This is a genomic window from Vibrio sp. 10N.222.54.A3 (assembly GCF_041474095.1).
Taxonomy (GTDB): Bacteria; Pseudomonadota; Gammaproteobacteria; order Enterobacterales; family Vibrionaceae; genus Vibrio; species Vibrio crassostreae_C.
In genome coordinates, this window is the sequence record NZ_JBFRTN010000071.1 from 1 (window position 1) to 57,671 (window position 57,671).

51 protein-coding genes and 2 tRNA genes (1 of these 53 running past the window's edge) are annotated in these 57,671 nt (G+C 43.2%); 18 read left to right on the forward strand and 35 right to left on the reverse strand.

The genetic code is table 11. The annotated features are described in order from the left end of the window. Positions 1-80 precede the first annotated feature (80 nt). The gene (locus tag AB4507_RS15255) at positions 81-2,270 is read right to left on the reverse strand and encodes an immunoglobulin-like domain-containing protein (RefSeq protein WP_372182905.1); all 2,190 of its coding nucleotides are present in this window, start codon (positions 2,268-2,270) and stop codon (positions 81-83) included. A 487-nt stretch (positions 2,271-2,757) separates the two neighbouring features. Then, positions 2,758-3,756 (reverse strand): DHH family phosphoesterase, encoded by a 999-nt coding sequence (locus AB4507_RS15260; RefSeq protein WP_372182906.1) that lies wholly within the window; start codon positions 3,754-3,756, stop codon positions 2,758-2,760. Positions 3,757-3,993: 237 nt separating this feature from the next. Between AB4507_RS15260 and AB4507_RS15265 the strand changes: the two genes are divergently transcribed. Further along, on the forward strand, positions 3,994-4,233 hold the full coding sequence (locus AB4507_RS15265; RefSeq protein WP_004733935.1) for a PAS factor family protein: 240 nt from the start codon (positions 3,994-3,996) through the stop codon (positions 4,231-4,233). Between the two features lie 145 nt (positions 4,234-4,378). On the opposite strand, the gene AB4507_RS15270 is transcribed toward AB4507_RS15265, so the two are convergent. The 4 genes from AB4507_RS15270 to AB4507_RS15285 form a co-directional block, all read right to left on the reverse strand. Continuing rightward, positions 4,379-6,103: a methyl-accepting chemotaxis protein gene (locus AB4507_RS15270; protein ID WP_372182931.1), complete on the reverse strand. Its 1,725-nt coding sequence runs from the start codon at positions 6,101-6,103 to the stop codon at positions 4,379-4,381. 616 nt (positions 6,104-6,719) lie between these two features. Beyond that, complete coding sequence (locus tag AB4507_RS15275; RefSeq protein WP_372182907.1) at positions 6,720-7,136, reverse strand: MarR family winged helix-turn-helix transcriptional regulator; 417 nt, start codon at positions 7,134-7,136, stop codon at positions 6,720-6,722. Then, positions 7,114-8,109, reverse strand: coding sequence for a CDF family Co(II)/Ni(II) efflux transporter DmeF (gene dmeF / locus AB4507_RS15280; protein ID WP_372182908.1), 996 nt, complete (start codon positions 8,107-8,109; stop codon positions 7,114-7,116). Before dmeF ends, AB4507_RS15275 begins: the two co-directional genes overlap by 23 nt. 276 nt (positions 8,110-8,385) lie before the next feature. After that, positions 8,386-9,258 carry a LysR family transcriptional regulator gene (locus AB4507_RS15285; RefSeq protein ID WP_017068305.1) on the reverse strand — a complete coding sequence of 291 codons (873 nt, stop codon included), beginning with the start codon at positions 9,256-9,258 and terminating at the stop codon, positions 8,386-8,388. 183 nt (positions 9,259-9,441) lie between these two features. On the opposite strand from AB4507_RS15285, the gene AB4507_RS15290 reads away from it, so the two are divergent. After that, the gene (locus AB4507_RS15290) at positions 9,442-10,701 is read left to right on the forward strand and encodes an adenylosuccinate synthase (protein ID WP_372182909.1); all 1,260 of its coding nucleotides are present in this window, start codon (positions 9,442-9,444) and stop codon (positions 10,699-10,701) included. An 85-nt stretch (positions 10,702-10,786) separates the two neighbouring features. Here the strand turns inward: AB4507_RS15290 and AB4507_RS15295 are convergent, their stop codons facing one another. The 8 genes from AB4507_RS15295 to AB4507_RS15330 all read right to left on the reverse strand — a co-directional run bounded on the left by AB4507_RS15295 (position 10,787) and on the right by AB4507_RS15330 (position 25,858). Then, the gene (locus AB4507_RS15295; RefSeq protein WP_372182910.1) at positions 10,787-14,083 is read right to left on the reverse strand and encodes a type I restriction endonuclease subunit R; all 3,297 of its coding nucleotides are present in this window, start codon (positions 14,081-14,083) and stop codon (positions 10,787-10,789) included. 132 nt (positions 14,084-14,215) lie between these two features. After that, the gene (locus AB4507_RS15300; protein ID WP_102398486.1) at positions 14,216-15,898 is read right to left on the reverse strand and encodes an SWIM zinc finger domain-containing protein; all 1,683 of its coding nucleotides are present in this window, start codon (positions 15,896-15,898) and stop codon (positions 14,216-14,218) included. A gap of 169 nt (positions 15,899-16,067) precedes the next feature. Beyond that, complete coding sequence (locus AB4507_RS15305) at positions 16,068-17,459, reverse strand: restriction endonuclease subunit S (protein ID WP_372182911.1); 1,392 nt, start codon at positions 17,457-17,459, stop codon at positions 16,068-16,070. Continuing rightward, on the reverse strand, positions 17,449-19,095 hold the full coding sequence (locus tag AB4507_RS15310; protein ID WP_372182912.1) for an N-6 DNA methylase: 1,647 nt from the start codon (positions 19,093-19,095) through the stop codon (positions 17,449-17,451). The genes AB4507_RS15305 and AB4507_RS15310 overlap by 11 nt, the downstream gene beginning before the upstream one ends. Positions 19,096-19,420: 325 nt before the next feature. Further along, positions 19,421-20,266 carry a hypothetical protein gene (locus AB4507_RS15315; RefSeq protein ID WP_102321021.1) on the reverse strand — a complete coding sequence of 282 codons (846 nt, stop codon included), beginning with the start codon at positions 20,264-20,266 and terminating at the stop codon, positions 19,421-19,423. Next, positions 20,263-21,561: a hypothetical protein gene (locus AB4507_RS15320; RefSeq protein ID WP_372098037.1), complete on the reverse strand. Its 1,299-nt coding sequence runs from the start codon at positions 21,559-21,561 to the stop codon at positions 20,263-20,265. The genes AB4507_RS15315 and AB4507_RS15320 overlap by 4 nt, the downstream gene beginning before the upstream one ends. Beyond that, positions 21,561-22,199, reverse strand: a complete 639-nt coding sequence (locus AB4507_RS15325) for a hypothetical protein (protein WP_136974917.1) — start codon at positions 22,197-22,199, stop codon at positions 21,561-21,563. Before AB4507_RS15325 ends, AB4507_RS15320 begins: the two co-directional genes overlap by 1 nt. Continuing rightward, positions 22,196-25,858, reverse strand: a complete 3,663-nt coding sequence (locus tag AB4507_RS15330; protein ID WP_372056569.1) for an ATP-binding protein — start codon at positions 25,856-25,858, stop codon at positions 22,196-22,198. Before AB4507_RS15330 ends, AB4507_RS15325 begins: the two co-directional genes overlap by 4 nt. Positions 25,859-26,076: 218 nt before the next feature. Between AB4507_RS15330 and AB4507_RS15335 the strand changes: the two genes are divergently transcribed. Then, positions 26,077-26,931 carry a WYL domain-containing protein gene (locus AB4507_RS15335; protein ID WP_372182913.1) on the forward strand — a complete coding sequence of 285 codons (855 nt, stop codon included), beginning with the start codon at positions 26,077-26,079 and terminating at the stop codon, positions 26,929-26,931. Positions 26,932-27,132: 201 nt separating this feature from the next. On the opposite strand, the gene AB4507_RS15340 is transcribed toward AB4507_RS15335, so the two are convergent. Beyond that, positions 27,133-27,363, reverse strand: coding sequence for a helix-turn-helix transcriptional regulator (locus AB4507_RS15340; protein ID WP_102393890.1), 231 nt, complete (start codon positions 27,361-27,363; stop codon positions 27,133-27,135). Between the two features lie 60 nt (positions 27,364-27,423). On the opposite strand from AB4507_RS15340, the gene AB4507_RS15345 reads away from it, so the two are divergent. The 3 genes from AB4507_RS15345 to AB4507_RS15355 are packed head-to-tail and all read left to right on the forward strand — an operon-like array spanning position 27,424 to position 29,164. Then, entirely contained in the window at positions 27,424-27,660 is a 237-nt protein-coding gene (locus AB4507_RS15345; RefSeq protein WP_102321027.1) for a hypothetical protein, read from the forward strand. Then, positions 27,653-28,855, forward strand: coding sequence for an Arm DNA-binding domain-containing protein (locus AB4507_RS15350; protein ID WP_372182914.1), 1,203 nt, complete (start codon positions 27,653-27,655; stop codon positions 28,853-28,855). The genes AB4507_RS15345 and AB4507_RS15350 overlap by 8 nt, the downstream gene beginning before the upstream one ends. Beyond that, on the forward strand, positions 28,856-29,164 hold the full coding sequence (locus tag AB4507_RS15355) for a hypothetical protein (RefSeq protein WP_102321029.1): 309 nt from the start codon (positions 28,856-28,858) through the stop codon (positions 29,162-29,164). A 557-nt stretch (positions 29,165-29,721) separates the two neighbouring features. On the opposite strand, the gene AB4507_RS15360 is transcribed toward AB4507_RS15355, so the two are convergent. Then, positions 29,722-29,798 (reverse strand) — tRNA-Val (locus AB4507_RS15360). 69 nt (positions 29,799-29,867) lie between these two features. Further along, positions 29,868-29,944, reverse strand: a tRNA-Val gene (locus AB4507_RS15365). Positions 29,945-30,702: 758 nt separating this feature from the next. On the opposite strand from AB4507_RS15365, the gene AB4507_RS15370 reads away from it, so the two are divergent. Further along, positions 30,703-31,716: a porin gene (locus AB4507_RS15370; RefSeq protein WP_102320102.1), complete on the forward strand. Its 1,014-nt coding sequence runs from the start codon at positions 30,703-30,705 to the stop codon at positions 31,714-31,716. Positions 31,717-31,843: 127 nt separating this feature from the next. Here AB4507_RS15370 and AB4507_RS15375 read toward each other — a convergent pair whose 3' ends face one another. Further along, entirely contained in the window at positions 31,844-32,503 is a 660-nt protein-coding gene (locus AB4507_RS15375) for a DUF2726 domain-containing protein (protein WP_017065541.1), read from the reverse strand. A 273-nt stretch (positions 32,504-32,776) separates the two neighbouring features. Here AB4507_RS15375 and AB4507_RS15380 point away from each other — a divergent pair, with 273 nt between their 5' ends. Further along, a complete protein-coding gene (locus AB4507_RS15380; RefSeq protein ID WP_017059179.1) occupies positions 32,777-32,962 on the forward strand; it encodes a hypothetical protein in 186 nt (61 codons plus the stop codon). A gap of 135 nt (positions 32,963-33,097) precedes the next feature. Here the strand turns inward: AB4507_RS15380 and AB4507_RS15385 are convergent, their stop codons facing one another. Continuing rightward, positions 33,098-35,056 carry a diguanylate cyclase domain-containing protein gene (locus tag AB4507_RS15385; protein WP_372182915.1) on the reverse strand — a complete coding sequence of 653 codons (1,959 nt, stop codon included), beginning with the start codon at positions 35,054-35,056 and terminating at the stop codon, positions 33,098-33,100. A 261-nt stretch (positions 35,057-35,317) separates the two neighbouring features. Here AB4507_RS15385 and AB4507_RS15390 point away from each other — a divergent pair, with 261 nt between their 5' ends. Next, a complete protein-coding gene (locus AB4507_RS15390; RefSeq protein WP_017065539.1) occupies positions 35,318-36,424 on the forward strand; it encodes a M20/M25/M40 family metallo-hydrolase in 1,107 nt (368 codons plus the stop codon). A 108-nt stretch (positions 36,425-36,532) separates the two neighbouring features. On the opposite strand, the gene AB4507_RS15395 is transcribed toward AB4507_RS15390, so the two are convergent. Continuing rightward, positions 36,533-36,955 carry a DUF3859 domain-containing protein gene (locus AB4507_RS15395; RefSeq protein WP_019824122.1) on the reverse strand — a complete coding sequence of 141 codons (423 nt, stop codon included), beginning with the start codon at positions 36,953-36,955 and terminating at the stop codon, positions 36,533-36,535. 78 nt (positions 36,956-37,033) lie between these two features. After that, on the reverse strand, positions 37,034-37,402 hold the full coding sequence (locus AB4507_RS15400; protein WP_017065537.1) for an ATP-binding protein: 369 nt from the start codon (positions 37,400-37,402) through the stop codon (positions 37,034-37,036). Positions 37,403-37,677: 275 nt separating this feature from the next. Here AB4507_RS15400 and metA point away from each other — a divergent pair, with 275 nt between their 5' ends. Together metA and pilW are read left to right on the forward strand one after the other, a co-directional pair. Then, positions 37,678-38,619: a homoserine O-succinyltransferase gene (metA, locus tag AB4507_RS15405; protein WP_017066439.1), complete on the forward strand. Its 942-nt coding sequence runs from the start codon at positions 37,678-37,680 to the stop codon at positions 38,617-38,619. A gap of 168 nt (positions 38,620-38,787) precedes the next feature. Further along, a complete protein-coding gene (pilW, locus tag AB4507_RS15410; RefSeq protein ID WP_102320099.1) occupies positions 38,788-39,555 on the forward strand; it encodes a type IV pilus biogenesis/stability protein PilW in 768 nt (255 codons plus the stop codon). Between the two features lie 90 nt (positions 39,556-39,645). Here pilW and rlmF read toward each other — a convergent pair whose 3' ends face one another. Further along, complete coding sequence (gene rlmF / locus AB4507_RS15415; protein WP_017066172.1) at positions 39,646-40,968, reverse strand: 23S rRNA (adenine(1618)-N(6))-methyltransferase RlmF; 1,323 nt, start codon at positions 40,966-40,968, stop codon at positions 39,646-39,648. 4 nt (positions 40,969-40,972) lie between these two features. Continuing rightward, a complete protein-coding gene (locus AB4507_RS15420; protein ID WP_102320098.1) occupies positions 40,973-41,470 on the reverse strand; it encodes a YgjP-like metallopeptidase domain-containing protein in 498 nt (165 codons plus the stop codon). Between the two features lie 137 nt (positions 41,471-41,607). Between AB4507_RS15420 and AB4507_RS15425 the strand changes: the two genes are divergently transcribed. Then, the gene (locus AB4507_RS15425; RefSeq protein ID WP_016786183.1) at positions 41,608-41,844 is read left to right on the forward strand and encodes a glutaredoxin family protein; all 237 of its coding nucleotides are present in this window, start codon (positions 41,608-41,610) and stop codon (positions 41,842-41,844) included. Positions 41,845-41,933: 89 nt separating this feature from the next. Here AB4507_RS15425 and AB4507_RS15430 read toward each other — a convergent pair whose 3' ends face one another. Continuing rightward, positions 41,934-42,806, reverse strand: coding sequence for a LysR family transcriptional regulator (locus AB4507_RS15430; protein ID WP_017066171.1), 873 nt, complete (start codon positions 42,804-42,806; stop codon positions 41,934-41,936). Between the two features lie 110 nt (positions 42,807-42,916). Here AB4507_RS15430 and AB4507_RS15435 point away from each other — a divergent pair, with 110 nt between their 5' ends. Next, positions 42,917-44,116 carry an MFS transporter gene (locus tag AB4507_RS15435; RefSeq protein WP_102393885.1) on the forward strand — a complete coding sequence of 400 codons (1,200 nt, stop codon included), beginning with the start codon at positions 42,917-42,919 and terminating at the stop codon, positions 44,114-44,116. Positions 44,117-44,201: 85 nt separating this feature from the next. Then, positions 44,202-44,768, forward strand: coding sequence for a DUF1415 domain-containing protein (locus tag AB4507_RS15440; protein ID WP_102393884.1), 567 nt, complete (start codon positions 44,202-44,204; stop codon positions 44,766-44,768). A 28-nt stretch (positions 44,769-44,796) separates the two neighbouring features. On the opposite strand, the gene AB4507_RS15445 is transcribed toward AB4507_RS15440, so the two are convergent. Beyond that, the gene (locus AB4507_RS15445; protein WP_017070903.1) at positions 44,797-45,867 is read right to left on the reverse strand and encodes a diguanylate cyclase domain-containing protein; all 1,071 of its coding nucleotides are present in this window, start codon (positions 45,865-45,867) and stop codon (positions 44,797-44,799) included. A gap of 213 nt (positions 45,868-46,080) precedes the next feature. Here AB4507_RS15445 and AB4507_RS15450 point away from each other — a divergent pair, with 213 nt between their 5' ends. Beyond that, positions 46,081-46,656, forward strand: coding sequence for a nucleoside triphosphate pyrophosphohydrolase family protein (locus tag AB4507_RS15450; protein WP_304564037.1), 576 nt, complete (start codon positions 46,081-46,083; stop codon positions 46,654-46,656). A 156-nt stretch (positions 46,657-46,812) separates the two neighbouring features. Here the strand turns inward: AB4507_RS15450 and AB4507_RS15455 are convergent, their stop codons facing one another. The 5 genes from AB4507_RS15455 to gntH all read right to left on the reverse strand — a co-directional run bounded on the left by AB4507_RS15455 (position 46,813) and on the right by gntH (position 50,898). After that, positions 46,813-47,301, reverse strand: a complete 489-nt coding sequence (locus AB4507_RS15455) for a GNAT family N-acetyltransferase (RefSeq protein WP_017068284.1) — start codon at positions 47,299-47,301, stop codon at positions 46,813-46,815. Between the two features lie 285 nt (positions 47,302-47,586). Further along, complete coding sequence (locus AB4507_RS15460; RefSeq protein ID WP_017095358.1) at positions 47,587-47,766, reverse strand: hypothetical protein; 180 nt, start codon at positions 47,764-47,766, stop codon at positions 47,587-47,589. Positions 47,767-47,936: 170 nt separating this feature from the next. Further along, positions 47,937-48,446, reverse strand: coding sequence for a hypothetical protein (locus AB4507_RS15465; protein ID WP_372182916.1), 510 nt, complete (start codon positions 48,444-48,446; stop codon positions 47,937-47,939). A 185-nt stretch (positions 48,447-48,631) separates the two neighbouring features. Next, a complete protein-coding gene (locus tag AB4507_RS15470; protein ID WP_108185530.1) occupies positions 48,632-49,147 on the reverse strand; it encodes a hypothetical protein in 516 nt (171 codons plus the stop codon). 125 nt (positions 49,148-49,272) lie between these two features. Further along, entirely contained in the window at positions 49,273-50,898 is a 1,626-nt protein-coding gene (gntH, locus tag AB4507_RS15475) for a guanitoxin biosynthesis MBL fold metallo-hydrolase GntH (RefSeq protein ID WP_017068281.1), read from the reverse strand. A 192-nt stretch (positions 50,899-51,090) separates the two neighbouring features. Between gntH and AB4507_RS15480 the strand changes: the two genes are divergently transcribed. The 3 genes from AB4507_RS15480 (at position 51,091) to AB4507_RS15490 (ending at position 53,041) form a co-directional block, all read left to right on the forward strand. Continuing rightward, complete coding sequence (locus AB4507_RS15480) at positions 51,091-51,930, forward strand: LysR family transcriptional regulator (protein ID WP_017068280.1); 840 nt, start codon at positions 51,091-51,093, stop codon at positions 51,928-51,930. A 98-nt stretch (positions 51,931-52,028) separates the two neighbouring features. After that, on the forward strand, positions 52,029-52,748 hold the full coding sequence (locus tag AB4507_RS15485; RefSeq protein WP_372181331.1) for a hypothetical protein: 720 nt from the start codon (positions 52,029-52,031) through the stop codon (positions 52,746-52,748). A gap of 59 nt (positions 52,749-52,807) precedes the next feature. Next, positions 52,808-53,041 carry a hypothetical protein gene (locus AB4507_RS15490; RefSeq protein ID WP_102427813.1) on the forward strand — a complete coding sequence of 78 codons (234 nt, stop codon included), beginning with the start codon at positions 52,808-52,810 and terminating at the stop codon, positions 53,039-53,041. 224 nt (positions 53,042-53,265) lie between these two features. On the opposite strand, the gene AB4507_RS15495 is transcribed toward AB4507_RS15490, so the two are convergent. From AB4507_RS15495 to AB4507_RS15515, 5 genes are all read right to left on the reverse strand, one after another. Continuing rightward, the gene (locus AB4507_RS15495; RefSeq protein ID WP_371724527.1) at positions 53,266-54,732 is read right to left on the reverse strand and encodes a lytic polysaccharide monooxygenase; all 1,467 of its coding nucleotides are present in this window, start codon (positions 54,730-54,732) and stop codon (positions 53,266-53,268) included. 487 nt (positions 54,733-55,219) lie between these two features. Beyond that, positions 55,220-55,579 carry a DUF6559 family protein gene (locus AB4507_RS15500; protein ID WP_102320089.1) on the reverse strand — a complete coding sequence of 120 codons (360 nt, stop codon included), beginning with the start codon at positions 55,577-55,579 and terminating at the stop codon, positions 55,220-55,222. A 29-nt stretch (positions 55,580-55,608) separates the two neighbouring features. After that, positions 55,609-56,367, reverse strand: coding sequence for a vitamin B12 ABC transporter ATP-binding protein BtuD (btuD, locus tag AB4507_RS15505; RefSeq protein WP_372182917.1), 759 nt, complete (start codon positions 56,365-56,367; stop codon positions 55,609-55,611). After that, entirely contained in the window at positions 56,354-57,349 is a 996-nt protein-coding gene (gene btuC, locus AB4507_RS15510) for a vitamin B12 ABC transporter permease BtuC (RefSeq protein WP_017070911.1), read from the reverse strand. Before btuC ends, btuD begins: the two co-directional genes overlap by 14 nt. 133 nt (positions 57,350-57,482) lie before the next feature. Beyond that, positions 57,483-57,671, reverse strand: partial view of a succinylglutamate desuccinylase gene (locus AB4507_RS15515; protein ID WP_372182918.1) — the end only. Its footprint extends 840 nt past the window's final position; the window shows 189 of its 1,029 coding nt (coding positions 841-1,029); its start codon lies off the right edge, out of view — the gene reads right to left on this strand; it ends in the stop codon at positions 57,483-57,485.

The window sequence follows — 57,671 nt, forward strand, 5'->3', positions numbered from 1 at the left end:
CTCGGCGCACCATAAAAAAGAGAGGCACAATGGCCTCTCTTTGATCGTCTACTTTATATTGCTAGCGTTGAGCTATCAGACTACAGCTTTGTCCAAGCATCTTGCCAGTATTGGCTATCTGCTGGAGCGTAAGACGCGCTTGCACACCATGCCGTGTATGGCCAAGGCTTACATTCGTACAAGCCATTATCGCTGCCGACCACAATGTCACCCGCTGCGTAGTTTGTACCCGCTTCATATGGAGGGTAATCACCTGGAGGAGGTGTTGTTCCGCCACCGTCTTTAACAGCGAACGAATCGTTTACCATCACCATTTCACCGTCAGATGCTTTACCGACTACTTCAAGTGCATATTGCCCTTCCGCTACATCGTATAAGTCGATGGTAATAGCACGGCTGTCCGTTACGTTAACCTTAGTTTGCTCAACCACAGTACCTGCACTGTTGATCACCATAGCGGTAACATCTAATGCTTCATTTGATGTCAGTGTCAGATCTAAACGCACGTTGCCGTTATCTGGCGCATATTGTGATTGAAGTCCTGAAACCGAAAGCTCTAAGTCATCGCCCGGATCTGGGTTACCACCACATGAAGAGTCTGAAACTTTTCTCCAAACGCCCCACTCACCTGTTGTTCCTGGCTCTTCGCCGCGAGTGTACCAACCTGCTCCCCACGTTGAACCGTCATGAGATACTTGGTCACCTTCAACATAAACGGTGTCGGCATCCCATGCAGCAGCACAGTTAGAACCATCAGTTACAGACACTTTACGGTCAACGGTTACGGTTTGGTTCGCGCTGTCTGTCACGCTATACACAAGTGTGTAGTTGCCGATTTCATTTACATCGACACTGCCAGTGTGTGTAATAGTGCTTGTCAGGTCGCCATCTTCAGCATCATTCGCCGTCACGCCTGCCATAGCATCAAATGCAGTACCCAACACAACTGTTGTGTCAGATACGCCATTAAATACTGGCTTCTGGCTGTAAACCTCTACCGTTCTCGCTTTAGTGGTTTCGTTGTTATCGCTGTCTTTCACTCGGTAAGTCAAAACGTAAGTGCCAATAACACTGGTTTCAACGTAACCTTCAACATCGATTGATGACGTTAGATCGCCGTCTTCTTTGTCTGTTGCCGTCACGCCATCCATAGGATCAAACGTTGTGCCGTGAAGAACACGCGTATTTTCGACACCTTTAAGAACGGGCTCGCCCTCGACTGGTGGTGGCGTTACCTGACCGTGTACAAACGGGCCGTAGTCTTTAATGAACTGCTCGTTGTATTGTTGGCCGTTTTTGTTGGTGCCCATGTCCCAGTTGATAGACCAAGTCATCACACCACGTAGCGGTTGACCTTGCGCCGTTAGGCTATCAAATGCGTCGTATAAATCTTGTGGCTCTTGTACAAAACCGGTTGCTGCAGCATCGATGCTTGAAGGAATACCAAACACGAGCTTGTCATGTGGGATCTTGTGGAAACCACGCGTTCCGTTGATAAGAGAATCAGAAATGTAGTAGATGAACTCTTCTTTTAACGCATCGTTGTTTTGAGCAATCCAACCCACGCCTTCAACCCAGATACCATCGCCACCTTGGTTGTAGAATTGTGGGTTAATCCAGTCGTAATAACCTTCTAGATTATCGATATACGGAACGTACTTACCGCCTGTCGTTAGATACGGGAACTCAGGCGCCATCGTAATTAGGAAGTTTTTACCTTCGGCACGGTAGTGGTCTTTCACTAGCTTAAGAGCATCAGGAATCACGGTTTGGTTGTTTGCTGCGGTTACAGCTGCTTGTTCAAGGTCGATATCTAGGCCATCGAAACCGTAACGCTCAGTAAGACGGATAATCTCATCAGCAAAGGCTCTTTCATCACCCGTTTCAAGTTCTACGTGTGCATCAGCACCACCCAGCGCTATCAGTACAGAACGGCCTTGTTTGTTGAGCTCAGAGATTTGGTCAATAAATTGTTCTTCTGAAAGCCCAATGGTTGGGTCCAGTTTAAAAGTTGGGATTCGACCATCAGCCACATCGTAAACCTTCATGAATGACACATTCACGATGTTGTACATTGGGTTCACTTCATCCAACGTCACACATGGCGCATTACCACCTTGGTAGCCGCCACCGTCACACCAGTTATGCCAATAGCCAACCACGACGCCAGAGTCTGGATTCGTCATATCTGAACCATTCGCATAAACAGCGCCAGACATAGCCGCCATGCCGACCGATACTGCTAATTGTAGAGCTTTACGTTTCAACATTAGTCCCACTTCCTTACTTAACAGCTGTGCCAATCACAACCGAACCAATTCATTGTAATCATGAATATTTATAGAGAAGTAATGGAATTTATAGGAAAAGATGACCTTTGATTTAACTTGTGATTTTAAGTCACAGATTGAATATCAGAATCAATATGATTTTGACTTTTCATTCAAATTGAAATGCTAAAAACTGTTATTTTCGGCTGAATGCATTGACCATATAAATATTTAATCAACCTTAATTCACTAAGATAATTAACCAAAAATATAAAAAATCACCGATAGGAAAAAATGAACTTTAAATCGGCAAAAATCACCCCAAATACGCCGTAATTACTGACCTCAGACCAGACACCATTGCGAGTGACATCACTAAAATAGCGTAGATATAGCCACCATACATGTGCTAACAATACACACGTATAACGGAATATAGGAGCAAGAATTTGTAGGATTTTGAATGTATACGTCGGGAGTTTTTCAGTTAACCGTCAGTGCCAGATGAATAATATGCATCCAATAGTGAAATAAAATTCACCTTATCAAGTTCATTAAGTTGATTAATTCCAGCCGCTGCTTTTCTTCCTCCGCCAGTCGCAAAACTTGAGCAAATTTCGTCTGCACCCGTTCTATTTGATAATGGCGCACGTAAGCTCACCGTGTAAGACTCGCCGTCTTGGTTTTTCGTTAATACTGCTTGCGCTCGGTTTGGATCTTGATTAACGATTTCATTACCAAATACGCCACTGATGCGCCTTGCCCACGTCTCACCTGGCAGTTCAAACACACGTGCGACTTCACTTTCATAAACAGGAGCAAGGTTTGATAACTGCTGGCGATCATTTTGATAAGCATCTCGTAGTCGATAAAACACAGAGTCTTTATCATCCAAAAGATCAAACGGATTCGGGTATTGATAAAGGGTTTTGTAGAGCTCAGCTGGCGTGAAATGCAAATCACTCAGTGACGAACCGTAACCGTTGTAGTTAACCAAGGTACCTAGCTCTTCTAGAAACTCTTTTTGAGATTGAGCGAATCCATTTTCATCCGCTAGCCGCGCCGCCACCGTTTTTAGATTGTCGCCAAAGGCAGCTGCGATTGCCCAAGCCACATGCGCACCATTCAGCTTCTGGTTAATCAGCAAGCTCGTGCAGCTCTCTGGCGCGGTATCAATCAGAGTATCCAAATAGCTAGAGTCAGGTACCTCACCAGTTCGATGATGATCGCAATAAAATACATTGATGTCGGCGTCTAGCAGTGAGTGCAATGCAGATAAGTTTTTCTCCATCGACACATCTAAAACGGTAACGGAAGAAATGTCACCTTGCTTACCCGGCTCCATAATTTGAGTAACAACTTGAGTGACCAACTTAATATCACGCTTTACACCTGTAATGAGCACGCTCTCCCGTGGCTCATTTAAGCGCAGTTGCAGTAAAGCGATGATGCCGTCTGCATCTCCATTGAATACGTCGTAGTGCATGTTGTTCCTTTTACTATAGATTTAACCGTTTGCCAGAAACGCGCCAATTCGTTTGTGTTCGATAGTCTGTCATTATTTTAGTTATATTTCACAGATACTTAAGTCTATTTTGGAATGCCTTATTCTCATTAGATTGAAAAGATAAACACATTAATAATATTGTATGACTTATATCACAGTAAAAGAATACGAAAAGATTATAAAATAAGCGCCTCCCACTTAATGATAAAGAGACGAATGAACACTACCACCACTCTTGTTTATGACACTTTGAAAAGCCTTGCTGCTCACGCTCCTGAGCAACATGCCGAGATTCGCCAGCGTTTATATGAGCAGTTGAGCCTGCCATTTAACAAGCAGCTCTCGTTATACGCTAATGTGCTTGGTCCTATCAGCTCAGGTAAGTTAGCGGGATGCGACAATATTGATAAAGCGGTTGAACTGGCACTGGATGTGCTGGAAGGCCGAAATAAGTAGTCCCCCCTTTAATACGTAATATAACGGCCCAGATCTTCCCCCAGATCGGGCCGTTTTTTTATTCTCGTCATTTATCTATTTGAATTTCAGGCACAAAAAAGGCGTAGATGATCCACGCCTTTTGTTTTAGTAAGTTCTATGTTGTTTATGAAGTCTTGAACTGCGCGACCGCTTGGTCCATATCGTTCGCTTGCTCTGCTACCTTGTCCACTTCAACTAAGCAATGCTGCGCCGAAGCGTTATTGTCGTTCGAGATAGTGTTCAGCTCAGTAATTGAGTCACTCACTTGCGCCATTACTGCGCCCTGCTCTTCAATCGCTGAAGCAATACGTTCTGAATTACCTTGGATGCTTTCCATGTCGCTCAAGATAAGTTGCAAGCTCGCATCCAGCTCTTCCGAATCTTTCAGCGTTAGTTGACCTTGTTGATTACACTCGCCAATCTCTGCCATCGACGCCTGCATCTGGCTTTGAATTGCACTCACCACTGAAGTTATCTCTGTGGTCGATTGATGCGTTCTGCTTGCTAGTGCGCGTACTTCATCGGCAACTACCGCAAAGCCACGACCTTGTTCACCCGCACGTGCTGCCTCAATGGCTGCGTTCAATGCCAATAGGTTAGTTTGTTCTGCAATGCCTTGGATGATGTTTACTGCATCGCCGATCTGGTCAACATGATGGTTCAGTGAACTGATCGAATCTTGGCTGCTTGAAAGACGTTCAGACAACTGGGTGATGTTGCTGATGGTTTCAACCACCACTTCACGGCCTTTATCGGCATTCACTTTCGCTTGATGTACACCTTCAGCGGCAACCGATGTGCTTTCAGAGATCTCGCCAATGGTGAGTACCATCTCTTGAACTGACGTTGTCATTGTAGATGTGTGATTTGCTTGAACTTCAAACTGTTTGATTACTGACTCTAGCTCATCATGCATGTTCGATGTGCTTTGTGTCAGTTGCAGTGACTTAGATTGAGAGGCAGCGATAAGCCCTTCCAGTTGATCCAACAGTTGGTTGAAGTATTGGCCTAAAGTGCTGAGTTCGTCTTTGCCATCTAGGTGCGAACGAATAGACACGTCGTTAGAATCGACGATGTTACGAATCACCGAAAGCAGTGACTCAATTTTACCAATGATAGAACGGACGATTAACCAGCTGAACAGAATGATCGACACGAGTAGCGTGACGCAAAGGATGTTGTTGATCAGCGATAGCTTGTCCATCTCTTGTTGGGTTTCTTGGTCTAATACCGCTGAGAACTCTTTAAATTGAGTTTCAATCGCGTGAGAACCTGAACGTGCTTGCCCTAACAGACCTTCATTATGCTTCATACCAATCACACGTTTCTGCGCGACGACTTGCTTTGCAGCATCTAAAAGTGCACTTGAACTGCCCGCATTCGAAGTAATAGAAAGAACACTCGGGTCGAATGTGCCCTTTTCAATCAGATCGTTAAACAGGTACAGCTCGACTTTTTGCTCCGCGCTAGCTGTTGCGTTGATATTGTCTAACACTTCATGAAATTGGCCTAATAAACCTCTGTCTCGTGCTAATCCATACACTTCGTTGGCCTTTACTAGGTTAACAAAGCTTGTGTGGTACGTTTCAATATCTTCACGCAAGTGTGTGCTGTTCGCTAAACCCAAATCGTTCAGCACGGCGTTAAGTTCTGATTCAGACGCTAGGAATTTGTTGTAGTTAACATCGAACTTGTCGAGGTATTTCAAATCACTGCGCAGCAAGAAATCTTTCTCGTTTCGGCGAAGGTTGAGCAATCGCACTTCGAGTTCTTTGGTGATTTGTTTGGCTTCGCTCATTTGAGCGGTGGTGTCTGCGAATTGTGATGTGGTAAACAGCAATGAAATCATGCCGAAGATGGAGAACATCCCCAACGAATAGAGCTTTTTCTTTATATTCATATACGTGGCTCGTCTTTACTAAATTAACTATGAGTATCTAATTGATCGCATCGAAGCATGGAATACAACTTGCGCGACCTGGTTATTGTTATATTTTTTGTATCAGTAATGAGCACTAAATCTAGCGACTGTTCAGCCCACCAGCAGTGACATTCTCAATGGTATTCAAACAGAGAATGAATCTTTTCACTAAAGATAAAAGCATCAATAACACAAATTGAATACATGTACATTAGTTGAATGATAAAAGTGAGAGACAGCTATTTGACGGAACATAAACAGACTGAACACCACGGCATACAAGGCATTGAATAAAAAGACTTTGACGCACATTTGGACGCATTATTTATGATGACATTTTTTTGGCTCTCCAGAAGAGCACGAGCGAAGCGCAATATTGGAGGTTTTGACTTGGTTTTTAAACAGTGAATCCGTCTATTGATGATTGTACAGTAGAGCGTAAACGGCGAAAAAAATGGACCTACTCAATTCGAGTCAGGTCCATCTTTTGATTTTCTAGTCAATCGCTTTGCAGCTAAAGAGTTAGGTGCGAATTCAAGGCTGGCTAAAACGCTTTTACCATCTTGGTTAGGCACTTCAATAACACCGCTTTCTCGTCTTCTTCGATATCTTGCGTCAGCTCATTAACCAAATTCAAGTGAAGCTGATTGTGGTGAACGTGTATCTTCTGCCCTTCATCCGTCAAGGCAACCACAATCGCACGACGATCTGTTGGGTGTTCATGGCGCTCAATCAATTCAGCTTTAACCAACTTTTCTATTTGAACAGTAAGTGTACCCGTGGTAATACCCAACTTTTCAGCGAGCTCTTTCATTCTTAACGAACCATGCATACCAAGTACTTCAATGGTGTGTACTTGAGCCAGGGAATAACCCGTCTCTTTGACAACAGACTGCTCCCACGAAGACATTTTATCGTAGAACTCAGTCAGTATTTGGTTAAGCTGTTCTATATTTCGCATGGTCGTTTGAATGCACTTCAAGAGTAAGATGATTAATCTTATCAAACTTGGCGAGCATTTGTTTATATTCAGAGACGGTTTTATCACTGTTTGATTCAAGAGTAATCGCTGCTGAATAGTGATGCCCACTCACCTTCCACATATGGAAATCGGTGACCGACGCATAAGGCGTTAAGGTTTTGGTCACTGAGTCACGATAATCTTGGTCGATATTCTCATCCAGCAGGATTGGGCTGGTTTGTTTCATAAGGTTCATCGTCCACTTAGCAATCACGAATGCGCCAACCATTCCCATTGCTGCATCTAACCAGTTCCAACCGTAAAACTTACCAAATAGCAGCGCAACAATCGCAAGCAGCGAAGTTAGAGTATCCGCCAACACATGCATGTAGGCTGCGCGTAGGTTGTGATCATGATGGTGTCCGTGATGCTCGCCATGTTTATGACCATGGTCGCTGTCGTGCTTATGGCTATGTGAATGACCGTGATTCTTACTATGATTGTGGCCATGCTCGTGTCCGTGATCATGATGGTGATCGCCAAGTAAAAACATACTCACCACATTCACAGTTAAACCAATACAAGCAACGATGATCGCTTCATTGAACTGAATCGCTTGTGGGTTAAACAAACGATGTACTGATTCCACCAGCATCAACAATGCCACAATCCCCAATGCAATCGCGCTGGTGTAGCCCCCTAACACGCTGACTTTGCCAGTACCGAAAGAGAAACGTTCGCTCTCGGCATGTTTCTTCGCATAACGGTATGCAAATAAGGTGATACCAAACGCTGCGGCGTGCGTCCCCATGTGCCAACCATCGGCAAGCAATGCCATCGAGCCGTAAATAGTACCTGCAACAATTTCGACAACCATGGTAACGACGGTCAATAACAGGACATAGAACGTGCGTTTCTCACCTTGACTGTTATGTGAAGAAAAGTTGTGTTGGTGACGTGTTGGAAAACTCAAAATGGCGTCCTTAGCTTGTGTTTGTGGTTAGATGATCGTTGCAAATAAAAGCCCTTTGATTGACAAGTAATTTGATAATCAAAGTAATAATTTGAAATTTAGTTTGATTGTCAAACTTTGTCAACGATGAATTTTGAAACTCTGATTTGCGGGACGAATAGTTGATGGTGAGCGCTAGTTTGTTCCAAAGATTATTGATTCAGTAAAAACGAGGCTTTCCAGGGACAAAAAAGCCCACTCGAGGTGGGCTGATTGAGTCAAACTCAATGATTGTATTTATTTGTTTTGCAATGAAATAATCTCATCATTCACCCAACCTAACAGCTGCTTGGTTGCTTTCGACAAGACTTGGTTCTGCCGAACAATATAACCAAGACTGGTGCTCGAGAAGTTGGTCAATGGTGTCACTTTCGAATGCAGGTGCTGCTTGGTTGATACCGCAAACTCCGGGACAATAGCCACACCAAATCCCGCTTCTGCCCAGTCGATTTGAGCATCGACACTCCCTACTTCCATCACCCTATAATTAGGTAGATTAAGGCTTGGTAAACCTTCATCAATAAAGTCACGCGTTCTCGTATCATGACCTAGTAGAATCAAAGTGAGCTCTGCATCAGAGTCTCGGATATCAACCCCATCGCCAAGCGCACACCAAGAAAGCTCTTGCAGCTTAGTGAAATACAAAGACTCGTTGTGCTGCTCTTTGGCGATAACAAAACCAATATCCGCTTGAGCATTTTTAACTAAATTCGATGCCTGAGATGACGTGGTATTCAAGAGCGTAAGGTCAATACCGGGATACTGCGCTTTGAACTTCTGGAACGGACGAATTAGCAAAAATCGAGAAATGATGTCACTTACGGCAATGGTTAACGTCCCTATTTTAAGGTCGTTAATGGCATTGAGATCGGCCTGACAAATCTGCAGTTCGAGTAGCGTTCTTTGGCTTGTTTCCAATAGCCGTTCACCCGCTTGAGTCAATTGAAAAGGGCTTCTCTCTATCAACTTTATGCGTGTTTGTTGTTCCAGTTGTTTTAGGTGCAAACTCACATTGGGTTGTGTCATGTGCAGTGCATTGGCCGCTTTCCCAAAATGCTTGTACTCCGCAAGCGTCACAAACGTCTTCAACAAATTAATATCGAGCATCATGTCCTCTCTCTCGTGTCACTTATATCATTCCCTACAGTGAAGAACGAACGTGATAGGGAATCTCGTTTGTAGCTTAAGACCTTAAGGATATATGGAATCCTTATCAAGATAATAAAGATAATTAATTTCTCTTATCCACCTTGTAGGCCTAACATGATTTCTCAATCAGTTAGGAGAAAAATTATGCCATCTATCGTTGTTGTGGGCGCAAACTGGGGTGATGAAGGCAAAGGCCGCATCGTCGATTTTTTAGCAGACCAAGCTTCTGCTAGCATTCGTTTTCAAGGCGGAAACAATGCAGGCCATACCGTAGTAAACGACTTCGGTACATTCAAACTGCACCAACTACCTAGTGGTATTTTTAATCCTGATTGTACGGCGGTTCTTGGCCCTGGCATGGTGATCAGCCCTGCTGCGCTAACTGAAGAAATCGCAGAAGTACAAGCGGCTGGCATCAAAGTGAAAATGGCAATCTCCGATCGTGCGACACTGTGCCTCCCTTTACACGCTCTTGAAGATACGCTTGAAGAAGAGCGATTGGGCGATGGCGCATACGGTTCAACACGTCAAGGTATTGCACCAGCGTACGGCGATCGCGTAATGAAGAAAGGCATTCTTGTCGGTTGGCTGAATCAACCTGAGATTTTAGAGCAGCGTATTCAGTTCCTACTTGATTGGAAGATGCCTCAGCTTAAAGCGCTATATCCTCAATGTGATTTCACTCAGACTGCTTCTGAAATGACAGAATGGCTACTTGAAGTGACTAAAGCTTGGCGCCCGTTCATTTGCAACGTGACAGAGCCGCTTAAAGCAATGCAATCGCAAGACGCCAACCTACTGTTTGAAGCTCAGTTAGGCGCAGGTCGCGACCTTGTCTACGGTGAATACCCTTGGACAACGTCTTCGAATGTAACCGCAGCTTATGCTGGCATTGGTAGCGGTTTACCTGCACTTCGTCCTGAACGTGTTATCGCTGTTGCTAAATCATTCAGCTCGTCTGTTGGTACTGGCACGCTAGTAACTGCAATGGAAGAACAAGACAGCTTCCGCGAAAGCTCTAACGAATACGGCGCAACAACAGGCCGCCCACGTGACATGGGTTACTTCGACGCGGTAGCAACTCGCAACGGTGTTGACCTACAAGCTGCAACGGAAATCGCATTAACTAAGATCGATTGCCTGTCTGGTTTGTCTGAGCTTAAGATCTGTACTGCTTACTCAGGAGAGCACACAGAGAACCCGATTTGGCCACAAACGGCTGAGCTAAAGCCCGTATATGAAGATATGGCTGGCTGGGATGAAGACATCACGGGTTGCCGCACGTTTGAGAGCCTTCCTCAAGCAGCGCAAGATTACGTTACTCGTATCGAAGAGCTGATGGGTGTGCCAATCGTGATGGTATCGGTAGGTCCAGAGCGCGAGCAAATGATCATTCGAGGTTAGATCTCTATTCGAGTATTTCAGCTAAAGTGATTGTTTTAGCTGAAATACTCATTGATAAAATCAAATGTCATCAAATTTAAAGCGACTACACATTCTTCTTATAATTCTCAGCCTGCTCTAGCACGCCTTTGTAAACATCATCGTTGGCTACTGGTGGGAAGCCGTATTTGTGTAGCAGTAAGATTAAATCCACTTTCAACTTGGCTTTGATATCATCGCGCCCTGCCCAGTCTGGATATTGGGCGACATTGTCTACGGTAGTTTTCATCTCCTTCGCCAGTTCGAGCATCTTGTCATCGTCGTAAGTGAAATCGTACTTCTTGCGCATGTGGTTCAAGATATCGAGGAACGCTTTCTCTTCTAGGTCGATGCCTAGGTCTTCAAACGAGCCCATTTCTTTCACGATATCAAAGATAATGTCGGTCATTTCTTGAGAGAAGGTATCGAACTCCTCACCATTCAACACATCATTTTCACGACGTTCGTTGTATTGCTCCACCAGCGATTGGAAGCGCTTAGAGAAATTCATCCCTTGTAGCTGGTTGACCTTCTTGAAATCGCTTATCGCCTTCTCTAGTAGCTTCTGAAGTAGCTGAATTTTGGTGTTAGGCAGCTTAATCTTGTTGATGCGAGCTAGGTAATCTTCGTCAAAAATATCGATTGCTTCGGCGTGCTCATCACCAATGGTAAAGATCTCTTCTACTCCATCGGCACGAAGTGCTTCTGCCACTAACTCGCGAACGCGCTTATTCATTTGTGCCGTATCTGGTGCATCACCTTTGGTTAGCTTAAAGATGATAGAGCGCACTGCGATATAAAAGTGAATTTGGTCGCGCTCTTGCTGAGATAACAATTCACTACCACAGCAAACATCATAAGCCGCCTTCATACGGCCGACTAAAGCCATGAATCGGGTTTCACCTTTCTTGGTTTGAAGGATGTATTCTGCCGACTGATTAAGGCACTCTAGCTGCTTACACGGCTCTCCTGTGTAATAACCTGACGTATCGAACTTGTGGAACATCTGCCTTAACAGATCGAGATGGTTCTTCACCTCAATAACGGAAAAACGAATATCTTCAAAATTAGTGTCATCAGCCTTTGAATACATCGCTAAGGCTTGATTCATTCGCGACTTGATACCAATGTAATCGACAACCAGCCCTTTGGCCTTGCCTTCAAACTTACGGTTAACACGTGAGATGGTTTGAATCAGATTGTGTTTCTGCAACGGCTTATCGATGTAGATAGTATCCAATTCAGGAACGTCAAAACCTGTTAGCCACATGTCGACTACAATGGCTATTTTGAAATTCGACTTAGGACTCTTAAACTGCTGGTCGAGCGATTTTCGATATTCCTTGGTTCCTAACAGGCTGTACTGATCAGGATCATCGTCTTTGCCGCGCGTCATCACCATTTGCACCATCGCAAGTGGCTTTAACTCTTCTTTCTCTTTATCAGTCAGCTCGACGCCATCAATTGATAGCTTTTCCTCAAACCATTCTGGCCTTAAGATTTTGACTTGCTTATAAAAATCAAACGCGATTTCACGACTCGCACAGACAAACATCGCCTTGCCCTTTATCGTAGAACCTTCTTTAACTCGCCCTTCATAATGTTCAACAAAGTCTTTCGCCAAAGCTTCAATACGGTCAGGGTCGCCAAGAATCGCGTTCATATTGGCAGTAGCTTTCTTACTCTCTTCTATCTGATGTTCATTGGTGCCAGCTTCTGCGCACGCTTGGTAGTATTTCTCTACCTCTTCAAGCTTGCTGTTATCAAGAATGACTTTGGCTGCTCGGCCTTCATAAACAATACGAACCGTAATTTCATCATTAACCGATTCTGTCATGGTGTAGCTGTCTACTGCATCACCAAATACATCAAGGGTGGCATCGATCGGCGTTCCGGTGAAGCCAACGTAAGTCGCGCTTGGCAGAGAGTCGTGTAGATACTTAGCAAAGCCGTATGTCTCTTTCACATCGACGGCTACACCATCTTGATATTTGATCACCACTTTCTTATCGAGGTTGACCTGTGAACGGTGCGCTTCATCAGAAATACAGATGATGTTTGTACGCTCTGAAAGCAATTCGATGTCTTCGGTGAACTTATGAATGGTAGTCAGGAACACACCACCACTCTTGATGCCTTGTAGCTTATCTCTTAAATCTTGACGGCTTTTAACTGGCACCACCATCTCATCACCAATGTAATCAGAGGCATTACAGAACTGTTTAGAAAGCTGGTCATCGAGATCGTTGCGGTCGGTAATAAGTACAATGGTCGGGCTTTCAAAATCGATGCTTTTCATCAATAGGCGAGATAGAAACTGCATGGTAAAGCTCTTACCACACCCTGTTGCACCAAAGTAAGTACCGCCTTTACCACTACCGTATGGCTTACGTTCTTTGTCGATGTTGTAGTAAAGCTTACGCGCTGCGTAGTACTGCGGGTAACGGCAACAGATTTTTATCTCTTTCTTAGAGGTATCAGGGAAGAAGACAAAGTTCTTCACTACATCAAGTAATCGAGTTTGGTTAAACAACCCGGCAATCATGGTGTAGAGGGAATTAATACCCTCTTTTTCGGTAGACTCGTTGCCCGTTACTTTGCTCCACGCGTAAAAAAACTCATACGGCGCAAACAGGTTGCCCATTTTGTTGTTCACGCCATCGCTGATGATGCACATCGCGTTGTAGACGAACAGCTTGGGAATATCACGGCGATAACGAACGCAAATTTGCTTCCATGCATCAAAGATGGTCGCGTCTTTCTCTCGCACGGCACTTTTGAATTCAAACACCACCAGCGGTAAGCCGTTCACATAAAGGATGCCATCAGGGATTCGAACTTGTTCATCGACACCTTCAATCTCTAGCTGGTTAACGATTTTATAGATATTGGTATCAGTCGGGTCTAGGCGATATGTTTCTAAGTAACTAACATTACCCTCTGCAACTTCTCTATCAGTATTATCTGATTTAGATTTATTCTCTAGCAACGGGACAAACATCAAGCGTAAGGCTTGTGCCAAATGTCTTGTGTCGATTAACTCAATATAGAGGTCTTTCTTTGAGCGATCTTCACGCTTAAACAGAAAGCCATTGGTTAGCCATTGGCAGAAGGTTTTATTGCTATGGTATAAATCACTGGCAGGCAACGTTGATATCATACGAACAATGGTGTCAATTTCGCTCTCGGTTATAGCATCGCCTCGGTACTGCTTGGCAAGGTAGCGGCGTAAGTCATCTAAGATGAGTACTTGTTCTTTGTCTTCACGCGCTATTTGTTCACCCACTACGTGTGGGTAGCCTTGCTCACCCAATAGCTCAATAATGGCCTGTTCGAGTTTGGCTTCAGTAAATTTTAAGCTCATCGCCTTTTCCTACTGCTGTTTGACGTTGTTTGTTGTTTTCTAAATTGAGTTATTTAAATTTGTTTTGTAGTAACTCGGTTTCGGGCTTTGTTCCATTTTCTCAACACCGCAGATCTTGTCACCTCCGCAGAATCAGATATATTTTGAATAATATTTCTGAATTAAAGCGAACATATTACGCTTACGCTTGTACGTGGTAGCGAGTTGCGCCACCTGACTATAAAATGTCGCCAATTGAGTAGGATGCGATTTCAGCATATTCTCTAAACGTCGAAGTAACTCTAAAGCTTGATCGTAAGCCGTATTATTGGTCTGTTCGATATAAGATGAGACTGCTCGCAGATAATAATCCAGCGTATTTTCAGGTTTATCATCCACAATATGATCGGCAAGCGAAATAAGTCCTTGTATTGATATTTTATGTTCGGCAACCCATTCGCACGCTTTGTCTAATTGCTGGTTATCGATATAGAACAGAACCAAGGCATCCGTACGATCAGAAGCTTGATTATAGCGGTCTGGTTGTTGATAGGCATTGGCAAGTAGCAGTTCAGTGCGGGAGAAAAATTCAACATCATCAATTTGGTAATTGGCTTTAAACTTCGCTAACTGTTGATAATATTGAAAGCTTGGTGATTGTTCTAACAAACGGTTAGCTAATACCCATGCAGAATGGATTTCACCTAGTTCAACATAAAGACGGAATTGAGCTTGTTCGCACGCACGAAGTTCATAATCACTCGCCATTTTTTTCGCCTTAGCTAACCAAAACTCAGCTTCTAACGGCTCTTGCTCATCAATGAACATATCAACAACTTCAAGATAATCTCGACACGTTCGTGCTATTTTTTGTTTAATTTCCGCCACTTCACGCCAATCGGAGCTGTGTTTCATTAACGGAACTGCCCATGAGCGTAAGTTCCAGCTACTCTCATCTTGCGATGCTTGATCTATCGCTTGGCGGCATAAGGTTAGAAAGTGGGTGTTAGATTGCCAAATCGCTCCAAAACTCTCTTCAATCGAAGGAAATACGTCAAATTCGTAATGGGTCAAACGCTCAAACATCCACTGCGCTTTCTCTTGCTCACTCCAATTAAGCTTTGCCAGCGTCTTTGGCATGTGTTCGTTAATCATGCTTTCAATGCCATAACGATCGCCATTGGAGTCATCAATTTGCTCTAGCACCTTATTCAACCGTTCAACAAGGTAGTTGATTAATTTCCATTGATGATCGGCGTTAAGGCTTTGCATTGATTCAATGATCATGTTCAATTGAATTTCTGCTGAGTTGAAATAATCATGGCTTTCTCGCCAATCCCAGAGCTGTTCTCGCGGTAAGGCTTGGGTAACCAACTTTTTCAGCTCGCCATATACGGCTGGCTTTTCGCGTATTTCAATTTTTGTCAGCAGTGCATTCCATGTGTACTCATCTTCTTCTAGGTATTCGAGTAGCATCTCTACCATGGCCTCTTCACCAAGGCTTTGCAGGTGATTTTTTATGGTATCTCGTTCACTACTTTGGTTTAAAGCTTGTTCTTGGTCTTGTAGGCAAAGGGCAACCGCCACGCCGTGCTTGCACAACATTTGATATTGCGCCGCAGGGCAAGTACAAGTGCCAACCAGATCGCCAGTGAAATCGAGGCTCACTTGATAATTGAGGCTGCCTTTGACCTGTGCGGTCGCGGTGTTGCCAACAAGGTTAAGCTTGCGTACTGCACCACTGCGTGAAAGCAAGATGCCTTTTTGCAAAGTGCTTGTTTCACACAGTGTCGTCAATTCAGAAATGTCGATTTCACGAGTATTAGTTGCGTTCATTATATTATGGTTCCACCTACGCTTTGCTTTGTTCTATTTCGGATTCATCTAATTCCCACCTTCGTTATCTCAGAACCGAGGCGCGAGGTATCTGAGATCTCGCTTTTCACCACCGTCAAAAACGAGATTCCTGATAAGTTCGTTCCTCACTTTCTGGAATGACGAAAGGCTACTCTGCGATGGCTATAGCTTGTTCTACTTGCAGGTTTTCTAAGTCAATTTCGCCGGAAAGCAATTTAGGAAGAAGCGTGTCACGCAGCCTTTCAAGATGTAACGATTCTTTTTGATTGCTAGCATGCTTAGCCCACAGAGAAGCTTCTAGTTCCTCAAATTTTGCCAGAACCCCTTTGCTTGGTAAGACTACTCGTAACTTTCTAAAGCTTGTTTTGTTAAATTTCATCTGTGCGCTACCTGACGTAATACCATCAAGCAGATGTTGGCCAATATGACTCTTAAACATGTAGTAAATATATGAATTGGCACCCTCTGAAACTATCCCCATAGCATTACTACCAAGTGTCATTGGCATGTCGTACCAACTCGGTGCCCGAAATACTGTACCTACATCACCAACATTCGAGATGATAGTTTCATGACCGTAAAGTTTTGATTTGGATAGGAACTGGTAGCTAGGCTCATCCGTATACTTGAGTTCATTCTTAAAGCCTTTGTTGAAGTCGGTTGTGCGAACATAAATAACTTCATTAGGTTCATCAAAAAGATCGACGTTCGCTTTCAATGCAGCAAAACTACCATTTGCCACGTAGTCGAAAGTATCGGTGAAGTCTCCAACGTTTGTTACTTCCCAACCTTCAGGAATTAAACCCAGCTCAGACTCAACGAGCTTTTCTGGGAAAAGCGAGGCAACTTCTTTTGAAAGAAAAGGCGCATCCATCCCTTTTGGCTGTTCGCCATTCATTTTGGTTTTTACAGGGTCAAAATCGACAAACCAAGACTTGAAAATAGCTTGTGCCATTTGTTCTAGGGTTTGGTTGATTTGGTTGTTGAGGGTGATTTTTTGGTCCAACGAATCTAAGTATGAAGCGATTCGTCGTTGATTATTAATATTAGGAAGAGTCAGTTTATGTTCGCGTAACTGGCCTAGATTAAAACCTGGTACTGCTGCGCCAATTCCATTTTGGAGAATTTCTTTTTGCTTCTTCGGACCGGAAAACATGTAATAGACAAATAAAGGATCTGCCTTGTCAACATCTAAAGTCACTTTCATTTGCTTATTGGAGATAATGTACTCGTCAAATTGGCGTTGTTCATCGAGTAAACCAACTTGATTGATTGTCCCCCAGCAAGTAAATATCAAATCACCCTTTCTCACAACAGAGCGCTTAAACTCAGCTGCTTTTTCTTCACTTACAAATACCAAGCCATCATCTGACATTCTATCTGAAGTATTGGCACTTAAATTTCCACCTCTAATAACAGGAATTCCGTTCTCTTGGAAAAACTTAGAGCTAATGGCGGATCCAAAAGGTCCAGTTGCTAGAGCTGATTTTTGCTCACTAGCTAACTCTTCCAATGTAAATGTTTTCCAATCACTCCCCATAGCCCAATGCCTCCAAGTTTTGGCGAATCGCTTTATCCAACTCTTGCGATTGATTCATTTGGCTGTACAAGGTTTGTGAAAGCTCGCTCATCTTGGTTTCAAAAGGAATGCCATCATCTTCCACATCAGCAGCGCCAACATAGCGGCCCGGAGTCAGTACAAAATCATTAGCTTTAATGTCTTCAATCGTCGCTGATTTGCTAAAGCCTGCTTTATCTTCATACTTCTCAACTTTACCATCACCACGTTCTATACGCGCTTTGAGTTCTACTTCATCACAGCGCCAAGCGTGGTAAGTGTCGGTAATTAGAGCGATATCGTCTTTGGTCAGTTCTTTATTGGTGCGGCTAATCATGGTGCCCATTTCACGAGCATCAATAAATAGCGTCTCTTTTTGGCGGTTACGGAAACCTTTGGTGGTGTTCTCGGTTTTGTCTTTAGTGATAAACCAAATGCATACAGGGATCTGCGTAGTAAAGAACAGCTGCCCCGGCAACGCGATCATACACTCAACGCGATCGTTCTCGATTAGCTGCTGGCGGATCTCACCTTCACCAGACGTATTTGAGCTCATAGAGCCGTTCGCCAGAACAAAACCAGCAGTGCCTGTTTCACTTAGCTTAGAGAGCATGTGCAAAATCCAACCGTAGTTGGCATTGCCTGTTGGCGGTGTACGATAACCAGCAAAGCGCGCATCATCGGTTAGCTCGGCTTCATTACGCCAACCTTTAAGGTTAAACGGTGGGTTTGCCATGATGTAATCGGCTTTTAAGTCTTTATGCTGGTCAGCAAAAAAGGTATCAGCTGCACGCTCACCCAAATTGCCTGATAAGCCGCGAATGGCTAAGTTCATCTTCGCCAGTTTATAAGTGGTCGAGGTCAGCTCTTGGCCATAGATAGCGATGTCTTTGGTGCGCCCTTCGTGCTCTTTAATGAACTTTAAAGACTGAACAAACATACCGCCCGAGCCACAAGCCGGATCGTAGATCTTTCCTTGGAAAGGTTCTAGCATTTCAGCTAACAGTGTTACCACTGACTTAGGCGTATAGAATTCGCCACCACCTTTGCCTTCGGTTGCTGCAAACTTACCTAGGAAGTATTCGTAAACACGACCGACTAAGTCTTCTTCGCTCATGTCACATTCGTTAGCTAACGTATCGATGTTTTCAATGCTGTCGATAAGTGACGCGAGCTTTTTCACTTCCAAACCTTGGCGCGAGAAGTAGTTATCTGGCAAAGCGTCTTTTAAGCTTGGGTTGTTTTTTTCGATAGTCGATAAAGCGGTATCAATGATGATAGCGATATCATCTTGCTTAGCACGCGCTTTAACAAATGACCAACGCGCATCTTCTGGTAAAAAGAAGATGTTGTCTTGTTGGTAGAACTCTTTCATCTCAACAAAAGCTTCTTGCCCGTCGTCTATCATCTTCTGACGGCGTGCTTCAAACTTGTCGCTGATGAACTTTAAGAACACAAGGCTTAATACCACGTGTTTGTATTCAGATGACTCAACACTGCCACGCAGCTGATTAGCTGTATCCCAAAGGGTCTCTTCAAAGCCTTTGGTCGCTTTTTTAGCTTTTGACGTAGGCTTAGCTTTTGAGGCGGGTTTCTTGTTAGCGGGTGCTTTTGCCATGTTGTTAATTACTCGAATAATGTAGGACTCTGCTTTCAAGCGCAGACTATTGAGGGCGATTATATATGAAATTGAATGAGTTGAATTGATAAAGCTCCAATTTTAGGCGCTTTTTACGTGCCTTAAGATAAGGAAATATCCAAATGATCGAGCATTTTAAAAAAGCCACAAAATTCGTTTAATCTTTATAAATAATTCAGTGGCTAGATTAGCAGCACTTAACAGTCTTGTAGGCACTCTGCATGAGCTTCACAACATTTGATTGATTACCCCAAGGTAAACGTGCCTATCTCCGCACTTACAGGGGAGCTCAACATTTACGTGACTAAATTTGATGTAACCTTACGGCTATTTGATTTGCCATGATTGACTCTTGGGTTATCCCTTTTTCCAGTTCAGACATTATGGACTCTAACTTAGGGGGGATAATTTTTGAGACTCGATTCCAGTCTTGGTATTGGTCCGCAAATAGCTCTGAGCGGCCATGTTCTTTGAGAGTATCTGTTGATAAATTAGGTAGCAGCATATAAGTCGCTCCCGATGATAAAGCTAAAGAGATACCTTTAGGATCGGTATCAAACCAAGCTATAAGCTCTACGCCTGGAAAAGCCAACGCAATTTCTTTTGATATTACTCCCGTGTCCTTATCTCCTCGGTAAACAATAAGAGGATTAGATCCTATGTCGGTTTGTACTAATCTAAACTTAGAAAATGCTTCATAGTTTTCAACAATCACAACTTGGCTGTGCTCAATGCTCGTCAAATGACTTAGAGCTACCTCAATGTTCATGCCCTCTTGTAAGTCATATGATTTACCATTTATGTTCGTGGACAAAATCCCATAAACTTTAATGACCTTGTCTTTGACAGGGCTTGAGCTTAACTTCTCGTTAGGAAAGAACTGAGCCATATCCGTTCGAGAATTAGGGATGGGATCAGTTAAAAGATCAAAACCAGATTGATCTTTAATCACCTTCCTAATTTGACGTATATCTCTAGGCGTCAGCTGCAAATGTTCTCCTCTGGCGCTCCCAACACTAAAGTCGCGATGAAAAGTATCAAACACGCCACTCAGCGCTACACTGGCACCTTCATTAACCTTCGCAGGAGAGAAGAGTTGCTTTAACCGATATAAATCACTACCCGTTATATCATCAATAATTCTACTCACAGTTTCCTCGCTATAGACACATCTTCTAAGTGAAGGTTGCCGTAACCTATATTGCTACCTTTTGCTAAATAGGTATAAGACCCGATAGGCTCAACGGTAAAGCCTTTGCTATCTTCGGGAAGCATTGAACTATGGAAATTAAGCACGCTAAATAGCCACACGTCTTTAGCGCAAGTGAGCTGGTCAAGATCTTCCGGTAAGTCACTATTGATTTGCTCGTAATACTCCAAAGCGGAAATGCTGGTTTTTCCCTTACCAATAAAGGCTTCAGCAAAAAAGGTATCGCAATGAGAATCAATGTCCGCTTCAATCAGCTCTTGTATTTCAACATCAAGAGTCAATTCTCGTCGCTCAGCTTCTTCAACAACCGGAAGCTCTTCTTGTTCTGCAGGCTGTGCCGTAATTTTTTCAACAATATCAGCCAATTCCGGCTCTTGGTCCATATCATCAGGATTTGGGTGATGCGCAAATTGTAACGGCTCTGAAAGCCAAAACATCGGTATACCATCGTGCTTTGCTACCTCATCAGGCAAAATCAAATCGTCACTTGGTGTCCAGTGTGGCTCTTGATCAATAAACCGATCAAAGGCATTGATCAGGTCCTTATCGCGTTCGCGGTTACGATACTTCAGCATCAAAGCTCGGAGTTGAATTAGGATAGATCCGAGCTCTTGTTGGCAACTACGAATCGCACTGTGCATTTCAGCACAAAACAAGGTGTTGAGCTCTGAGTTATCTCCAGCCATTTCACTCAACAACTTAAAAGAGAAAGCTTTCATGCCACTAACAAGCTTTTCAGCTTGCTCTATAGCAACTTGGTTCTCTTTTTGTTTTTGAGCGAGCGTATGGCCATAGCCAAAGTCATAACTGATACGGTTTCTTAGACGACGACAAGACTCTTGCAAGTCCATTGTGATTTCATAAACGACACCTTCAAGGCTATTAAACCTATCCGCCTCTTGTTCTCTTTTGCCATTTAATTTAGCTTCCAGGTATTCTTGCGCTAAGCTCTGAATTTCTGGAATGCGCTCAGCATGTTGAGTCCCAAGAAATGAACTCGCTTCCGTTTCAAGGAAGTAGTTCATCAATGCTTCCATCTTAGGGTGCACGCGGTAGCCGCGGCTTGTCACGATAACAACACGGGCTTCTTTTAATTTACGTAGGTCATTGGCGTTTTCATGAGTTTCACGTATCGTGCCATTTTCAAAAACATGCGTTAGTGTGTCCTTTGCTTGGCTGATTAAGCGAAGCATGTGGTTAACACCACCATGTTTCCCATTGTTTTGAGGGCTCATCAAAAGTCGAACTCCCCTTGGTTCTCGTTTGCTTTGTTAACTGTCTCAACGATCTTTTCATGCGTATCGATGAAATCGAGCACCTCGTAGACAAAGTCTAATTTTCCCGTCATCACATAGAGTTGGCGCTCTTTGTTTACTAAATGAGCCACCCCTTCTTTAACCAGAAATTCGACAACTACATTGAGTTTATCCGCTGCACTGTCACGCACTTTTTTTCGACTCACTTTTGGAAGTCGATAAATACTATCGAGTTTCTCCATCAAGCTAGGAGACGATTGGATTTGCGCACTCAGCATAGGCACATTTAACTCATCACCACCAACCATCACTGCTTCAACTTGAGCAGCCTCACTGACTGTCGCTACGAACTTAACCACAGGTCGAATGATACCGTGTACATTACTCATCAACGCGGTCACCTGACGACGATTGTGGTCGTCGATACTTTTATAGGTAACATAATAGGCGCTGGTTCTGCTCGTACATTGGAGCTCGCGCCCCATAAGAGTCAACGCTTGATTGATTTCTCGGCGTGTACGATCCTCTTTAAGCGTCTTGTAAGCTTCACGATCCGTTGCTGGGCAGATAAAGCTACCACTAAGTAGAGATTCTAAGACTTGTGATACTGGCTTCATGCTTCTACTCCTGTGCTAGTTTCAGCGGCTTTAGCTAACGCAAGTTTGCTTACTTTAGGTTTGTTGAAAATGTTCTTGTAAGGCGTTAAGTGATACAGATACTTAAATAAGTTGGCCGTACGATTATTGCCATCGGGTTGAGCCGCGATAACATTGAAGTTATGTGCCCCCATCATTTTGAGCAGTTTGGCTTGGTTTTCTGCCGTCAGCTTACCAATCTCATCGGTTGGGTAAGTTATTGATAGTCGACTTGCTCCACGTTGTTGTGTCAGAAGTGCTAAATACAACATGGATTGAATGAGCAAGTTCGTACCATTACTGGCCAAATCACGCATATCTTTATCTGTTTTGGCCGTTTTACGCTGGTTGTTCTCGATGACTTCAAATTTGATGTCAAACAGCTCAGTAGGCTTTTTAACTTTCTCGGCACTAATATGGTATGTCAGTGTGCTTAAAGCGTTGAAAAACTCTTTGGTTGGTAGCTCAGCAGATCCCGTTTTATCCCACTCTTCGTAAATCTCAGAGAAGTTAATAATATCTTGCCAACCTTGTAGTTTGGAAAGTGAACTTTCAACGTTAATGTCAATAGAACCAACCACCGAGAACGTGTTATTGAGCTTTACTTGTTCAGAGATATTACGACCAAGTTTCTTAATGTCACGGTCGAAGCCGAGTAGCCGATGCTTGAAGTCAACGAGCATGCGCCCCATGTTGACCGCGCTTTCAATTGTTATGCTGGTCACCTGAGGAATAATGTCATTCATGATGATTTCTAGAATATCTATTCGCTTAGAGTCACTAGCAACAATATCCTCTGTAATGGCGTTTCGGCTGCTTTCATTCCAGAAACGATACAGCTCCCCGTCACCAAGGTTGAGAGTGATAGTTTCCATCTGTTGTATATCTTTTTTACGTAGCTTAGTAAGCCTCTCTAACTCCGGGAGTTTGCTCTCTACATAGCTCAAGAGTGAATTTAAATCGCCGTTATAATCGAGCGCTTCTTGGCTGCCTTCTTCGCCCTCAAACATCACATAGTTAGTTAGGCGAGAGATTGCACTGTCAGCTCGCTGTTTGTGGTTTCTCAAGATAGAGAGCTTCTCATCAAACTCTTTTTTGGTTCGATGAGCTTTGGCTCTCAACTCTTTCAGTTTAGTTTCAAAAGATTCAAACTCTTGATGCACCGTTTCAAGTTCTTTGACCTTAGTATTTCGATCGTCACGTCTCTTAGGATCATCCACTTCATAAACAGCAAGCCATATCTCGTATTCTTTGATTTTATGAGACTTCACTTTTAAGTTTTTGATCTCATTATCAAGCAATTCAATTTCTTCTTTGTAGCGTTGATAGATTTCACCGCTAATACCTTGATCACTCAACCGCTGTTCATACTCCATTTTGATGCGCTGTTTGTTCTCGCCCAACGTCAGAGTACTTTTTTCCAGTAGTTCATCTATAGCTCCGATCGTGAGATCAAGTGATGATTCAACATTGCTAATTTGAGTAAGCCTGTCGTTGTTTAGCTCTAATTTTGCTTCTTCAAAACGTTCAAGCGTTACTGAGATTTCCCTATCAATCAGGGCTATAGCTTTCTCAATCGATTTGATGTTTATATTAATTTTTTCGACTAAGCCCTCTTTTGCACGGGCAATCTCTATTTTCTTGTTTTTAAGGTTAACCTTAGTTTGTGATAGGTCACCCTCAGCGTTTCGCAGTTCATTGCGTAATCGTGATAACTCAAGCGTTGACTGCTTAACAGCAAAATCATTTTTCAAAATTTGCTTATTGAAATCAGCCTCTGCGTCTTCAAGCTCAACGATACGGTCCATCAAGTGAGCCTGCTCTTCCACATCAGCTTTGTTAGTGACACTACAATCGGCTAGGTTGCTCGTATCGATATATAAATCATACATCGAACCCGAATCTTCAGTCATTGATGGTGTGAGTGTCGTGTCCATCAAAAGCTCATCGGTGAGAACACGACCAAGTGGAGAGCTTTGCCACCCCTGTCGATTAGCCTCCAGGAACGAGAACAAGGTTCCTGAATCTGGGTCTAATCGGTTACTGACTACTTTTAGCCTGGTTTCGGCATCGCGCATATTTCGACGAGTGGCCTCTAATCTTTCGAGTAGCTTTTCACGTTTAGTTTGTAAGTTGACTCCTTCCTTCTCACTCAAAGTTGTCGTGTGTTTTAACGTGTCTACTTGTTCTTGTAATCTGTCCTTCTCAGACTCCAACTGCTCTCTCTGCTCAATGAGAAACTCATCAATATCTGGGTTCTTTAGTCGCTGCTTTTGAGTAGCGAGTTCAGCCCTATGCTCCATAAGAGCCTGAGATTTATCCGCTGTAAAAATCGTATGGGTTTGGGTCAGTTCCTTTAACTGTGGCTGATATACATCGTCTATCTTGTCTTTTTTAACCTTGCACTCTTTCTCGGCATCAAGTTTTTGCTCTGTTAGGTCAGACTTTTCTTTATTGAACTTACTAACAAGGTTTTGTTTGTCTTTCTCATACTTTGCTTTCGCATCATTTACCTTAGTTTCAAGATCGGCGTAACTTTGTCTTTGTTGTGCCACCCTGTCTTCCATTTCTGGCAATTGCTTTAGCTTAACGGACAGTTCTGGATAACCACTATTTTCGTATGTTATAAGCTTGCTGTGATGTACTTCGATCTCAGAGTTAATACTTGTGATAGAGCGTTGAAGAGCGCTCTTTTGAACCTCTTTATCAAGCTTATCTTGATTAATTTCGCCAATCTGCTTGTCACTGTTTTCAAGAAAATCTGAGCGCTCGATTTCGGTTTTCTTAAGAGATTCATCAAGGCTTTCAGAGGCTTCACGAATGATTGTTAAGGCATTGGCGAGCTGAGTGGTTAGATAGGCAATCTGCTTATTGTTCGCAATAGCTTCAATGAACGCTTCTTTTTTGGCTAGGAACGCTGTTAGGCCGTTGTAGTCATCACACCATTGTTCAATTCTGTTTGCATCCACACCAAACTCTAATGTGCTATTTCCTTGCTCGAGGATATCCAGGAAAAGCGCCTTTGTGTCGGCCATATTGAATTCACCTTGAATCAACGCCGCTGTGATTTTTTCAATGTGACGGACATCATGACGACCAGAGCACAAAGAGTAGCTCAGGAACTGATTGCTCAAATTCCCTGCATTAATATTTTGGATAATTTCGCGGTACTCTTTGACGCTAGTAATACGCGACTCGTATTCTAAGCCGTTAGCGTTCAGCTCCGCGGCCAGCTTTGTACAGCCGATAGCGTAAGGCTTATCTTCGCTGTCTTGTTTAATGATCACTGACTGCTCAAACTGACCTTTAACGAAAAGGTAAACAATGCCACCTTTAGTACTAAGGTTTCGATAACAAATGACATGAGCAACTTGACCACGAGCAGTAATGTACTCGAAAACAATATAACTGTTGTTGTGTGGTAAATACCATTCGGCAAAGGGCTTATTGACATTCGATTTCCTGACGATCTGCGTGCCAGTCGCTCCATAAAAGAACGGAATGAGCCTTAAAAGTGATGTTTTGCCTTCTCCGTTACCGCCAGTGATCTGAGTGGGAGCGTCAAAAGAATACTCAGAAAACATCTTGTTTTTCTGATAAGAATTTATTGCGATAACTTTGGTCAATCCGGCATACATCATCGTATCTATCTCGAGTTATGTTGTTTTTCTTGACTGAAAATCAACCAGTTTGAATTTGTGGCCACTAAATCAGGTTACAGCTTTCAATACCATCGACTCTCTCACAGTAAAGATTCCTGACTTTTCTTGCCCTCGCCAATATCCACAATAAATATATGTACTTTTTCACTACATGTATATACTGTATACATCAACATGTAACATTTATGAGCACGAACATGAGTCAAGCAGATATCAAATGGGACCAACAAGTACGATTTCGACTAATTGAGATCATTGCTCTTTGGGAGGGTCGACTGACGACAAATCACCTATGTGATGCTTTTCACATAGGGAGACAACAAGCTTCTAGGGATATCAACAAGTACATTAGCTTAACTGACCAAGGTCAATTGATACTGGATAGAACAATTAAAGGCTATAGGCCAGCAGACAACTTTAAGCCTTTATTTACTCAAGGCACTGCTCATGAGTATCTACTTATACTTCATCAGCAATATAACCAAGAAGAGACCTTCGAGTTCTTTAATTGGGGGGAAGCTCAATCGACCGTATTGAACGTTCCTGAAAGGGCTATATCACCAAGCATTGTTCGAGGATTAATTGCGGCAGCAAGGGCTAACCTTCGCGTCGATATTGACTATGTATCGCTCTCTACACCTGAGGTTCGAGGTCGAATTATTGCGCCTCACAGCTTAGTCTATGATGGGATCAGGTGGCATGTAAGAGCATATTGTGAAGAGAAAAATGAATTTCGAGATTTCGTGTTAAGTCGCTTTAGGAACGAACCTGACTTAATGGATAAGTCACCAAAAATGCGAGAACATGATGACAACTGGAACCATCAAGTTAAGTTAACGATTACACCTAATCCTTACTTGTCTGAGCAACAACAAGTTGTTGTTGCTGACGACTACGCTATGAAAAACAAGAAGATGGAAATAGTAACTCGTGGAGCTTTAGTCAGTTATTACTTGCGACGTATGGGCGTCATACAAGACCAAAAGTTGCTAAAAGAACAACCAGAAGCCTATCAATTGACTGCTCACTTTGACGAAAGTCTACCTAGATAAATCAAGGTTCGTTCGAGACAACCCGATAAGATTGGTGATGTTCTAGATGGAACATTATCTGTCTACTCGAAACTAGGGCTGACTGTATTTATGGTGTAAAGATCCATGAATAAACGCTCCTTGCTGAATGCTTTAAAACAGCAGCCTACACCTATTGTAAAGTGACGACTAAAAACACCCTACATTTCACTCGATAAGTTTTTAGCTAATATTCCTTTTCTGATACCAAATAACCTCTGACACATCACAATCAAAGTACTGACACAAGGCATCAAGAGTTTTTGTGGTTGTAGTGTACCCTTCATCTCGGATCATTTTCGCCATGGCCGAACGCTGAATACCTATTTCGGCAGCAATTTGAGCTCCAGAGATCTTCCGTCCCTCTTCCGCTGATTTTTTATCTATAAGTTCCTTTAAGTTATATCTAATCACACATCAATTCCTAAAAGATATAATAATGTGTCTTGATAAAACACAAACAATGGAGGTCAAATGGACCAATTATTACTTACAGCAAAAGAGCTTGCAGGTCGTATCAAATTTAGCGCCAACTATATCAATTCGACTCTGCGAGATTCAATTTTCATCGAAGGTAAACACTACATTCGACCATTCAATGGTAGAAAAATTCTCTACATTTGGGAAGAGGTAGAGGCAGAATTATACCAATCTGCATCACGTAACCTTCAGTATATTCCAATGGCTGGCGGGAGGGTGTGTCATGGGTAGTATCAATTCACGTAGCGGTAAGCTCTATCTCGACTTCCGATATGAAGGTATGCGTTGCCGTGAGCAAACTGCACTGCCTGCAACTCAAGTAAACCAACGCAAGCTACAGAAACTGCTAAATCAAATTGAAGCGGACATTCGCCTGAGTTGTTTTGTATATAGTGAGTACTTCCCTGAGTCTAAGAAAGCTCAAACATTTTTGAAACAAGACATCCAAGCTCAAAAACGCAAACAGGAATTACTTGGTAATTACAAAACGGCAGTACAAGGAATTGAAACTGTCTTGTTCGAAAGCTTCGCACAGGAGTGGTACGACGAAAACGAAGTGCGTTGGAAAGAAAGCTATAAGGACAGTATGAAGATCTACTTATGGTCGTACCTTGTACCTCACTTCGGGCATTTAGACGTCGCGAAGATCTCTCGACCTGACATCTTAAAGTACCGTGCTTCTTTAGTGAAACCGCGTAACAACGGCAAAAAATTATCTGCCGAGTTCATTAATCATGTCATGACACCACTGCGCATGATTTTGAGCGAAGCCGGAGATCGCTATGATTTTCGTTCGACGTTTGAAAACATCAAACCACTACGTGTTGAACGCACTAATGTAAACCCGTTTGATTTTAACGAAGTGAACTTGTTTTTATCATCGGTACGTTCCAATTTTAAAGATTACTTCACCGTTCGTTTCTTCACCGGAATGCGCACCTCAGAGATCGATGGTCTGAAATGGAAGTACGTAGATTTTGAGCGTGGTTTAATTTCAGTTCGAGAAACGTTTGTACACGGCCGTTCAGACACAACGAAAACGGTGGGTTCAACAAGAGACATTCAAATGTCATCTGTTGTACTTAAAGCTATAAAATCCCAATACAAAGTGACTGGTACTAAGGAGTATGTGTTCTGCAATGCAGCTGGAAACCCTTTAGATAAAGGTAACGTCAGAGACCGAATCTGGAAGCCGACACTTAAAAACTTGGGAATGGAATATCGCCGCCCTTATGAGACTCGACATACGGCTGCAACATTATGGTTAGCAGCCGGAGAAGCACCTGAGTGGATAGCTCGCCAAATGGGCCATACCACTACAAAAATGCTGTTCACAGTTTACAGCCGATATATACCAAACCTAACCAGGCAAGACGGCAGTGCTTTTGAAAAGTTATTAGATGCTAATTTAAATGGAGGAAAGTAAATGGCTTATTCACCTCTAGCTATTCACTGCACCAGTTTGTGCTGTGACATTCTTCAGGCTCAGCGTTTTCAGAAAATCTCTCATCAAGATATTGATTGGCTATACGATGAAATTTACGAACTTATCAAGCAACGTACTGAACTGTGGCCAGATAAATTCCATCATGAACATGTCTTTATTGATTCAGTCACGCGCGGTGTACTAAAAGCACTACATCTATGTAAAGACAAGCCAAATAATCGAGATGCCAGTTGGCTGTTGATTGCAATGCAATCACGGATCAGTTTTTCTTTGAAGCAATTGCATTAATGAGAGCTACTCAAAAAAGAGCCAAATGAACCCATGTTTATTTGGCTCTTTTCTATTTCCCATTTTTGAACATTTCTATACTCTGCTTGAATCTACCCTCACCTACAACTGGCGCCTAGTTCACCTTGAAATAACTCATCAGCCATCACCCGTTAACAAGAACACTATAATTTGTTGCACACCCACTTCACTGGCCGCACAAAGTTAACGTTGATAACTTGAGCCTAAGTTCTATAGTAGTTTTGCATTAACCGTAGTGCTGGACCCTTCAAACCGCACCAGACTCAGATTAACGAGAGCATTCTTTTTAAAAATGTGCTGATGACTATTTCTTAAATGTTCTGTTACTCCAAACTGTAGATGCTTAGAAGGTTGTCACAGCATGGTCACCACGTGGTCACAAATCGAGTTTGAGAGATATGAGTCACTTAGCTCATCCAATAATTATTCAACGGGGAGGCAGACAAGAATGATGCTATTTAAGGTACTTTCCAGAAACGCAGACACAAAAAAGCCCACGCTAGGTGGGCTTTTTGCTTGTTCAGAAAGAACGAATTTGGTGCCCGCTACTGGACTCGAACCAGTGACACCTTGCATGTCATGCAAGTACTCTAACCAACTGAGCTAAGCGGGCGATGTTCTAATTTCTTATTACTACCATTGTGACAAACTCAATAGTTATGCAATAAAAACAAATAAGGAATGGTGCGTCCGAGTGAACTCGAATCACCGACCCCCGCCATGTCAAGGCGGTACTCTAACCAACTGAGCTACGGACGCATTCCCTTAAAACGCCAACGATGATATCCATGATAAACAGATGGTGCAAGTATTAACTGGCATCTTGCGATTCGTTTGCTCACTTTGCAATCAAAGACATAACAACATGTCGATTTTACACCCAGATTATCGTCAAACCGCTGAAAAACAAAGTTTAGTTAGAAAAAATTCTAATCCTTGATGACAACCAATTAACTAACCTAATGTGTTCAATTTGGGATTTTTGTTGTCTATACCGTTTTTCTTGGCCTTTACAGTAACCATACAGGTATAGATCAATGCCTATATTTAGTGTCAAAAATTTTGCTTGCCCATTGGGTTACCGTAGTATTTTGATCATTATAAGTGAAAGGCACGCAGAGGCTTTGTAACTCACTGAAATACATCATTCATAAAAATCACCACGATTTTGTAATCGTCGTCATCGAATTACTAGGCCGCAATGACTAAATTCGGATTTTTCATATAAAGTGGCCGGGTTATTACCAACATACATAAATACGATAGCACTCTATAGTCGAAAAACATCAGCTACAATTAATCTCCCTCAAGAGCAACAATCTATAAGCAATTCAAAACCCAACCCCACACATCATAGCTATTTTGAATACATACAGCACAGTAATACATAATGAAATTTGCATAATGGTAAAGCGCGCCTATATTCATAACCTGTAGAAATCAATAATCTAAATTCAATGCTATACGTGAATTTATGGTTTGCGATAAATACAAGTGTGAAAAATAGGGAATAAATTATGAAAAAATCACATATCGCCATTGCAGTGGTGAGCATACTATCGACATCTGCCGTATCGGCGGCGACCATTTATGAGACAGATGAAACAGTATTCAATATCGGCGGCCGCGCAGAAGTTCGAGGGAATTTCTCTGATGCGAATAAAAGTGCTGGTAATAGTAGCACCTATAGTGATAGATCACGTGTCCGCTTAAGTGTCGATGGCACACAAAAAGCGTCGGACGATGTTTCCTTTTTTGGGAAATATGAATTCGAACTAACAGAGTCTGAAGATGGCGCATCAGATGATATCGGCATTAACACTCGATTCTTATATACGGGTGTTCAAACCAATCACGGTAACGTCTATTATGGCCACCAAAATAATGCCGTTACCTACTTAACCGATTGGACGGATATGGCTGAAACCTTCAGCGGCTATATCAATGAATACACGGTGTCGACTGCTGATCGAGCAAAAAATGTTTTACGTTATGAACTGACAAGCGACAACATCACCTTTCAAATTGATGGCAATTTCAATTCAGATAGTGAATCAGCACAAAGTGACGGCTTCGGTGCAGTTGTCGCCGGCAGCACTTCGATTGGGTTAGATATTGGCGTCGGTTATGCGTCAAGTGATGAAACCTATGGCGCTGGGACAGATACAGAAACTTCTGATGCCTATATTGGTGCGGTTAAGTACACCAACGATCAGGGGGTTTGGTTCGCCGCACTCTATCAATTTGGTAGTATTTCAGGTCTAGGCGTAAAAGATTCAGACTACGATTCTGCCGATGCTTACTTGGGATACTCGTTTGGTGCCAACACCGTCAACCTGACCTACAGCTACTTTGAAGCTGACGATATTGCAGATTACGACATTAACTTTATCGGTCTAGAATACGCACGTTATATTGGCGATGTGGCCTTCTTTGGTAGTTATAAGTTTAACATGTTAGACGAGGGCGAAGGTGGGCAAGGCGATAACGACGAAGATGAGCTACAGCTCGGTATGCGTTACGCGTTTTAGTCTAAACCAATCCACTTAATATTAGTAAAGCCGAGCATAATCAATGCTCGGCTTTTTAGTTTGTATAACTTATTCGTATCTAAGCGATTGAATGGAGTCCAACCGGATGCATTACTATCGATACCAACTATTCTTCAACATCGAATACAACGTTGTAGTTTTCGGTATAGGTGCAGTTTGGCTGGCGGCTACAAGTGAAGAAGCGTCGGCCTTTGTAATCGCCTTGGCTTGCCAGTTTGATGATCATTGGGCTACCACACTTCTTACAAAATCGCACTTCTTTTGATGGCTCGATTAAATCGATGTGTGCTGCCAGTAACCTCTTCAAACGGCTCACTTGGTAGCTGTGTTTAATAGATGCACCAATCAGAGGTAAACCTGCCGATTTACACACGTGAATTAGTAGCTTTTCGCGATCGACTTTCCCTTTATTGAGCTCTTTGCCGTTATCAAGTTCGATAATAACGCGGGGCTCTAGCGTTCGCGGGTCGCAAACAACAAAGTCGAAGTAACTACGTGAGATCTTGTTGTTGGCGATAAACCAATTCTTCTTATTGTTCGTCTTAGCAGGAACAAGTACGTTCGACATGCTGACTTTAGCAAACACTTCCCCATGGTTGCCCACAGCTGATTTTAGCGCATTATAGAATGTCGCCTGTTGCGCCGACATCAACGCGCCTTTCTTCTGATAAGCGTGGTCTTTGGTGTCATCGTGTTTCACCACATACTTTTGAATAAAGTAAAAGAACACAACCAGAACAATTACAACGATAAAGATATTAGTCATTTTCCAACACAATCAAGTCTGTATAGGGATTAAGAGAGTAGCTAGCGTATGTAGAAAAGCATCACCTGGCAAGCAAAAGAGCGAGAGTCGCCAACCAGAATCACGACCTTTGAGCGCAGTGCCCAACGAGAGGTCGCTCCTTCGCTAGACACACCTCTCTTATTTTGATAATTAAATCATCAATTACACTCTAGATTGATTTAGATCAATTTACCTAGATTTGTGATCAACTAGTCTGAAAAACGTTAGGCAAATGTTAATAAGGAAATTGATATGGAACTTAAACAAGACCCAAGATGTTATACCGACGTATGTGTAGATGGTAAATGGTTCCACTATGACCACTGCGGAACCCAAGCCTACATGTTAAAGGGAGGAGCTTCGGCTGTGATTGAACTCGCTAGCGAACCAGCGACAGAAGGCGAATTGGTTGAAATGCTTCAAGGTGTCGCTAAGTAACCCACCAAGCCAAATCACAGTATGAATTAAGCGAATAAGAGTAAATAGCCGTATTAGTTCAGATAAGCACTCTTATTCGCTTAGTTATTGAAGTTCAGGTTTCTTGATTGCAGGGGATTAACTAAGTTTAGGAACTCAAATGATAACGACTTTATTGCGCCCTGACTGCTTAGCTTGATACAAAGCATCGTCTGCCGATTTCAAGTGTTTCTTATAGGTACGGCTATTCAACTGTTGCTCCGTTAGATGAGTCGTCGCACCAATCGATGTGGTTAATTCTAATGGGCCAGAATGCGTTTCAATCGCTCGGTCAGCGATCGCTTGCCTTATAAGCTTAAGCTCTTTATTAGGATCTTGATTCCCAGCCAGCAACAAAACAAACTCTTCCCCACCCCATCTTGCCACTACATCGTTTGTTGATAAGATTTTCTCTAAACGCTTAGCGACTTCCACCAGCACTTGGTCACCAATATCATGGCCATAAGTGTCATTAACTTGTTTGAAGCGGTCTAAATCTAGAATAGCGAGCGTATACCCAAACGACGACAAATGATGTGGCATCGGCTGAGTTAACCGTTGCTCTAAGTAACGCCTATTGTATAAGCCTGTCAGTTCGCATCTTGTTGATTGCTTAAGTAGTTCTTTGTTGGTCTTCTGGATCGAGCGTAACCTTATCAATAGTAACGTGGCGCTTATCATCACCATGATACCCAAAGCGACGACGATTCGATTCCGTAATTGCTGCTTATCTAATGTCAGCTCACCCAACTCTTTTTCTGCGTTAAGCAGTTCGTTTTCTTGAGCTAATGATGCCGTAGCGAAATCTTGCTCGAGTAAAAAGATATCACTCTGGCGCTTATCAAATAGCAGCGCTTTATTACCCTTGTAATAGAGCTTGAAGTAGCGAAGTGCGTTCTCGCTGTCGCCTCTTGAATCATAGTATTCAGCAAGTGTTCTTAAGCCGAGGACCTTCCAGCTGCGAGTCCCCACAACATCGAACATTGCAGACGATCGCTTTAGATCAGCAAAAACAAAATTATCTCGGTTCAAACCAATGTTCGCTAAGGCTCTATTTAGGTAACACTGCCCCAATTGAAGTGTGTATTTGTCCACGCCTGGGTATCTAAGACACAAGTTTGCGACTTGTCGTGCTGACTCAAAGTTCTTTTCCGCCAACAACACATCACTCTCTGCTTTTAATAGGATGATTTTGTATCGTTCACTCACGTTATCGCCATTTATCTTAGCCGCACTTTGATATGCTTCTCGGCCTTTGACTAAATCACCACTGCGCAGATAAGCAAAAGACTCATTCACATGCAGCACGCCGATGGTAGACGCTTCGAGTAGTCCACTCTTGTAATAGAGCTTTTTGGCTCTTTTAATCAGCTTGAGCGCTTTAGGCCAGTCTTCCAAATAGATATAAAGCAGTGCCATATTTGACACTAACTTGCTGTTGTAGATGTGATGAGGGTACTTCTTACCAAGGTCTAAACCTTTATGGAAAAAGTATTGAGCTTCAGGAAAGTCATTGCGGATGTTATTGATGACACCAGCCGTGTTATAGGCCTTAATCAACAACTCTTCATAGTGAAGCGATTCTGCGATATCTATCGCTGCTCTGATTTGGATTTCAGATTCCGCTAGCTCACCCTTACTGATGTATTCAATCGCCAATTCAACGAGAGATTGGGCCTTTAGCCAACCCATATGTTCGTGTTGTGCGAGTGCTTTAATCTGCCTGACGTATTCGGAAACCGCTTCGGTATCCAACTTATGTTGCGCGAGGTTGGACAAAATCATCAATTCGTAAGCACGATAGATGGCTTTATCTTGGTCTGGGAACTTGGCTTGGAGAGCCTCAAGTTGTAGGGAAGCTAAATTAGGGTCACCACGAGATACATCGAGAATATCGATCAACGCAGATCCATATTGAGAGAGTGATAACTCTTTCTCTGGACTATAAACACTCGGGTTTTCAGGGCGAATATGCTTTAAATCGTCGTCATAAGTTGGATAGAGCAAATACAGCCCCAGCACAATACTCATCAGCACCACGAAAAGGAATGAACCTAACACATTGTTTCTATTCATTTATCAGGGCCATTATTGATTGAATTCCAATTTTATTGACGTTTTTTTAAGAGCGGTCAAACATTATACCCGACAGATATACAGATTAAAATCCTGCGCACTGGTGGATCTGAATTGGGTTTTTCTCATTAATTAGAATAATCAGGCAACTTTCTTGATTTAACTCAGACAATCATCTACCTCATTGGCGTTATAGTGATTTTCCTGTTCCTACCTCCGCGGCTTCTTTTTGAACAAGCGGAAGCATAATGAGAATTAACAATGACCCAAATTAATGAACAACGTCTTGTAGAACATTTCTGCGATCTAGTGAAAATTGATAGTGAATCTCGTAACGAAAAAGCGATTGCTGAAGCTTTGGCTGAGCAACTCGGTGAACTAGGTTTTGAAGTTCACAAACTGGCGGTTCCTGAAGAAGTATCTAACGGTTTCAACATCTACGCTCGTCTAGATGGCACTCTTCCAGGTAGCACAGTGTTCAGCTGCCACATGGACACAGTAACGCCAGGCATCGGCATTGAGCCAATCATCGAAGACGGTATCATCCGTTCAAAAGGCAACACAATTCTAGGTGGTGACGACAAGTCTGGTATCGCAGCTATCATGGAAGCGGTTCGTTGCATCAAAGCAGAAGGCCAAGAGCACAAAACTATCGAGATTGCGTTTACTGTATTCGAAGAAGGCGGTCTGTTCGGTTCTTTGAACTTCGACATGTCTTACATTCAATCTGAGCACGCAATCGTACTTGATACAGGCGGCCCAATTGGCACCATCGTAAACGCAGCGCCTGGCCAACAGAAGATTGTAGCTAACATCAAAGGTCGCCCTGCTCACGCTGGCTTAGCACCAGAAGAAGGCATCAGCGCAATTCAGGTTGCTGCAGACGCAATCACTAAGATGAACCTACTTCGTATCGATGAAGAAACGACAGCAAACGTTGGTATTGTTGAAGGTGGTCAAGCGACTAACATCGTAATGCCAGAGCTTAAAGTCGTGGCTGAAGCACGTTCTCTAAACGGCGAAAAGCTAACGGCTCAAGTTGAACATATGATCTCTACATTCCAAGAAAGTGCTAAGCAGTTCGGCGCTGAAGTAGAAATCGAATCAACTCGTGCTTACGATGCATTCGTTATTGCAGACGATCATCCGCACATTCTTTCTATCAAATCGGCGTTTGAGAAGCTTGGCGTCACAGCGAACACTAAACGCACTGGCGGCGGTAGCGATGCAAACAACTTCAACGCAAAAGGCCTGACAACAGTTAACCTTTCTACTGGTATGGCGAAAGTTCACACCACTGAAGAGTACATTGCAGTGAAAGACATGGTCGCAATCACTGAGTTTGTTGTGGCTTACGTAACGCAATAATCGAATCCATTAGTTGGGTAGTCACTTCTATCTAGCACAATGAAAAAAGCCGAGACATCAACACGATGCTCGGCTTTTTGCTATTTAGGTGAACATAGAAGGTCGAATCTAAAACCCTCTACGCTTCCAGAATTGGCCTTCGTCTTTTGCTACGAGGTCGAATGTCTTATCAGCAATAATGTTGCCTTTTAGCTCAACCGTCATGCGCCATTTACCTAACTTGTTCGAGACAGGTGCCCAGATAGTGTCACCTAAGTAGAAATCCCAGTCATTGTTGCCGACATACTCTTCACCATCGAACGGTTCGAGCACTTCGCCCTTGTCTGTGGTGATATTCGGGTGATAGATGCAGTAGCGGATCTTTTCGCCTTTGGCTTTTTTGATATTCAAGATATAGCCAAATTCCACGTCGATTTCAGCATCAACGGTGGTGGTGAACTCTTGGATTTTTGGAAGGTCTTTAGATTTGGAATCCCACGTGGAATAGATACCATAAGAAGTCATGTCGACCACAACTGAGCGCTTTGCCATTTCAATCTTTACCTTGGAGTTATTCTATTAATTTAATTCTATTTGCCATTCAGCCACGCAAGCAGAAGAAGAACGAGGCTATTCTTGCCAGTCTTTCGCCATACGCTTAATTACTGAAGGTTCAATGTCGTGAATAGTGCCATATTGCTCTCGGCACACTTCGATAATTAATTCTGCTTTATATTTGAGTGCAAGTTGGCGGTAGGCTTTCATTTCCCAATGCTTAATAAAGGTATTCGAAACAACCACATCAAACCCTTGCTTTAAGCCGTTTTCAGCTGTGTTTTGACACCACTCATGAGCTTGTTGCAGCTGCCTAGGATCAAAATGGTACTCACCTTGCTCATTCACATAATACATATCGGCTTCGACATGCAATGCATCGTAGGTTTTTGCTTTTGTTGATTTGCCAGAGCCGGGCAACCCTCGAATGAGTATTAACTTCATCTGTCACTTTACAGGCTAATTCGAAAACATGAGTTTATCGTAAATAGTAACGAGTTGCTCTGATAACTGCCTCTGCTCAGCATACGAAAACCAAGTACTTACACACGACTCAGACAATCACTGAATACAATGAGACTCCCCTCGAAGCGCGTGGATTGCTTCTGATAGAAAACACAAATAATTTACATCTATCCATTTTGCATATCGACAAGCGTATCAAACTACTATAGATTTAGATGTATAGACGTCTACATATCTAGCTTAGGGAGAAAGCTGTGCCTATTCGCATTCCAGACCAATTGCCAGCATCCGATGTTCTTCGTGAAGAAAACATCTTCGTTATGCCGTTATCAAGAGCATCGACACAGGAAATTCGTCCACTTCGAGTCTTGATCCTCAACCTAATGCCGAAGAAGATTGAAACTGAAACTCAATTTTTACGCCTACTATCGAACAGCCCATTGCAAGTGGATGTAGAGCTGCTGCGCATTGATGACCGACCAAGTAAAAACACACCGACTGAACACCTTGATAACTTCTACCGCCAATTTGAAATGGTCAAAGAAAGAAACTTTGATGGATTGATCATCACTGGTGCGCCGCTTGGCTTGGTTCAATTTGAAGATGTGATCTACTGGGATCACCTGAAAACCATCATGGAATGGGCAAACAAGCACGTTACTTCAACGCTATACGTGTGTTGGGCGGCTCAGGCTGGTTTGAAGTTATTATATGATTTGCCAAAACGCACTCGTAAAGAGAAGCTGTCTGGTGTTTATAACCACGAGATACATAACCCATACCACCCTATTTTACGTGGCTTCGACGATACATTCTTAGCTCCGCACTCTCGCTATGCGGACTTCTCTCAAGAGTACTTAGCGGAACATACTGACCTTGATGTTCTTGCAACTTCTGATGTTGCAGGCGTATACCTAGCAGCAACCAAAGATAAGCGAAACGTGTTTGTAACGGGTCACCCTGAGTACGACTCTCACACACTTCACAATGAGTACATTCGAGATTTGGGTGAAGGCATGGAGCCTGTGATACCAATCAACTACTACCCGAATAACAATCCAGACAACAAACCGGTTGCAAGCTGGCGCAGCCACGGACACTTGTTGTTCTCAAACTGGCTAAACTACTGCGTTTACCAACAAACGCCTTACGATCTGGATCATTTCAGCGAAGACAACTTTACCAAAGACGATTAAGTTCTTTCTTCCGATTCACAAACACATAAACCGTGTTCAGTATGTTGTTGATAAAACGACGAATTGGACGCGGTTTTTTTATGGTGTGTGGGTCGCATTCCATGATAGATTTACGACTTCAATGGGTTTGATTTCATATGATGGGTTGGTGTTCATAAGGAGCTTCACATGCCTGCCAAGCCATCATTTTCAAATCCGATTTCGTTGTCCCGCCCTCTTTCGTTATCAAGTGTGGTACTACTTGCCTCGCTTTCCTTGGCCGGTTGTGTCTCTGTCACTGAAGGACCGCCAAAGATTGAAAGTGATCCTATCGCGATGTCTGAATCTCGAATCGAATTAGGTTTGGGCTATATGGGACAAGGCAATATGGTGAGAGCGCGTGAAAACCTTGAGCTCGCGATTAAACACGCACCTAGCTACTACCGTGCTCGGCTTTCAATGGCGCATTACTACGAACAAGTGGGTGAAGTAGATGAAGCGAGAAGCACTTACCGCAAAGCACTCAGTCTTGATTCAAGAAATGGCAATGTATTGAACAACTACGGTACCTTCTTGTGTAAACAGGGCGAATACGAACAAGCCGATAATTACTTCAATCGCGCCATCGACCAACCCTACTACTACTTGGTGTCTGCAAGTTATGAAAACGCCGCGTTTTGCGCATTTAAGGCTGGCAATACAGACCAAGCGAAGTACTACTTCAGCAGAGCGATTGACCACGATCCAAACCGCGTGAAATCGATACTACAGTTATCAAAAATTGAAGTGAGTGACGCCGATTACAATGACGCTCGAATCCGTTTATTCAAATTCCACCAGCGTTATGGCTACCAAATTCCATCGCTTAAAATCTTGGTCGAGCTCGAAAACAAAGCAGGTAACAGTGCTCTAGAGAAGAAATATCAGAGTAAGTTAGATGAGTTACTTTCTGCTTAGCGCATATGAAAAACACAAAAAAACGGGCTTGTTGCGTTAACAACAAGCCCCTACGTAATTTCAACTTAATATCTTAACTAAGTGCAGCCGCTATTTTAGCGCGATCCACTCTTGTCTTTGCTCATCGTCCATAAAGGTCCATGCGATAAAGCGACTTACCTTCTGGCCTTGTGACATCTCGACGACTTTCACTTGTTTAGCTCTAAGCTTGCCAAGCTCTGAACGAACCATATCGACGTTATCTTTCTTAGAAATCAATGTCGTAAACCACAAAACTTGAGTAGCAAAAAGTTGACTCTCTCTTGCCATCTTCATAATGAAAGCGGCTTCACCACCTGGGCACCAAAGCTCGGCTTTTTGACCACCAAAGTTTAAGGTTGGTTTAGCTTGCTTAGTTGATTTATCTAACTTAACTGGCTTCTTGTTCGTTTCAGGCTTGAATGACTGACCGGCTTTCTTAGCACGGTTCGCCGCTAGATTATCCAGTTTACGTTGTGACCCCTTTTCAGCCTCTTCAAGAGAGCTGTGGAATGGAGGATTACAAATAGTGACATCGTAACGTTCATTATCCTTAATCACGCCCTTAAAGATAGATTCAGAGTCAGCTTGTAGGCGAGCGCGGATCTTACCTTTTAGATTAGGGTTGCTTTCCGCTATGAAGTTCGCTGTTTTGATGGAGACTGAATCAACATCTGTCCCTGTACAACGCCACTTATACTCTGTCGCACCAATGATTGGGTAGATACAGTTTGCACCGACACCAATATCTAATGCTTTCACAGACGCGTGGTTATAGGGTTCACCTTGGCCATCGCTATTAAGGATGTCGGCCACTCTGTGAATGTAGTCTGCACGACCAGGAATTGGCGGGCACAAGTAACCAGCAGGAATATCCCAATGTTTAACGCCATAGTGATGCGCCAACAAAGCTTTGTTGAGTAGCTTAACAGCCAATGGATCAGAGAAATTAATGGTGTCTTCGCCAACCGGATTCTTGATCAGATGCTCTTTTAGCTCAGGCAAGGCTGCAACTAGTAACTCGAAGTTATAGCGGCCAGTGTGCTGGTTTCTTGGGTGTAATCCACCTTGAGGTTTTTCAGCCGAGCGTCTTTTCTGAGCTGCGTTCTTGTTAAAAGCCGTTTTATTGAAAGAACCCTTATTCGATGATCCTTTATTGGCACCCGGTTTACCTCTGCTATCTTTTGCAAAAGGTCGCTTTGCTTTGTTATTGCCCGCGCCTTTAGGTGCACTATTCTTGCGGCTTTTATCAGATGTGTTCTTTGTAGAAATACGCTTGTCGCTGCTTGGCTTAGCTGTACTTGGCTTAACATCAGCTTGGTTGTCTTTTGTTTTTGCTGATGAAGTGCTGTTTTTCGACAGGCTTAGCGTCGTTCTATTTTGTGATTGGCTCATTGGGCTACTTCTTTAAATCTAAATACATCATGAATAAACGGGCATCCAACTCAAGTTGATGATATTCCGATTCCATGTGACAGCATAGTTGGTAAAAGGCTTTGTCGTGCTCTTTCTCTTTGATATGCGCCAGTTCGTGTACCACCAGCATTCTTAGCAAAGGTTCTGGTGCATTTTTAAAAACACTGGCGATACGAATTTCATTCTTTGATTTGATCTTTCCACCGTGATTCTTAGCAACGTAAGAATGCAGACCTAACGCATTATTGATTAGGTGTATCTTGCCGTCGTAAATCACTTTGCTGATCGGTGGTGTTTTTTTCATGTAGCGATTTTTTATCTCAATCGCATAGTCAAACAGGGCTTTCTCGCTTTTTATTTCATGATTCTTTGGGTAGCGAGCTTCAAACCAAGGCACCAATTTACCCGACTCTACAAGTTGAGTAACAGGATCAAGAATGTGCTTAGGATAGCCTTGAATATAGCGTAAAGAAGGATGCATGCTGAAAGACCGTACAAGTTACACCACGACAATACGTTGTGGTCTTGAAAATTGAGCCGCATAGTGTAACTGATCACACTTTTCTAATCACCTAGGATTCGTTACACTTTAGCGAGATTCACCAAGAGAATGAAAAAATGAAACGTGTTGTATTGTACGTCGCAGACAAATGCCCGCACTGTAAAGATGCCCAAAGGTATTTAGACTCTAAGAAAATTGTTTACCGCCTGACGAATGCAAAGATGCAGCGTGGCCGTAAAGAATTGCAAGCAATGGGTGCTCGTTCTATCCCCGTGCTTAAAATCGGCGATCAAGTGATGGTCGGCTGGAATCAGAAAAACTTCGATAAGATGTATAACTCAAAGAACACCTAACGTGCTCTGAGCCAGTCATACTTCTATACAACAAAGCCCGAATATCCAATCTAGGATGTTCGGGCTTTGTTTAATTAAATCTTACTAAATCACACATACCGCTTAACGAAATCAATAAAGGTTCTGTCAGCTTTCGACAAATACCCTTCCTTTCTCCAGGCCAACGATAGATTCAGTTTTACAGGGTCTTTAAATGGCACGCCTATCACGTCTTTCTCATATTCCGTCACTAAGCTCAACAGCGCGGTGATCGCAAACTCTTGTTTAACGATAGAAAGAATCATCGGGAGCAAGTTGGTTTCAAACGCAATGGTCATATCAAGATCGTACTTCTTACAGGTCGCATCAATAAAATCGCGGTGGAAATAGCCCGATTTAAACATGATCAGCTCTTGAGCAAAGAATTCTTCAAAGGTCATCGAAGGCTGTTGTGCTAGCGGATGCTCCTTACCGACAACGGCGACCATCTCAGAACTTAACAGATGATCCGTTTCCAAATCATCTGGAACGTTCTCATGATTAATTACGCCAATATCGAGTTCGCCGTTTAACAGCATTTCACGAATCGATGCGGTGCCAGCATCAATCAAGGTCAACTTTAGGTTTGGGTATTGGCTTTTAAATGCCATCACTACTTGGGGGAAAAAGTAACTGCCCATCATACTTGGAGCGCCTAATCGAACCTCGCCTTTTTCTAGCCCCTTTAGTTCATTCATCGCGAGCTGAGCATCATCAAACTGCTGGGCGATTCGCTTTGCATGCTCAAACAGTACTTTGCCCTCCTCCGTTAAAGTGACGGATTTATCGCCTCGACGGAATAGAATCAACTCAAGCGTCTGTTCTAGTTTTTTAATAGAAATGCTCAATGCGGGCTGCGCGATATGCAGCGCTTTGGCGGCCTGAGTGAAGTTACCAAACTGCGCAACAGCCAGAAAATGTCGAAGAGGTTTTGATTCAAGCATGGCGATATATTTAATATATAGAGGTGATATTTTTAATATATTTCTTTAATCACACTTGTGCTGATAACTTGTTCACAAATAGCTTACTAACTCGTGCAGGCACAACGTAAATGTTTGATAAAGGCAGTCTTCAATACAAACGCATCACCCAATCATTGGCGATTGGCTCGTTTATCATTTTCTGTAACCTTTACCTCTTTCAGCCAATCTTGCCGCACATGGCGGAGCACTTCCAAGTATCTGAAACTCAGATCAACTGGTTGTTTGCTGCTACAACACTCGGCCTTTCGATTAGCTTGGTACCTTGGGCAATTGCCTCTGAAACCTTTGGTCGTAAACCCATTATTCTGTTCAGTCTGTTCGCTATCCCATTAATAGGGTTAAGCATGGTGTTCACGACTACCTTGTTGCAACTCGTTATTGCCCGCGCATTTATGGGCATCGCTGTGGCGGCGTTTGCTGGTGTGGCGGTTGCCTATATGGTTGAGGAGTTAACACCCAAAGCCTTTGCTGTCGCGATTGGAGGTTATATTGCGGCCAACTCATTGGGTGGAATCTTCGGACGTGTATTGGGTGGCTTGATTACGGATTATTTCGACTGGCATGCGACAGTTTTGTTTTTCGTTGTCGGCTCTTTGCTTGGCGCTCTCTATATTGCATATAGCTTACCTGACCAACAAAACTTTAAGCCACAGAAAGGCCTGTTCTTTCACCATAACCGCTCTGTAATGATGCACTTAAAAAACCGTACACTGTGGCTCGCGATGTTGATTGGGGGTGCTAACTTTGCTCTGTTCGTTAACCTGTACTCGGTGATGGGCTTTAGGCTAGTCTCTGCGCCTCATTCAGTGCCTGTAGGTTTAGCTTCGCTGATATTCCTATGTTACTTGGCCGGTACGGTCAGCTCTAAGCTATCAAACAAATGGACACTTCGCTTTGATCCGTTAAACGGAATTTTGATGGGCGTGTGCATTAGCTTAATTGGAATGCTGGTTTCTGCGGTCGATAAAGTCCCGTTCATGTTAGCTGGCTTGTTATTGATTAGTGGCGGTGCGTTCTTTGCCCACACTCTTGCCTACTCTTGGGTGAGTCAAAAAGCACCGAGCGCTAAGGCGACAGCGACCGCGCTCTATCTGGTTCACTATTATATTGGCGGTAGTTTAGGTGGATTCTTGCTTTTATATTGCTGGCAACTGTTCGGTTGGAATGGCGTGATTGCAGGTGGTTCAATCTTCTATGTCGCGATATTTGCTTGGGTCTATCAGTTGAAACAGCTACAAGTATCGACTTCCAAACTCGCACAAGCATAACTACGACTGAGTTTGTAACTCAATTATTGCTTTTGATTAACGTCCGTTCTGATATCCTACGCAAAATTTCATTTCGGAACCTGTTATGTCGAACACTCAAAGCACAGATCTTCAAACCATCCACGACCAAGTTAAACAATGGTTAGACGATGTCGTTATTGGCCTAAACCTGTGCCCATTCGCAGCCAAGCCACAACGTAATAAACAGATTAAGATCTTTGTGAGTGAAGCGAATACGGAAGAAGCGTTACTGGAAGACATCATGACGCATTTCGTAGAGTTAGATAATACGCCAGTTGCTGAATTAGAGACGACTTTAGTGGTGGTTCCTAACATGCTGCAAGATTTCTTCGACTACAACATGTTCATTGATTGGGTTGAAGCGTTGATCAAACAGCAAGACTGGGAAGGCGTTTACCAAGTGGCAACGTTCCATCCTGACTATTGCTTTGGTGGTGCGGATCCAGAAGACGATGAAAACCTAACGAATCGCTCTCCATACCCTGTTTACCATTTGATTCGTGAAGCAAGCATGGAAAAGGTACTGAAGCACTACCCTAACCCTGAAGCGATCCCAGACACCAACATCGCAAGAGTTGAGTCTTTAACGCCAGAAGAACGCCGTCAACTGTTCCCTTACTTGTTTAGTTAATAGTTCAGTTAATCGCTAACATGATGGCTCATATTCCTGAGCGCTCTTGATGATATGGACGAGAAATGAACTGATCTCGTCCATTTTGTTTCGCAATGTACAGACACTCATCGGCAACTTTGATGAGCTTATCTAACGCCGACATCCTTTCCCCTTTGGTATCCCCTGTACTCAACTCAAAATGACACGCACCAATTGATATAGTGACAGGCTTTCGATCCAGTGTGATTTTCTTCATCTCTTGCAAAAGAGTCATGAACTTATCTTCAACATAGTTTGGTGTTTTATTTGGATACCAAAGAATGAACTCTTCACCACCAAAACGCGCCACAAACTCACCCTTTTGAGTGTTATTGTTCAGCACGCTCGCCACTTTCTTTAATACAACATCGCCCATTTGGTGACCGTAAATGTCGTTAACCTGTTTAAAGAAGTCGATGTCGACAACCGCCAAGGTTCCCTTTCCTAAAGAGCCTTTTAACTGCTCGACTTCCGCATTCAACGTTTTAAACAAGCAACGTCTATTTGGCAAGTGTGTCAGAGGATCATACAGAGCTTGATACTCCAATTTCTCATTCAACTCTTTGAGTTTTCGTTCTTGCTGCCTTCTAACCAGCTCCACTTCGATCCATGATGCCATTAGTCTCATCACGTCGACATCGAACTCTTTGAACTCACGATGATAGGGTGCTGGGCTTGAAAAGTTTAAGGTGCCATAAAGCTCATCATTAACGAAAATGGGAACCCCAATATAAGACTCCAAGCCAAAAGACTGGTAAGCAGGATGCTTCGCATACTTATCGTGTTTGCCACAATGCTCAATACAGATAGGACCAATCGATTTACAGGTAATTTCGCAATAGGTTGAACGATAATCAAAAGTGTCACCGCTATTGAGTTCTACCCCTTCAGGCGTAACACAATGTTCAACAACATAAGTATTGCCATCGACTTTCGATAAGATACCAATATCAAGGTTGAAGCGTTCAAGCCCCATAATAAGCAGCTGAGCGATCTGAATATCGAAGCCCTTTCGATAATCATTGGTGATTTGATACAAGCGGCGTATAACAATTTCGCTTTCACTGGCTTGGTTCATAAATGGGATTCCACTACTGCTGACATTAATGGCAACATTAATATTTCGTATATTAAGAAGAGTAAAGTGTAAAAAAACATAATAATCAATTAGTTTGTATGCAAAATACCTCATTGGTCCAATGAATAAAAGTCGCGTTCTTCCACTTTGCGTTAGCACCCCATTACTACCTTTGTTAAAATGATCCATTAACGAAACAAAATGGATAGGAATATGAACCTTTCTCAACTAAACCAAGAAATCTACGATCACCTTTACCGCGACATTGAAGAGTTCCGCAGTACTTTTGATCTGCCGGTTGCTGCTCCTGAAACAATGGACGAAAAAGGCGATACGCTACATACCTCTCTAGCGATCGAAGAGCTAACAGAACTTGCAGAAGCTGACTCTAAAATCGAACAAGCGGACGCTATCGTAGACAGCGTTTATGTTTTGATGGGACGTCTGGTTCACCTTGGCCAAGCTAAGGTTGAAGACAACCTAGCAATCAGCTACCTGATCGACCTACTGTTGAATGTTTCTAAAAACCGCTCAATTGACTTCTTACCTTGCTGGGACGAAGTACACTCAAGCAACATGAGCAAAGTATGTCGCAACGAAACTGAATATGCTGAAACAGAAGCTTTCTATGCTGAGCAGAACATCAAGCTGATGGCGGTTCAAAAAGGCGAATACATCATCGCTAAGTGTGCGGAAGATTTCGTATCGGAAGGCAAGACAGTTCGCCAAGGTAAAGTACTAAAATCTGTACACTACCGTCCTGCGAACCTTGAGCCACTAACGGCTTAACTAAGTTTACGACTGAACTAAGGTTATGGCTGTAGCTCTTTAAAGCACCAGCGCACCAAAATAGCAAACGCCACGTTTAAATAACGTGGCGTTTTATTATCTGTCAGTTAATTCTAACTGTGTTAATCGTAGCTGTGTGTTAATCGTAGCTAAATGCTATACCAGTCGAGCCATATGATAAGCCGCCACATATTCGCCATTTCTGAAAGCGAACCCTGCGGACTCTCCTTCAATCACGAAACCGAACTTCTTATACAGGCTGATCGCTCTTTCATTATCGGTGTATACCGTTAACTCCATTCGCTTGATGTTAATCCAGTTATCACACAAGTCGATCGCGGTCGCGAGCAGCTGACTACCCACACCTTTGCCTAGCACATCGTCTTTAACACCCATACCAAATGAAGCCACATGTCGTCTTCTTGGATTCACGCACACTTCCATTCCCAAGTTGCCAACAATCTCATCGTCGATCATCGCGACATACGAGTACACGTTATCAGGCATATTAGAGATTCGTTTTTGCCAGCTTTCCAGAGATGGATTTGGGAGTTGCAGCGTACCGGTATAAGCATTAGTGCATTCGTAAACTTCTTTGATTCCCTTTGCATCTGACGGTTCAGACCGTCTCACTATAATACTCATCGCAACTCCTAATATTTCTTCGCTAAATATGAAACACATCCTCAATGTGCACCTAAACACACTAACAAATAGTAAATATTTAACAATAGGTTAGATGAAATTGTTTCAAATTAAAAAATTAGTAAGCGGGGTAAATAGTATTCTGACGAAGGCTTGTTAATAGTGCGGTTTTACTTGTCGTGGCTAACGGAAAGTTTCCGATGGAGAGAGTAAAGACTAGGTTATTATGTTGATGTGATATGGACACAAAGGTATGTGCCCATATTGTTTAACTAGTTCTCTTGATTAGTCACGTTCACATTGAACTTGCATGACTTTAAGGTCTGTTGCATTTAGCTTCTCAGCTAGCGCTGCGCCTTCTTCATTACATTGCTCAAGAGTCGTAAATTGGGTGTTAACTTCCATTTCTGCTGTGCTGTCAGCGCCACCCATCATTAGGCTTAGAATCAGTGTGAGTTCGTACATAAAATAATCCTCTTTCGAGCTTTAAAAGCGTCCATTCGAATAAGATAAAGTGACTAGAATCCGCCCTAATTCACTTGTTTCGTTTGAGATAATTCTAGTCATTCGCTCGATTCGAGTCTTACCATTTTGTGCCAAGAGGTAACAAAGTAAGTGCGTTTATTTTATTAGGCTTAGTTGATACTGAGTAAACGACCTCGTTCGATATCTTGCTCAAGTACCTCTGGTGTCAAGTCGCCATGTCCATGATGATCGTGATTATGTTGATGCCCATGATCGTGGCCGTGTGAATGACTTTGATGTTCATTTGATCTTTGAGCTAACTTATCTGAATCCAAATAAGTGTCAGTCAAATCAGCACAATAATCTTGAGTCCATAAGCGACGAGCGTCGTCATCACTCATGATTTGCTCAGCTTTAGGGCCCAACTTATCCATGTAGTACATCCCCAACTCCTCACCTTCTACATTGGCGTGGTTGATAAGATTCATGAAAGCAGGTTCTTGATTCTCTTCTGATAGATGCCCATTTTTGTAACACACGGTTAGACCAATAATGTCGTCGCCAAGTTTCTCTAATTCAGGGTTAAAATGATTGTGACTGTGATTATGTTCGGCAGCGGCGACAAGCATTGGAGTAAGTAAAACACATGCGATAGCCAGTAGCTTAATGGTATTTTTCATGGGATAGACCTTATGTATTTTCGAATACAAATTTGATTAGTTGGCTGACTTAGCTTCTTGTGAGATGAGCCAAGTTAAGGGGAACTTCAAGACCATTTCAGCCTGAGTACCCCTCTATCTCACTACAAATAATCAATATGATTGGATAACGAGGCTCGATATAACGAGCGTTCTGTAGACAAAAATCACTTATCAACTACGATTCTTGCTGGTGCGATGGTGTAAGTCATTGGCTTCACCTCCCATTCACCTTTTGCTTCCAATGCAACCGCTAGTGCTTGAGCCTCTTCGCATACCTTCGCTGGTTTTCCGTCAGCCCAGTATGATGGACCCGAGGTGTAGCCGCACATCACTGAAAATGTATGTTGCCCATTCTTTGTGGTGTATTCCGTCATAATGACACCACCTTCTCCATGCGTTAGTTTTAGTGAACCTTCATCGGCGACATGCATTGCATCGGAAGGATTCGGTTTAACATACGTTGTGTAGGTCCCGCCATCTGACATGGATTGGTTGTCATACATGGTGTAGCCTTCTTTTTCTGAAGGTAAGGTCAGTTCGTAGTTAGGATCAATATCCGCTAAACGTTCTGAGTTATTCGTCGCACCAGGTTGATAGTTGTGAGCATTGGATTGTCCGTTAGCGAAAACAGACGCTGACACTAAAGATAGAATGACGACCGCTAAAATTGATTTTTTCATAATGAACTCCAGATATTCTAAGCAAAGAAGTGGTAAGCAATAGTTTTATGATTGAGTAAGATAATGGGTTTATTTACCTAACTTTTTAGGATGTGAGGGCAATATCAGCCCTCACTACAAATACCCTATTTGTTGTCTGTTCCTGCTCCTTCACCAGGCTCAGTTGGACGACTTACCGATTTGCGCTCAAGATTGTGGTGAGCACGCACTCTATCCATGTATTCTTGCTTGGTGTTCATACCTTGCTTCATTGCTTCTGGTACTTGTTCAGCTGGGATCACGATGTCACGGTCGACTGGCCATTCAGTTAACAGCTCTGGGTGGTAGCCCTCTGGGTAGTACAGTTTTGGATCCAACTCTAAATCACGAATCTCTTGTTCTTGTATGTCTTCACGGCTGTTTTTCGGTAATGGGATTCTAAAGTCAGACCCATCGGCCATATCAAATTGTGGCGCTCGCGCATTCGGGAAATCAGGTAAAATACCTTCACGAACCCACGCATTATCTTTAGTCATGTTAACGACAATGCCATCTGGCGCACCGAAGTGGTAAGGCCCTTGCCAATGGTGGCGAACCTCTGCAACGGTTTCCTCATTGAGATATGGGTCGAATGTCATGTGCGTTGTCATGAACAAGCGCGGTTGTACTTCATTCGCCACATAACCCGCCGCGTACGCTGGTGTATGGTGAGTATCAACGGTGTAACGTGCTAAGAATGGCGGCACACCTTGAATAATCGAAGACACGCCAAACGTTTCGGTTTGCAGTTCAGTAATGAACAAGTCTGCACCTTTTGCGTATTTCAAATCCAACTCAGTTGGGCGACCGTCTCCTGTCCAAACAAACGAAAGCACTCGACCGTCATCTTGAGTCCAATTTAAGCGATAGCCAGACGCGCCATCTTTTGCGTGACTGCGTCGCCAGTGAATCACTTCCACATTGTCTTGGTCATAGATAACGCCACCGTCGTCGCGGAAATCAAACTCGTGTACCACTATGTCGTTGCCTGATGGGAACACATCAAATGCATCGGTGTGCCAGTTCAACATTTGTTGCATGCCTTCAATCATATGACGAGTGCCATATTCTGGAGTCGCACCACTTGGGCCATAAATGTTAAGCGGCTTTTCCCAGCGACCATTCCAACCACCAAATTGATACAGATAAGGTAATGAGCCGTAATGATCTACGTGTAAGTGAGTAATGAAGATATGGTCAAGTTCATTCATCGCGACACCCGCCGCTACGTAGTTCGCAATTGATCCTTCACCTAAATCAAAGACAAAGTTAGAGCCGTTACCCAATTCTACGTATATCGAGGTGTTTGCCTGCCCCGGGCGAATCATTGGTGATGTCCCCATGAACGTGACACGCATTTCATCCGGTTGAACTTCTTCAGTGCGTGGGAACCAGTTTGCGCCCGACACCATGTGATCGCCATAAGGTGCAATGCCCTCAAACATCAGGCCTTCTTTCCAACCTGAATTGGTTTCTTTGCGATAGTCACCATTGTTTACACCGCCCATTAACACAGAAAGCACTTCTTCTTCTGAAGAGTACAAGTTCCCCTTAGGTTGAGTGCTCAGATACTCTTCAAGGGTTTCACCCTCGTGATATTCAAATTTCTCGAGTTTTTGAATATCAGAGTTAGTCTGCTTGGTGTTGTATTGCATCATTGGGTCAGCAGCAAAAGCGGTTGTCGTGATGATCATTGCTGTAGAGATGATTGATAATTTTGCGAAAGTTCTCATAGTTTCACCTATCGGTCTGAGTATTTAGTAAATGAATGAAGTTCCTTCCTCACTCCGATGCAAACAAGTTTATTAATAAACAGAACCTTGATATATAGTGTAAACTTTACTTAAAACCTCCATTTCATTTATGAGTCAATAACGACTCCACCATGATTTGGATGAGTGCAATAAGAATAGAGGGAACTGAATTTGGACCTTAATCTACTGACGACATTTTTGGCCGTTTACAAACACAGCTCTATCACCGTGGCATCAGAGCAGCTCGATATTTCTCAACCCGCGGTAAGCGCGGCTATTAAGAGACTCGAAGGTGTCGTGGGCAAGGCTTTATTTGTGAGAGAAGGACGAGGTATCGCGCCCACTGGAGCAGCGGTATCACTCGCTAATAAGATAGAAGACCCATTGAACATCATTGGAACGGTTGAGCAGCAAAAGAATGACCTTAAAGTCTATTGCACAGAGAGCTTGCTTCATTTCGTTAGCCAGGTTGAAGGCGTAAGCTTTACGGAAGCGCCACTCGAAGAGGAAGAACTGTTTGATGCGCTTACTGCACAAAAAGTAGATATCGTCATTGATGTACTTTCGAGTAAGAAACACTCATTGATTGAAGAAACCATCGTCGATGAGGAGCCCGTGTGTCTGACTCGAATCAACCACCCTCGAATTGGTGAGACACTAAGTAAAGAAGAGTATTTCCAAGAGGAACATATTGCGCTCAAGATCAAACGCGCCAACATGAACACGGTCGAGTTTTTATCAGAGAGCGATATCGAGCCGAGAAAAGTCAGAATTGAAACCAGCTCAATTTCAAGCATGCTGATTTTGGCAAGCACGACAGATTATATCGCCGCTTCTACTCGCTCTTTTGCAGAAATGCTTGCACCAGCGCTTGGCTTACGCGTTCACCCTATCCCCATCAAATTAAGACCGATCACGTTTCGAATGCTCTATCACCGCCGCTACGCTAAAGACGAACAGCACATCAAAACCCGTGAAGCAATCAAATCAGCATTAAGGAAACATAAATGAAACTGAGGTTTTAACTAAAGTTAACCCTATTAATATAAATTCAGTTTAATCACATACTCTCCAGCAAGTTAATTCAATAGAACGACACTGGAGAATCCATGAAAAAACTTAACCTTATTGCTCTACCACTTACGTTACTCAGCAGCGCAGCGTTTGCGACTTCGACTCAAGTTTACATCGAACAAAACGTTGCCTCTAATGCTGCTGATAACGGTGTCTACACCACAGAAGCTGGCGCATTAATCGATACCTCAGAAAATGGACAAGTCTATATAGGTTTTGATGACCAGGGTTGGTTGGCAGCGGGTTACGGGCACGATTTTCACATCAGCGAATCTTTCACGTTCAACTTATACGGTGAACTTAGTAAATGGGACAACGGTGAAGAGTTATTAATCGAAGGTATTATCGATTATCAAGTGAACGACAACTTCAATGTATTCGGTGGATTGGGATATAACCAGTCAGGGCAAGTACTCGAGAATGTAAGCGACACCACGATCAACACCAATAAGTTCATCGCCGGTGCGGGGTACTCACTCGCAGGCTGGGATTTAGCTTATCAATACACTCACGAAAACAGTGATGGATCCAATGGCGGGTTTACCCACAACGATGACAACGTAATCTTTCATCAAGGCGACTACCGTACCAATGAGCACGAAGTCGTTCTCTCTAAAAGCATCGACGACTGGACACCCTACGTGAAATACACCTATTTCAACACCAACGAAGGTGACCTTTACTTGAACGGCCAATCGATGGGCCCGATCGACAACGACAGCATCATCACACTTGGTTTGTCTTACGACTTCTAAATATCTCAGATTCAATTCTCATAGGCAGATGGATTTGCCCACCTTTCGAGGGCACTACTATGAAAATTACTTCTCAACGTAACAAAGCCATTGATATCGCTGCAGCGATCAGTATCGTTTTGTTTTCTGCGATTCCCACCTACGTAAGTGCTGATCACTTAGACTCCCATTATCTAGAGCCGAGTTATCTAGAAACCAGCTATCTAGACTCCTCCTTCGTCGAATTCATGACACCAGATTTTGATCAGGGGTATCTTAACGATGAGATTAAGCAAAACCTTACTCTGGAATAATTCTTCAACACATTACAAAACGTTATATAGCTCTTGTTTTCTATATAACTCTCATCTTCTTATAGAGCCGTGCTGAGTGATTAAGACTTCGTTCCTGAATCACTTTTTCTAGGCTGATGACATTCAAAACCGCAAATGCAGACGCTAAAAAAGACACCACACTCGTCAAAAAGTGTGGTGTCTTGGTTATTATTGCAAGGCTAATTAACTAACAATAGTTAAGATTAGTTGGCTGGACGCCAAACGCCCCATTTGTCATTTTCGTAAGTCGCTTTAGGGTTAGTACCACCTTGAACCCACCATTGTGCTTTCCATGACTGGTTCGAGTAAGTCACGACTTCGCCACCAAGGTAAGTCGCTGATGAGTCCCACGTACCTGGATCTGGCGTAGGGTCTGGGTCAGGAGTCGGATCAGGATCCGGCGTTGGATCTGGGTCTGGTGTTACGCCACCGTCATCAGCAATTACTTCAAAAGTGAAGGTTTCAACACTGTCGCTTTCAATCGAGCTAGCCATAAACGATAAAGTTTCGTTTGCAGTGATGCCAGTGGTATCAACTACGATAGAAGCCGTGCCGTTATTTTGAATGCTTACAGAAGTACCTTGAGTTTGAGTCAATGTCGCCGCTTCGCTTGTTGCAATTACAACTTTGTCGCCAGCATTCACTACGTTGTCACTCTTCACTAGCTCGTAGATATCACCTTTCAGTGGTTCAACACCACCGTCGCCACCGTCAATCAGCGTTAACTGACCAGAAGCACGGCTATCTTTTGAGTTGAAGAAGTTGCGTGAAGGATCGTTTTGGAAGTACATGTAGTGCTGCATTTCAGCGTGCCAATCACCAATGAAGATCGCGCCATCTTTAAACTCTTCGTGCCAGCCGTTAATCTCTGAAGCCAACAAGCGAGCCCAATCGTTAACGTTTGAAGCGTCGATAACGATGTCGAAGCTACGCGCGACTTCACCGTACTTGTTGATGATGTCGTACTTAACCGTATCACCAATTTCTGGCGTACCAAACTGGTCAGAAACAAACAGGTCGCCACGGACTAGATCAGGTTGAGGTGTAGGCTCTGGTGGAGGGGTTGTGCCACCCGCGATAGTGATGTCTGAACAGTTGTAGAAGCCTTCGCCCGCAGCATCATCACGTTGCCAACGAACGAATAGAATCGCATCGCCAGAACGGTCTGAAGGAATAGTGACATTAATGCGGTACTTGCCGCCATTAACCGGAACGTTACCCTCTTCTTGGATAAGATCTAAGTCTCCCCACGCTAGGCCTTTGCTTAGGTCCGCGTTTGGTTTCGTTAGGTAGAACTCCCAGAAAGAAGGGTTGTGTGGCGCTGTCGCATTGAATACATATTCAAACGTACCAGTATTTAGCTCGGTACGAGTCCAACCAGTATGAGGCGCACCCATGCCGCGTTTTTGCGAATCGTTGGCATAACATAACGTGCCGTCAGGAATCGCCGCTTTTACAGCATTGATATTATTGAAATCTTGGACATTTTTCGCGTACTCGTTACGTTGAACAAACGGGTATGAACCCGAAATGTCTTTTGCTTGAGCACACGCAGCATTAGGTGGTGTACCCGACCAAATCCCGCCTTGCTCGTAACACGTGTTCTGACGCGCGCTTGGAAACTCAGACCAACCATGAGCATTTGCCACTGACGGCACACTCGATAGCATAGCCATACCCACTGCTATTTTTAGAATATTATTATTTATTGTTGTCACTTTCCCACTCTCTATTATTTTACCCTAAACACAAAACCAATTGGTTACTAACCAACCAGCACTGTAATTCGAAGGTTTATAGTTTCCGACTTAAAGAACAACGAAAAATATATACGTCAATTTTATCAATAACAGCGGGTTTTATATTAATAGGAATCAGCATCACACAACTCAAACAAATGCGTTGTAGATAGATGATATTGGTTCGAATTATCAATTTTTACCGACAAAAATTACGCATTCCCTAAGAAAATAGATCGCTAGGAAGGTATTTTTTCATTGAATTAATTGGAGTGAAACGCTCGCATAAATAATGATATTGAGTGCTTTTTATCATCATTATTATTACGTTGTTGAGACTGCTGTAAAGTCGCTAAGCTATTGAGCGTATACGTTTATAAATGGATAAATCATTAAACGTTAATTTGAACGAGCTAAACTAATAGCGGCTATTCATGCCAAATCGATTCGACATATCATCGTCCATACGACCGCCCTTCCAACCGCCACCGCCCAACAAATTAAGTACATCACGCGCGTTATATTCCTCACCACCGAAGAAGTCATTAGACACATTATTACGCAGCAATTGAATGGCTGGAGCAATTTCAGCAGCAAGGTCTTGTGGATCAGCAAACAATGCTAAGGCAACCAGTTGTTGGCGCTTACTTAATTCACATGAACTCGTTTCTACTTGCCCAATAGAGAAAAAGTCACTGCTTCCGTACGCTTTCACCAACTTTGCAGAAAGTGATTTGATTACTTTCTTGATTCGTCGTCGTTGAATATATCTAAACATATAGATTGCCTTGTATTGATGAGCTTAAGTTAACCAAACAGCAGATAAGTTTGATTGTCGACCGAGATACTTTTGACTTCGGTGTTGAACACGGACTCTAGCTGATCAGGGGTAAGCACTTGATCAGCTGAGCCTGATGCTTGAAGTACACCTTTATCGAGCAACAACACTTGGTCTGCGTGTCTTAGTGTTCTGTTCAAATCATGGTTAGCCATGATCACAGCGATGCCCTTCTCTGCCACTCGTTCAATGAGCTTGTACAACAAGGCTTCTTGAGCAATATCCAACGGAGCTGCGGGTTCGTCGAGGATCAGCAGCTTCGCGTATGGGTTAAGTGTCGGCCAAATTTGCAGGCACATTCCCGCCAAACGTACGCGTTGCCATTCACCACCAGACAGTGTCTGAATTGAGCGATGAAGTTTGTCTGCAATGTCTAGCATCTGGCTGATTTCTTCCAAAGCTGCGTTGATTTCAACATCAAGGCCGTGTGAGGAGCTTGGCAGTGACAATGCAAGATATTGGAACACTTCTAAGTTGAAGGCTGGCCTTGCGCTTTGGCACAAGTAAGCACGATGCAATGATAAATCTTGTAAAGACAGCTCCGACAAATCCTGCCCGTCGATCTTTATATCGCCTTTGTAACCATCACCAATTCCAGATATCGCTTCGAGCAAGGTACTTTTACCGCTGCCATTAGGGCCGATAACGTGAGTCACCTGCCCTTGCTTGAGCTCAAATGATAGTGGTAATAAACGAGCGCCGACGCTCAGGCTCTTAATTTGAATCATGATTTTTAATTAACATCCAAATGAAGATAGGCGCACCGATACTGGTGGTCATCACACCCAAAGGCAGCTCCGCGGAATCTAATAAGGTTCTTGCACAGATATCAGCAAACACCAACAACGCAGCGCCAGCAACGGCAGACAAAGGAAGAAGGTATTTGTTATCAGTACCAATCGCTAAACGCAATAAGTGTGGCACAACCAAGCCAACAAAGCTGATCACGCCACCTAAAGCTACCGCGCAGCCGACTAAAATAGACACGGCGAAAATTAGACGCCAGCGCAATCTCGGTACGTTTACGCCTAACTGTGCGGCATGCGTTTCGCCAATCATTAACTTATCTAGCTTACTACCTTGCAGGCACAGCCAAATAATCACGGGGATCATCACCAACGTGAGCGAGTGTTGATACCAAGTGACGCCACCTAAGCTGCCCATCAGCCAATACATCAATAAGCGTAGACTTAAGTCATCACTAAAATAGAACGCCCATGTCACCATCGCGCCAGAAAGAATGCCTAACGCGACACCCACCAGCAGTAATTTAGCCGTGGTGAGTCGCATCGTTTTTACCATGCTCACCAGTATCACGGTGAAACAGAGCGAGCCTAAAACGGCGGCAATCATGAACAGTTCTGGAGTCGGAGCAAACGGCAAGAAGAACAGCACAATAACCATGGCTAAGCTTGCACCGCCAGAAATGCCGAGCACACCAGGCTCAGCCAATACGTTGCCTAATAAGACTTGTAAGCTTGCGCCAGATACTGCTAGCCCTGCCCCGATAGCAATAGCTGCTAATAATCGAGGTAAGCGTAAATCAATCAGTAGTTTTTGTTCTAACGTGGACAAGGTGTCCAGAGGGGAAATGAAGAGATCGCCAACCATTAGGTAAATTGCACTCAGCGCGACAAGCAGTGCTGCCATCAGATAAATGGCTCTAGTCCATTTGCGCTGTTTTTGGTGAAGAAGTTGTTGGAAATCCATATCAAGCTACTTTGAAAATGTTCGCGTAACCTTACCTGTATCCCCAAATAAACTCAAGGCTCACACCGTAATGTGAACCTTGATATTTCAACCAGTTGAGCGGTTGTTTTCGTCGTTTAAACCCGAGTCGATATTAATCGTACACAAGCTGACCATGGTCGAATCGCGTTTCAACTTCACACACCATTAAGGCTGCTCGTTGACCGATAGCAACATTACGATTAGGGAACACCACCGCTTCGTTTTCATTCTTAGCCATTAACGGTTTATCACCATCATGACCGAATACTTCACCGTGCTTGAACGCGGTAAAGTTCTCTAC

Bases quoted from the DNA above. Each gene is read 5' to 3' on its own strand.
- AB4507_RS15255 (WP_372182905.1), bottom strand. From the start codon at position 2,270: ATGTTGAAACGTAAAGCTCTACAATTAGCAGTATCGGTCGGCATGGCG.
- AB4507_RS15260 (WP_372182906.1), bottom strand. From the start codon at position 3,756: ATGCACTACGACGTATTCAATGGAGATGCAGACGGCATCATCGCTTTA.
- AB4507_RS15265 (WP_004733935.1), top strand. From the start codon at position 3,994: ATGAACACTACCACCACTCTTGTTTATGACACTTTGAAAAGCCTTGCT.
- AB4507_RS15270 (WP_372182931.1), bottom strand. From the start codon at position 6,103: ATGATTTCATTGCTGTTTACCACATCACAATTCGCAGACACCACCGCT.
- AB4507_RS15275 (WP_372182907.1), bottom strand. From the start codon at position 7,136: ATGCGAAATATAGAACAGCTTAACCAAATACTGACTGAGTTCTACGAT.
- AB4507_RS15285 (WP_017068305.1), bottom strand. From the start codon at position 9,258: ATGATGCTCGATATTAATTTGTTGAAGACGTTTGTGACGCTTGCGGAG.
- AB4507_RS15290 (WP_372182909.1), top strand. From the start codon at position 9,442: ATGCCATCTATCGTTGTTGTGGGCGCAAACTGGGGTGATGAAGGCAAA.
- AB4507_RS15295 (WP_372182910.1), bottom strand. From the start codon at position 14,083: ATGAGCTTAAAATTTACTGAAGCCAAACTCGAACAGGCCATTATTGAG.
- AB4507_RS15300 (WP_102398486.1), bottom strand. From the start codon at position 15,898: ATGAACGCAACTAATACTCGTGAAATCGACATTTCTGAATTGACGACA.
- AB4507_RS15305 (WP_372182911.1), bottom strand. From the start codon at position 17,459: ATGGGGAGTGATTGGAAAACATTTACATTGGAAGAGTTAGCTAGTGAG.
- AB4507_RS15310 (WP_372182912.1), bottom strand. From the start codon at position 19,095: ATGGCAAAAGCACCCGCTAACAAGAAACCCGCCTCAAAAGCTAAGCCT.
- AB4507_RS15320 (WP_372098037.1), bottom strand. From the start codon at position 21,561: ATGAGCCCTCAAAACAATGGGAAACATGGTGGTGTTAACCACATGCTT.
- AB4507_RS15325 (WP_136974917.1), bottom strand. From the start codon at position 22,199: ATGAAGCCAGTATCACAAGTCTTAGAATCTCTACTTAGTGGTAGCTTT.
- AB4507_RS15330 (WP_372056569.1), bottom strand. From the start codon at position 25,858: ATGATGTATGCCGGATTGACCAAAGTTATCGCAATAAATTCTTATCAG.
- AB4507_RS15335 (WP_372182913.1), top strand. From the start codon at position 26,077: ATGAGTCAAGCAGATATCAAATGGGACCAACAAGTACGATTTCGACTA.
- AB4507_RS15345 (WP_102321027.1), top strand. From the start codon at position 27,424: ATGGACCAATTATTACTTACAGCAAAAGAGCTTGCAGGTCGTATCAAA.
- AB4507_RS15350 (WP_372182914.1), top strand. From the start codon at position 27,653: ATGGGTAGTATCAATTCACGTAGCGGTAAGCTCTATCTCGACTTCCGA.
- AB4507_RS15355 (WP_102321029.1), top strand. From the start codon at position 28,856: ATGGCTTATTCACCTCTAGCTATTCACTGCACCAGTTTGTGCTGTGAC.
- AB4507_RS15370 (WP_102320102.1), top strand. From the start codon at position 30,703: ATGAAAAAATCACATATCGCCATTGCAGTGGTGAGCATACTATCGACA.
- AB4507_RS15375 (WP_017065541.1), bottom strand. From the start codon at position 32,503: ATGACTAATATCTTTATCGTTGTAATTGTTCTGGTTGTGTTCTTTTAC.
- AB4507_RS15380 (WP_017059179.1), top strand. From the start codon at position 32,777: ATGGAACTTAAACAAGACCCAAGATGTTATACCGACGTATGTGTAGAT.
- AB4507_RS15385 (WP_372182915.1), bottom strand. From the start codon at position 35,056: ATGAATAGAAACAATGTGTTAGGTTCATTCCTTTTCGTGGTGCTGATG.
- AB4507_RS15390 (WP_017065539.1), top strand. From the start codon at position 35,318: ATGACCCAAATTAATGAACAACGTCTTGTAGAACATTTCTGCGATCTA.
- AB4507_RS15395 (WP_019824122.1), bottom strand. From the start codon at position 36,955: ATGGCAAAGCGCTCAGTTGTGGTCGACATGACTTCTTATGGTATCTAT.
- AB4507_RS15400 (WP_017065537.1), bottom strand. From the start codon at position 37,402: ATGAAGTTAATACTCATTCGAGGGTTGCCCGGCTCTGGCAAATCAACA.
- pilW (WP_102320099.1), top strand. From the start codon at position 38,788: ATGCCTGCCAAGCCATCATTTTCAAATCCGATTTCGTTGTCCCGCCCT.
- rlmF (WP_017066172.1), bottom strand. From the start codon at position 40,968: ATGAGCCAATCACAAAATAGAACGACGCTAAGCCTGTCGAAAAACAGC.
- AB4507_RS15420 (WP_102320098.1), bottom strand. From the start codon at position 41,470: ATGCATCCTTCTTTACGCTATATTCAAGGCTATCCTAAGCACATTCTT.
- AB4507_RS15425 (WP_016786183.1), top strand. From the start codon at position 41,608: ATGAAACGTGTTGTATTGTACGTCGCAGACAAATGCCCGCACTGTAAA.
- AB4507_RS15430 (WP_017066171.1), bottom strand. From the start codon at position 42,806: ATGCTTGAATCAAAACCTCTTCGACATTTTCTGGCTGTTGCGCAGTTT.
- AB4507_RS15435 (WP_102393885.1), top strand. From the start codon at position 42,917: ATGTTTGATAAAGGCAGTCTTCAATACAAACGCATCACCCAATCATTG.
- AB4507_RS15440 (WP_102393884.1), top strand. From the start codon at position 44,202: ATGTCGAACACTCAAAGCACAGATCTTCAAACCATCCACGACCAAGTT.
- AB4507_RS15445 (WP_017070903.1), bottom strand. From the start codon at position 45,867: ATGAACCAAGCCAGTGAAAGCGAAATTGTTATACGCCGCTTGTATCAA.
- AB4507_RS15450 (WP_304564037.1), top strand. From the start codon at position 46,081: ATGAACCTTTCTCAACTAAACCAAGAAATCTACGATCACCTTTACCGC.
- AB4507_RS15455 (WP_017068284.1), bottom strand. From the start codon at position 47,301: ATGAGTATTATAGTGAGACGGTCTGAACCGTCAGATGCAAAGGGAATC.
- AB4507_RS15460 (WP_017095358.1), bottom strand. From the start codon at position 47,766: ATGTACGAACTCACACTGATTCTAAGCCTAATGATGGGTGGCGCTGAC.
- AB4507_RS15465 (WP_372182916.1), bottom strand. From the start codon at position 48,446: ATGAAAAATACCATTAAGCTACTGGCTATCGCATGTGTTTTACTTACT.
- AB4507_RS15470 (WP_108185530.1), bottom strand. From the start codon at position 49,147: ATGAAAAAATCAATTTTAGCGGTCGTCATTCTATCTTTAGTGTCAGCG.
- gntH (WP_017068281.1), bottom strand. From the start codon at position 50,898: ATGAGAACTTTCGCAAAATTATCAATCATCTCTACAGCAATGATCATC.
- AB4507_RS15485 (WP_372181331.1), top strand. From the start codon at position 52,029: ATGAAAAAACTTAACCTTATTGCTCTACCACTTACGTTACTCAGCAGC.
- AB4507_RS15490 (WP_102427813.1), top strand. From the start codon at position 52,808: ATGAAAATTACTTCTCAACGTAACAAAGCCATTGATATCGCTGCAGCG.
- AB4507_RS15495 (WP_371724527.1), bottom strand. From the start codon at position 54,732: ATGCTATCGAGTGTGCCGTCAGTGGCAAATGCTCATGGTTGGTCTGAG.
- AB4507_RS15500 (WP_102320089.1), bottom strand. From the start codon at position 55,579: ATGTTTAGATATATTCAACGACGACGAATCAAGAAAGTAATCAAATCA.
- btuD (WP_372182917.1), bottom strand. From the start codon at position 56,367: ATGATTCAAATTAAGAGCCTGAGCGTCGGCGCTCGTTTATTACCACTA.
- btuC (WP_017070911.1), bottom strand. From the start codon at position 57,349: ATGGATTTCCAACAACTTCTTCACCAAAAACAGCGCAAATGGACTAGA.